Below are 57,671 nucleotides of genomic sequence, written 5' to 3'. Positions count from 1 at the left end.
ATCCCGTCTGAACCTATTCCATAATGGATATCGCAAATAGTCTTTATAGCCTGTGTAGATAAAGGAAAATCAATATTTTCCTCATCTAAACATATATAATCATTTCCAAGGCCATGGGATTTTACAAAGAAGTTTTTTTCCATTATTTTTCCCCTAAAATCATTTTTATTTTTTCTTTAAGAACAGGCTTCACCTGCTCAATATCAATCTCAGGTATAAAGTCTGCCATATTACAAACAGGAATATCAGTTATTCCACAGGGGATTATTTTATCAAAAAACGTTTTATCAACATTTACGTTTAATGAAAATCCATGATAGGAAATAAAACGGGATATTTTTACTCCTACAAAGCCTATTTTACCTTTTGGCGTGAATACTCCCCGCAGCTTTTCCAGTCTATAAGCCTCTATATCAAACTCTTTTAAGGTCTGTATCATTACTTCTTCAAGAGACCATACAAAATTTTTAACAGATAGCTTTTTCCCAGTAAGGCTTATTATTGGATAAACAACTATCTGGCCTCCCCCGTGGAATGTTACACTTCCGCCACGTTCTATTTCAACCACAGGAATTTCCGGAGGGATATTTATCAGATGCTCTTTTTTTGTGGTTTTCCCAAGGGTATATACCGGATAGTGTTCTGTGATAAGGACAATGTCTTCCTGCTGGGGATTTTTTAATTTTTTCTCAAAAAATTCCTTTTGCAGTTTTAAAGCCCGATTATACTCTGTTTTGCCTAAATCAATAATCTCCATGATAAAATTATACAAAAAGGGGTCTGATAATGCTTAAAATAAAAAAAGAAGTAATAGAGGAAATTAAAAAGCAGGGCGAAGGAGGATATCCTTATGAGATATGCGGATTTTTAATTGGTGAGATAGATTTTGAAAATAATATAAGAACGGCTGTTGAGGCTTTTCAGGTAGAAAATCAAAATAAGGAAAGAGCTAACGATAGATTTGAGATAGCACCTCAGGATTATTTAAAGGTTGAAAATTATGCAGACAAAAGGGGGTTAATGATTGTAGGAATTTACCACACCCACCCTGACCATCCTGATAGACCTTCAGAAACAGACCTTAGATTTGCCCAACCTGATATGTCTTATATAATTCTATCTGTGAAAAATGGTAAGGCTGAGAGTTGGAGAAGCTGGGAACTAATTAACGGCAAATTTCAGGAAGAGCAAGTGGAAATTATTTAATTCTTTCCAATGTTATATCTATTTTCCCTTCTATTTCTATTTTTTCAGGTAGTCTGCTGTTTTTTGATAATTTAAGGATTATTCTTTTTACTTTTTTGCTTTTCAGTGGGTATATTATCACCTCATCTTCTTTTTCAACTATTTTGTATGGAAAGTTTTTGTCTTTTTCAGGGTCAGGCTTTTGACCTTCAAGGATATACTTCACTATTAAAGGAAGCCATGGTTTTTTCTTCAGAATTTGCTCATTTTTGTATATTTTTTCTTTTTTGTTCTCTTTCTCATAAAGAAAATAGCCTTTTTCAGAGGCTTCAAATCTAAAGGTGTAATTATAAATCCATCTGAAGCTTGAGTATGTTTCACCTTTTACAAATGCTTTTTTATCCTGAATATCAAAAGTTATTTCACCGACAGGGAGAAAATATACATAAGCTTTATATACTCCCTTTTCTGCAAATGCATATACAAAAAATAACAATGAAACAAAAATAGTTAAGAAAAATTTTTTCATTTGATTTCCTGAGAATTTTTGATTTTAAGAATAATATAAAAAAGGGGTGGAATTCCACCCCTTTATGAGAAGAGATTGATTATTCGCTGACTACAACGTTTTGTGCTTTTTCGCCTTTTTCTTCTTGAACAATGTCAAACTCTACTTTCTGGCCTTCTTCCAGAGTTTTGAATCCTTCGCCTTGAATAGCTGAGAAGTGAACGAAAACATCGCCCTGGCCATCATCTCTTGTGATGAAGCCGTATCCTTTCTTTGAGTTGAACCATTTAACTGTGCCTGTGTGACGCATTACTAAAAATCCTCCAAAATAAATTTAACTTTTTTGAAGAGTTTAAAGACTCTGGGAGCGCGCTCTGATAGGGGAATTCCCCTGAGAGACTTTAAACATCTTCTGCAATAAGTATGTGCCTTTTTTGGTATATTGTCAATACTAATTTGCACAAACTTTGGTCAGATTTAAGTTGTTATATACTAAATTTCCTAAAAATATCAGGAAGGATTTATTATGGGGATAAGACTTAACAAATTTATTGCATCAACCGGATACTGCTCCAGAAGAAAGGCAGACCAGCTTATACAGGAAAGAAAGGTTAAAGTAAATGGCAAAGTAGTAACAGAACTGGGATTAAAAATTAATCCGGATAAGGATAAAGTTGAAGTTGAGGGTAAGGTATTAAAGCCTGTTCAGAAGAATGTTTATATAAAACTATACAAACCCCGTGGTTATTTGACCCAGCTTGGTAAGGACAAGTTTGGCAGAAAAACACTTTCAGATTTATTTGAGGAAATTGGGTTTAAGGAAAAGGTATTTCCGGCAGGCAGACTGGATTATGACAGTGAAGGTCTACTTATACTTACAAATGATGGAGAGTTTGCAAATAAACTTATGCACCCTAAAAATAAAGTTCCAAAGACCTATATAGTTGAGGTAAAAAGAAGGGTTAATCTGGATACTTTTAATAGTATGAGGAAAGGAAAACAGCTTGAAGATACATTCCTTAAACCTGATGATATAAAAATCATTAAGAAAAAAAGAAATTCTACAATTCTGGAAATTACAATTCATTCAGGGCAGAAAAGAATCGTAAGGAGATTTATGGCTGCCTTTGGTCATCCTGTTATAAGGCTGATAAGAATATCTGTTGGTAGAATAAAACTGAATAATTTGAAACCTAAAGAGTGGGAGTATATTCCTGAAAAAGAGCTCCAAAGAACTATAAAAATGACAGGTAGAAGTTAGAGATTTATATTTAAAGAAAAAGTCAGGAGAATTTGTTATGGAAATGAAAATTGAAGAGCCTCAGGATGTTCTTCCGCTTATGAAGGAGTTTGAACTTCCAGATGGAGAGCCGCTTTATAAAGCACTGAAAGGATATACAGTTTTATCTGCAGTTCAGCCAGGGAAAGTTGGAAATGTGGTTTTCTTCCTTGCAAGGAAAGAAGAAGATGGCAAAAAACACTACCGTATTATAAGGTATTTTAAGACTTTCGGTGATGTTGGAATTGAGGCAGATTTTACACTTGAACATCCTGACCAGGCTGTAGAAATAGTTTTTAACACAATGGCAAAACATATCCTTTAGTCTGATATAAGGTATTGATTTTTTTCATTTTTTGCATATAATACAAATCCCCCTCAGGTTAGTGGGACACGCAGCACCTGAAGCTGTGTTTCCTCTCATGGCCCTCCTAACCTCCTATTTCTGGCGGTATCAAAAGATACCGCCCTTTTTAATTTTTAAACTGTTTTATTTTTGTTTTTAGTTGATTTAGAAATACTATTGCATCTATCGGTGTCATCGTGGCTATATCTATGCTTCCAATCTCTTTTATTATTTGTTGAATATGTTCAGGAGTTTGTTCCTTTTCTTCTAATTCCCTGAATAACGGCAGATACTCTTCTTTTTTCTGGGATAAATTTATTATCGTGTCATCTATTTTTTTCTCCTGTTCTTCTTCAAGATGATATAAGATTTCATAAGCCCTTTTAATTATTTCTTCCTTTATACCTGCAAGTTTTGCCACATGAACGCCATAGCTTTTGTTTGTAAAACCTTCCTTGACCTTAAATAGAAATTTTATATCTCCTTTCTTTTCAAGTATTTCCATGTGGTAGTTTTTGACACCTTTTATCTCTTCTTCCAATTTAGTTAGTTCGTGGTAATGAGTGGCAAACAATGTTTTTGCTTTTACTTTCTGACTTATATATTCTGAGATAGCCCATGCAATTGAAAGACCATCATAAGTGCTGGTTCCCCTTCCAACTTCGTCAAGAACAACAAAGCTTTTTGAGGTTATATTATTAAGGATATTTGCCATCTCAAGCATCTCAACCATAAATGTTGAGAGTCCCTTTGATAAAACATCCCCAGAACCTATTCTGGTAAATATTCCATCAACAATGGAGATTTTCGCTTTTTTAGCCGGAACAAATGAGCCTGCCTGAGCCAGAATTAGTATGATTGCTGACTGTCTTATAAATGTGCTTTTACCTGCCATATTTGGACCTGTGATTATATGGAAAAAGGAGTTTCTGTCCATTTTTAAATCATTTGGAACGAAATCATTTACAAACTCTTTTATGACAGGGTGGTATCCTTCCTGAATAAATATATCGTAACCTTCGGTTATTTCCGGCTTTGTCCATCCTTTTTCCACAGATATTGTGGCGAGGGACTGTATAGCATCTATAAGTCCGACGTTTTGTGCTGTTTTTGCAATTTTTTCTGCATTTTCCGAAATTTCTTCTCTGATTTGCATAAATATTTCATACTCAAGGGCTTTTATTTTTTCATCTGCAGACAGAATTTTTTCCTCAAATCTCTGAAGCTTTTCCGTGGTAAACCTTTCTGCATTTGAAAGGGTCTGTCTTCTCCTGAAATATGAGGGGACAAATTTAAGATTTGGCTTGGTTACTTCTATATAATAGCCCATTACTTTGTTATAGCCTATTTTAAGACTCTGGATGCCTGTTTCTTCTCTGAGCTCTTCCTGATATTCTTTAATCCATTGATTTCCTTTTTCTTTTATTTCTTTGAGCTCGTCAAGGTCTGGATGGACTCCTTTCTTGATTAATCCCCCTTCTTTTAGATGTATTGGTGGATTATCCTCAAGATAATTTTCCAGTTTATCTATCAGATAAGAAAAATCCTCAATATTTTCAAATAATTCTTTTCCATACTGGGAGTTTATCTGGTCTTTCAGGGATTTAAGCTGTCTGATATATTCTAAAGATGTTCTGAGAGCAACCATATCCCGAGGGGTCATTGTGTTTGAGGATATTTTTGAGATAAGCCTTTCCACATCAAATACTTCGTTTAATATTTCTCTTATTTTTTCCCTGATGTTTGAATTCTCAAACAATTCAGAAACAAATTCCAGTCTTTGAAGTATAAGGTTTTTGTCCTTTAATGGATGAAGCAGGAAAAATTTTAATTTTCTTCTTCCCATTCCTGTGAGAGTTCTGTCTATGACCCGCAGTAATGGAATATTTCCTTCATTTGCCGTTGTTAGTTCAAGATGTTTCTGGGCTGAGTAATCAAGCCTTATATAAATATCCCCTTGATATTGCTTTAAGGGATTTATAAAAGGTAAAAATTGCTTCTGAGTTATCTTGACATACTCAAGAACTGCTGCAGCTGATAAAAGGGCAGTCATGTCTTTATCTGAAAATCCAAATGATGAATAATGGCTGGTTTTGAAAAAGTTTAACAGTTCTTTTAGTTTTTCCTGGGAATAAAATTCTTGGGGGACATGGGATATAAATATATTCCTGAAGTTTTCTTTTATTTCTGGTATTTCAGTATTTTCAGGAAGCAGTATCTCTTTTGGCTGAAATTTTCCAAGAAATGCTATTAAACCATTAAAGTCTGTAATAGTTGCAAAAAACTCACCTGTGGAGAGGTTTATATATGAAACTCCATATTTATTTCCTTCAGGTAGTATTGCAACAAGGGCAGATTTCAGTTTTTCATTCTCAAAATATGTTCCCGGGGTTATTACCCTGATAACATCCCTTTTGACTATTCCTTTGGCCTTTGAAGCATCCTCAAGCTGTTCACAGATTGCAACTTTATGTCCTTTTGCAACAAGCCTGCTTATATAACTGTCTGCAGCATGATAGGGAATTCCACACATTGGAATATCTGCAGATTTCCCAACCTTTTTTCTGGTAAGGGCTATATTCAGGTCTCTGGCTCCTATATATGCATCTTCATAAAACATCTCATAAAAATCGCCTAATCTATATAAAACAAGAGCATCCGGATATTCATTTTTAATTCTGTGATACTGGGCAAGCATAGGGGTAATGTTTTCTTTCTTTTCTGACATTCTTTTCCCCTGAAAAAAGTTTTTTTACAATATATTACAGTTTTAGTTTTAAGGCTAACATCGGGTCAACTTTTATGTCATTTATATAAACCCCAAAATGCAGATGAGGTCCTGTTGATCTTCCTGTTGAGCCTACTTTACCGATAATTTGGCCTCCTTTTACCATCTGGCCTTCTTTGACTGTTATTTTTGATAAATGGGCATACAGAGTATAAAGGCCAAGGCCGTGGTCAATAATTACCGTATTCCCTGTGTAATAAAGCTCCCTTGCCAATACTACTTTTCCTGTAAGAGATGCAAAAACCGGTTCTCCTTTTGGGGCTTTAAAGTCTGTGCCCCAGTGGATAGATTTTTTGGTGCCGTTTATAATTCTTCTTGCCCCAAACGGTGTTGATATTTTCAAGTATCTGAGGGGTTTTAGGAAGTGGTCTTCTGTAAATTTTTTGGAGGTATAGGTTTTAAATATTTTTCTTAGAAGCTTATGTTCTACATATATTCTTTTTAAAACTTTCTTGGTTAACCTTCTTTCTCTAACATGTATTCTGGAAACTCTGAAATACTTATCTTTTATAATCAAATATCGTCGATAAACCACCTGACCATCTTTTACAACATTTAAAATGGCCATTCCTTTAGTTCCATAGGGAATTGCGAAAAATGCATTCTTATCTTTTATGGGAAATCTAAATGTTCCATAGTTTGTTTTTAGTTCTATATATGAACCTGTTGTGTTTTTTAAGATATGAATACTTCCCGGATAAAATGTATTGGGATATATATCCTCTGCCTTTGGTTTTAAGAAAAAACCTAAACTTATAAAAATAACTAAAATAGTAACAAGCACACCCATACATTTAGTATAATCTTTTTTTATGGATAGCAAAACCTTTATAAAAGTGCTTGATATACTGGAAAAGGAATTTCCAAAATGGAATGCTCCTGTAGTGTCCCTTATGGCAAAAAGGGAGCATAGAACACCGTTTCAGATTTTGATATCAACAATAATCAGTTTAAGAACAAAAGATGAGGTAACTGCTGAAGCTTCAGAAAGATTATTCAAACTGGCAGACAACCCTTATGATATGCTTAAGCTTTCAGAAGAAGAAATTGCAAAAGCTATATATCCGGCGGGATTTTACAGAAATAAAGCAAAAACAATAAAGAAAATATCCCAAATTCTTGTTGAAAAATACAACAGTCAGGTTCCTGACATCCTTGAAGAACTTCTTAAACTTCCCGGAGTTGGTAGGAAAACAGCAAATCTTGTGCTTGCTTTATCATTTAATAAACCCGCAATATGTGTTGATGTCCACGTTCACCGGATTACAAACAGACTGGGATTTGTAAAAACAAAAACTCCGGAGGAAACAGAGCTGGAGTTAATGAAAAAAGTTCCTAAAAAATACTGGAACAAAATAAATGACCTGCTTGTCGCTTTTGGGCAGACTATATGCAAGCCGATATCCCCATTTTGTTCAAAATGCCCTGTTTCTCAATATTGCGAAAAAGTAGGTGTGGATAGACACAGATAAGTTAAATCTTTTGTTTCATCTCATTAAATCTTTTTAATACTTCTACCATTTTGCCTGATGGCGCAAATGGTTTTAGCTCTTCCGGTTGTTCAATTTCAATCTGTTTTATTTCTTGCTTTTTTTTACTGAAAAGTCTGTAAAAAAATGCAAATGATGCTGCTGCCGCTAAAATTAATGTTGTTAAATCCCTCATTTTACATCTCCCTGTATTTATTTGTTATTGGCATTCTTCTGTCTTTACCAAAACCTCTTTTTGTTATTCTTATTCCTATTGGTGCCTGTCTTCTTTTATACTCATTTCTGTCTATCATTTTTATGACTTTTTCCACACTTTCTTTATCAAATCCAAGTTTTACAATATCTTCGGCAGGTAAATCCTCTTCTACATAGTAATAGATTATTTGATCTAATATAACATAAGGTAGAAGTTCATCTTCATCCTTTTGATCTGGTCTGAGCTCTGCCGAAGGTGGTTTTTCCAGAACCCTCTCGGGAATAACCGGTGATATGGAGTTTCTATACTGGGCAAGTTCATAAACTTTTGTTTTGTAAACATCTTTTAAAACAGCAAAGCCACCGACCATATCTCCATAAAGAGTTGCATATCCTACACTCATCTCTGATTTATTTCCCGTTGCCAGAACAATCCAACCAAATTTGTTAGATAAGGCCATAAGTAAGTTTCCCCTAATTCTTGCCTGAAGGTTTTCTTCTGTTGCATCTGGTTTTCTTCCTTCAAAAACCGGTGCAAGTTCCTCCAAATATTTTTTAAATATATCAGTTATTGGTAATGTCAAAGTTTCTATTCCGAGATTTTTTGCAAGTTGTGTTGCATCTTCTATGCTTTCTTTTGATGTATATTGGGATGGCATTAATACTCCTTTTACATTTTCTTTTCCAAGGGCATCAACGGCAATAGTTGCAGTTAAAGAACTGTCTATCCCTCCGCTAAGACCTATAACCACTTTTTCAAAGTTATTTTTCCTTATATAATCCCTTAGTCCTGTTATTAAAGCAGAATATATTTCTTCTGCTTCTGTCTGGTCTATTTCTATTCTCTGAGGAATAACCTCAAATTTATCTTTAATTTTGTAATCTGTGAAAACTTCTGTTACTCTTTCCTCTCTTTTATAATTTGCCCTTAGGTTTCTTAACCTGTTATCTTTAAGCTGTTTTCTAAAAATAGAGTCAAGGTCTATATCACAGTAAATCATATCTTCTTTGAAAGGAAGACCTTTTGCCAGAATTTCTCCTCCAGCTCCGACTACAAAGCTATTACCATCAAAAACAAGCTCATCCTGACCACCCACCAGATTTACATAGGCAATTGATATCAGATTGTCCCTTGCCCTAACCTTGAGCATATCTTCTCTTTCTTTAACTTTACCTATATGATACGGAGAGGCATTTATATTAATAACAAGCTCCGCACCTTCTATAGCCTGAATGTTAATAGGATTTTCTGGATACCATATATCCTCGCATATTGAAAGGCCAATCTTATAACCTTCAATATTTAATAGGGTTATCTCATTACCTCTCTGGAAGTATCTAACCTCATCAAAAACTCCATAGTTTGGCAGGAAGTTTTTGTGATATTTCGTAAGAATTTGACCATTTAATAACACAGCAGCTGCATTAAAAATATCTTCTTGTTTATCAACAAAACCAACAATCGAGATTATATCTTTGCTTTCTTTGGCTATTTTTTCCAGTAACTCAAGATTTTTGTTTATAAAGCTTGGTTTTAATAAAAGGTCTTCAGGTGGATATCCTGTTATAGCCAGTTCCGGAAAGGCTATGATATCGACCTCATGTTTTTGTGCTTCATGGATTGCATCTATTATTTTTTGGGTGTTTCCTTCCAGATCTCCAACTGTAGAATTAATCTGGGCGAGGCATAATCTTAACTTCTTCATTGGAAAACCCCATCTTTTTTTTCAAATTATATACTATAATTGAATTAACGATAACTATTAAAATTTACGATAATTTAATATAAGTCTATGTAAGGGTTTTTGATGAAAGAGATATATCTTGGAAGGCAACCCATATTAGATAAGAATATAAATATTTTTGGCTACGAACTACTCTTTAGGGATAAAGAGGATAATTATGCTGTTATAAAAGATAGTATTGAAGCTACTGCTCGGGTAATTATGAACATAATGTCCTATATGGACTTTAAAGACATTATTAGTAATAAAAGGGGCTTTATAAATGTAACTCCTGAGTTTATAGAAGGAGAATTAATAGAACTACTTCCGGAAAACAAAATTGTTCTTGAAATAGGAAAAATAGATAAAGTAAATAAATTCATTATTGACAGTATTCAAACAGTAAAAGAAAAAGGCTATGAAGTAGCCCTTGATGATGTAAAAATGTCAGATTTCCTTACACCTCTTTTTGAAATAGTTGATTACGTTAAGCTTAATATAAAAGAATACTCTGATATAGAACTTAAAGAGGCTGTGGAGTTTTTGAAAAAATATCCTTTGAAACTAATAGCTGTAAAAGTTGAAACTGAAAAGGATTTTATACTTGCAAAAGAGCTTGGTTTTGATTACTTTCAGGGATTTTTCTTTGAAAAACCATCTGTGATAAAAAATAAACAGATATCCTCCTATAAAATGGCCTTAATGAAACTTCTTAAAATGTCTATCTTAGAACAGGATATATCTGAAATAGAAAAATTCATAAAAGGATATCCAGATCTTGCATATAAACTACTAAAGTTTATCAACTCGCCTTTCTTTTATTTAAGGCACAAGATACATTCTATAAGGCAAGCTTTATCTATTCTCGGATATTCCAATATTCAAAAATGGGTTATATTACAGCTTTTTGCTTCTGAAGGTGGAGATATAAAACTTAATCCTCTACTTGAAAGGGCTGTGATCCGTGGCAAAATGATGGAAATTCTTGTTTCAAAAATAAGCTCGGATATTACATTTATGGATAAGGCATATATAACAGGAATGTTATCTCTTATTGATGTAATTTTAAGTAAACCCATTGAAGAGATAGTAGAGGAACTTTATATAGAAGATGATATAAAGCTTGCTTTAACCAGGCATGAAGGAATTCTTGGACATTTACTTAAAGCAATCGAGAGTATCGAAAGGGATAACTTAAATGAAGCGGTAGAACACCTTAATAAAACAGGTCTTGCCATTGAAGACCTTCTTTCTGCAGAGCTTGAAGCTATCACCTATTACGAAAACTTTATGGAAAATCAATAATTTCTTATAATTTAAATATCAAAAATTTATCTTTCGGAGGATTCAATGGATCTTAAAATATATGCGGAAAATATTGCCCAGAAGGCAAAAAAGTCCCAGAAATTTTTAAGACAGATAAATACAGATATAAAAAATAAAGTTCTTCTCAGAGCAGCCGAATTACTTCTTGAGAAAAAGGATATACTGCAAAAAGAAAACCAGAAAGATCTGGAAAAAGCCGAAAAGAAAGGCTATTCAAAGGCACTCCTTGATAGACTTGCACTTAATGAAAAAAGGATTAATGGAATGGTAGATGTCCTAAAAGAAGTTGCTTCTCTACCTGACCCTGTAGGTCAGATAATATCCATGTGGACAAGGCCAAATGGTCTGAAAGTAGGCAGAATGAGAGTTCCTTTAGGAACAATAATGATAATATACGAAGCAAGGCCAAACGTTACCGTTGAAGCAGCAGCACTATGTATGAAGTCCTCAAACGCAGTTATCCTTAAAGGTGGTAGTGAAACAATAAACTCCAACAGGGTTCTGGTTGATATTCTGAAACAAGCAGCAAGAGAAACAGGCTTTCCAGAAGAAGCTATCCAGTTCGTTGATTCAACAGACAGAGAAGTAGTAAATCATCTTCTTGAGCTTGACCAGTATATAGATGTGGTTATTCCAAGAGGCGGGGAAGGGCTTATAAGAGCCGTTGCAGAAAAAGCCAAAATGCCTGTTATAAAGCATTATAAAGGTGTATGTAATCTGTATGTGGATGATGAAGCAGATATGGATAAAGCCCTTAATATAGCCTATAACGCAAAGGTTCAAAGACCCTCGGTATGTAATGCAATAGAAAATTTAATTGTCCACAAAGATATAGCAGAAAAATTCCTTCCAGAGATCGCTTACTACTACGGAAAAGCCGGCGTTGAAATGAGATGTGATGAGGTTTCACTTTCTATCTTAAAAGATCATCCCAAAGCAAAAGATACAGAAATAGTTCCAGCAACAGAAGAGGATTATTATGAAGAATTTTTAGACCTGATAATTGCTGTAAAAGTGGTTGATAGCCTTGACGAAGCCATTGATTTTATACATAAATATGGCTCAAATCATTCAGAATCTATAGTTACAGAAAATTACACAAAAGGTATGAGATTTATAAATGAAGTTGATAGTTCGGCAGTTTATATCAATGCTTCAACCAGATTTACAGATGGATATGAGTTTGGTCTGGGAGCAGAAATGGGAATTTCCACAGATAAAATTCATGCAAGGGGCCCAATGGGACTGGAAGAGCTTACAATTCCAAAGTTTGTAATATTTGGAAATGGACAGATAAGAGATAACTTTGGTATCCCCAAAGAAGAGGAGGAAATAGAAATAAACAGGGAAGCCTGTGATTTAAGGTGAAAAGATGAAAAACATAAATGAATTTATAGAAGCAAAAGAAAAAGGAAAAAAAATAACAATGATTTCTACTTATGAATACTGGTCTGCCAGGATATGCGAGGAGGCAGGTGTAGATTGTATTCTTGTTGGAGATTCTCTTGGTATGGTTATTCAGGGACTTGATACAACATTACCTGTAACCCTTGAAGATATGATATACCATGCAAAAGCAGTGAGAAGAGGAGCCCCTAGGACATTTATTGTAGTTGATATGCCATTTTTAACATATCAAGTCAGTCAAGAGGAAGCTATAAAAAATGCAGGTAGACTAATGAAAGAAACAGGGGCAAACGCTGTTAAGGTTGAAGGTGGAGAAGAGATAGCACCTCTGGTGGAAAAACTTGTTTCAATTGGAATTCCTGTTATGGGACATCTGGGACTTACTCCCCAATCTGTTCATGCCCTTGGGGGTTATAAGGTTCAGGGAAGAACAGAAGAACAGGCCAAAAAAATTGTTGCAGATGCAAAAATTTTAGAACAGGCTGGAGTTTTTGCTATAGTGCTTGAAGCAATTCCTGAAAAACTTGCGAAGGAAATCACAGAATTTGTAGAAGTTCCTACAATTGGAATTGGGGCAGGGAAATATACAGACGGTCAGGTTCTTGTCTTCCACGATATGATGGGATTTTTTGATAAAACACCAAAATTTGTGAAAAAATATGTAAATGGCAAGGAATTATTTTTAAGTGGTTTGAAACAGTTTATCTCCGAGGTAGAAAATCAGCAGTTTCCATCAGAAGAACATACCTATGAGTAAAGTATTAAAGGATTTCTCTGAAGCCATTAAAGCTATTAAATCCGGTAAGATTGTTATAGTCCCTACAGATACTTTATATGGTATTCTTGCAAATGCACTGGATAAAAATGCTGTTGAAAGGGTATATAAACTAAAAGGTAGGGATACAAGCAAGCCATTTATTATTTTGATACCATCAGTGGATTATCTAAGTTTATTTGGAATAAAACCAACATTTGAAGAAAAAAAATTACTGGATAGTAGAGGAATAACCGTTATTATAGACTTACCTGAAGAAGTTTTGGATAAATTTGAGTATTTACACAGGGGACAAAAAAGTCTGGCATTTAGAATTCCTGATAATGATGAATTTATTCAATTTCTCAAAACTTTAAAACTACCTGTTATAGCTCCAAGCGCAAATCCAGAAAGAAAAAAACCCGCTTCAGATATTCAGGAAGCTATAAGATATTTTGGAAATAAAGTTAATTTATATATAGACAAGGGAAAATTAGAAGGTAAACCCTCAACAATTGTAAAAGTAAAAGATGGGTTAAAGATATTAAGAGAAGGTTCAAAAGATATTGAAGAAATAAAAAAAAATTTAAAGGGGCATTAAAGCCCCTTTTTTATACTAATCTGCTTCTTTGTGCACCTGTGATAGAAGCTGCAATTCCAATATCCCTTGGGAACTCTGTTCCTCTATTGGTTGTTCTGATTTCCAGTTTATCTGTTCCAAAGTATTCTTTTATTATTTCAACAGCTTTATCCATATCAAACTCTTTACATGAGAAAATATCAATGGAGAAGTATTGCTTTTCAGGGAAAGTATGGATACTAATATGGCTTTCTGCAATAATTACGAATCCGGAAACTCCCCAATCTTCAGGTTTATCTCCTCCATCGTATTTAAATACGTAAGGTGGCATTATCTTCGTCATTCCTATTTCTTTAGGAAGATTGTCTAAAAATTCTGTAATTGCTTCAACACTTGCAAGTGTCTCATAATTGGCCTCATAGCCATCAACCATTAAATGAGGTCCGAATCCTATCAATCCATCAATCCTCCTTAAAATTATTTTCTGCTACCAAAGTATAAAAAATATATCAATTTACCCATTTTGTAAATAGATTTTTAACATCAGAAAAAGGTTCCTATTTATGACAAAAATCATCAACAAATTAGAATATCTGCATATTTTTTCTTGCCGGTTAATAAAAACTAACAAAAAGGAGGTGATGATTGATGGTAGTGGCGAAACAAGAAAAGGATATTGACATTAGATTTGTTGAAGTTCCTTTTAAATGTAAGTGTGGTCACGAAGGAAAAGAAACTATTTTGGTTGCTAACAATGTTGGTATTTTGGACACAAGATGTGAAAAATGCAACAGAAGAATTGTAGAAGCAAAAATCGTAGAATCTGAAGAAGCCCACGCTTAATCTCCTAAGAAGAGTTTCCCCTCTTCTTATCTCTCTTTAATTCTGTCCCTGTCTTAAGATACAATCTAATAAAAAAGATGGATAAACTATGAAGAAAAATAATCAGAAACTTGGTTTATGGGAAACTGTATCAATAGCCGTTGGAACTATGATAGGGGCAGGTATATTTTCTATCCTGGGTGTAGGTGCCCAGATATGCCATAATAACCTTTATATTGCCTTTGCAATAGCCGCACTGGTTTCATTATCTGTTGCATATTCTTATGCAAAGCTTGGCGCTGTTTATGTATCAAATGCAGGACCTATAGAGTTCATTCTCCGTGGAATTGGGGATAATGCTGTTACAGGAACTTTAAGTATTCTTATGTGGTTCAGTTATGTTATTTCTATATCCCTTTTTGCTAAAGCTTTTGCAGGATATTTTCTGGCTCTTTTTCATTTACCGTTAACTCCCTTGCTAATAGGAATTATTGAAGTTTTAGTTGTGGCATTTTTTACTGCTTTAAACTTTTTTGGTTCAAAAGCTGTAGGAAAAGCTGAATTCTGGATTGTTTTAATAAAACTTTCCATATTACTATCTTTTGTGGTTCTGGGAATATGGAGTATAAAGCCGGAATTTTTAAAACCTTTATTTAGCTCAAAGGATATAATAAATACCTTCTCAGCTGCTGCAGTTTTATTTTTAACCTATATGGGATTTGGGCTTATAACAAATGCCTCTGAGAATATAGAAAACCCAAAAGAAACTGTTCCAAAGGCTATATACCTTAGTATATTAATTGTTGCCTTTGTTTATATATCCGTTGCAGTTACTGCACTGGGTAATTTGGGAGTAGAAGGTTTAATAAAAGCTAAAGAGTATGCACTTGCCGAAGCCGCTAAGCCATTTTTAGGAGAGATAGGATTTACACTTGTTGCTATTGGTGCTTTGTTTTCCACTTCTTCTGCTATTAATGCCACTTTATATGGTGGTGCAAATGTTGCCTATGTTTTAGCTAAAAAGGGACATCTTCCTGAAATTTTTGAAAGAAAGGTCTGGTTTCAGGAACCAGAAGGGTTATATATAACTGCTATTTTAAGTGTTTTATTTGCGCTCTTTTTTGACCTTAATGGTATTTCCTCCCTGATTAGTTTTGTTTTTCTGGTTATTTATCTGTTTGTAATCTTTTCTCACTACAGACTCCTTGGTAAAGTAGAAGGGAAAAAAGTATGGGTTATTTTTAATTTTATTGTGATATTCTCTGTATTTTTAGTTCTTGTTATGTATCAATGGAAAACTCAGAAAGACAGTTTTTATACCAGCTTTGGAGTGGTGATAGTTTCATTTATTTTTGAAAATATTTACAGAAGCATAACCCATAGGCAGATTAAAGAGAGAAATATTAAAGAACCGTTTAGTTTAGGAAAAAGGATTTTTAAATTTTTAAAAATATAAAGGGGCAAAAAGCCCCTTTTAAACTAATCTTCTAATGTTGATATATCTCCAAGTGGTAATCCTAACTCTTTTGCTTTTAAAACCCTTCTCATTATTTTTCCAGACCTTGTTTTTGGTAGTTTATCAACGAATTCTATTTCGTCAGGAACAGCAAGGGCTCCAAGTTCATGTCGGACATGCATTTTAAGGTCTTTTACCAGATTGTCTGAAGGCTGTTCTCCTTGTTTGAGGATTACAAATGCTTTGATGCTTTCCCCTTTTACTTCGTGGGGTTTTCCAATTACTGCTGCTTCCGCCACTGCCGGATGGGAAACAAGGGCACTTTCAACTTCTGCTGTTCCTATTCTGTGTCCAGATACATTTATAACATCATCAGCCCTTCCTAAAATCATTATGTATCCATCTTCATCTTTTGTTGCAGTATCTCCTGAGAAGTAAACATTATCAATTTCTGTCCAGTATTTGTTAAATCTTTCAGGTTCTCCCCAGCATGTTCTTAATGCCGATGGCCATGGTTTTTTAATAACTAAAAATCCTACTGTGTTTGGTTCAACAGGATTTGCATTTTTATCAACTACATCTGCTTCAATTCCCCAGAATGGTTTTCCTGCTTTTCCAGGTTTTTGAGGATATGCAGGAACTGTTGTTATCATGTGACCTCCTGTTTCTGTTTGCCACCATGTATCAACAATTGAACATTGACCTCTTCCAATATTTTCGTAATACCATATCCATGCCTCAGGGTTTATAGGCTCTCCGACAGAACCAAGAATTCTGAGAGAAGATAAATCATATTTTGCAGGCCATTCTTCTCCGTATTTCATAAATAATCTTACTGCTGTTGGTGCAGTATAGAATATATTTACCCTGTATTTTTCAACTATAGACCACCATCTTCCCGGGTCTGGGTAATCAGGTGCTCCTTCTGCTACAACAGATGTTGCACCTACAGAAAGAGGTCCATAAACCATATAGCTATGCCCGGTGATCCATCCTGGGTCGGCTGTGCACCAGAAAATATCATCTTCATGGATATCAAATACATATTTTGTTGTTACATGGGTATAAAGGTTGTATCCACCTATTGTGTGTAAAACTCCTTTTGGTTTTCCTGTTGAGCCTGATGTGTATAGGATAAACAATGGGTCTTCTGCATCCATTATTTCTGGCTCACATTCAGCAGATTTATCTTTTATGAGTTCATAAAAGTCTATCTCTTTTTCTTCCAGCTCAAACTGGTCTCCTTCTCTTTGGAGCACAATTATGTTTTCAACAAATTCAAGTCCATCAACAGCTTCATCAACCACAGATTTAAGGTTTATTTTTTTGCCTCTTCTTTTTGTCCATGTTGAAGTAACTACGACCTTTGCCTGTGCATCTTCAATTCTCATTTTCAGGGCATTTGCACTAAAACCTGCATAAACAACAGAATGTATAGCCCCTATTCTTGCACAGGCCAGCATTGTTGCAAGCTGTTCAATTACAAGAGGCATATAGATAACAACCCTGTCACCTTTTTTAACTCCAAGGGATTTAAGACCATTTGCTATTTTGTTAACCAGTTCTAAAAGCTCACCATAGGTGACCTTTTTCTCATTTCCATCTTCATCAACCCAGATATAAGCAAGTTTATTTCTTCTACCGTCTATAACGTGTCTATCAAGACAGTTATAGGTGATATTAAGTTTGCCTCCAACAAACCATTTATACTCCGGAAAATTCCATTCAAAAACTTTGTCCCATTTTTTGAACCAGTGAAGCTCTTTCTCTGCCAGCTCAGCCCAGAAACTTTCAGGGTCTTCAATGGAACGCTTATACATCTCATCAAATTTTTCCCTGCTTATATAGGCCTTCTCAAGAACCCTTTGCGGTGGTTGATAAACTTTATTAATCTTTAAAAGAACTTCGTCCTTGTGTTCTGCCATCTTCCTGACCTCCTATTTTTAACAAAATATATTTTATTTGTTGCCAGCTAAAAAATAAGCTTTATCATAATTATAAATTCATACCAATTTGTCTTTAATTATAAAGATGGGTTAAGGTATTAAAGAAAGTCAATAATTTTGAGGGAAAAATTATGGAAAACAAGGCAATTAAAGGATGTCTTGAAGACCTTATTGTAAAAACGTTTTTATACTGCAAAGAAAGATGTATTAGAGAAAATGGAGATGCTATTATCATTTCTTTATCAGATGAAGATTTCATGAACAGTATGTTAAAAGTATTAAAAGAAAATATTACTTATGCCGTTGATGAAGGAAGTTTTGTTGATAAAATTGCAAATATACTGTCTACAGAAAAAAACAGAGAATTAAAAGGGAAAGTTATAAAGGATTTAGACGGAGTAGTTCTATATTTTGAATAAAAAAGGAGGGAGGGGGATACCCCCTTTCTAACTTTAATCTTTAACTTTTATTACTTTTGCAATGTAATTACTTCCATCAAATCCAATAAGTTTTATTTCTACATTTGCTCCTTCTAACAATTCTCCTTTAATTTTTGCATTTGAGTAGTCAACTGTTATTGTCTGGGAACCGTTTATAGATATCTGAAATGTTTTATTCGTTGTATCAAGATTGGATACTGTTACATTTTCTATCTCAAGGATTATTTTTTCTGCAAGACATATTTCTGGGTCTGAGCTACTACAAATTACTTTTAATTCATATTTAGAGTCCATATTATTTGCAAGAGTGAGTAAATCTTCTAATCCTGTTTGGGAATTTAAGGCGGCAGAGTAATCAACGGTAATATCTTGGTCTTGAGTATGAAGGATAAATCTTTTTGAAGAAGTGTCCAGATTAGTAATTTTTCCTTCAAACATTATATTTTTGCTTCCTGCCAGCTCTTTGAATTTATGGTCTTCCATAACCACTGGAGACATTTTAAAAGTTATTTCACAGTTTCCGGTCTGGGGGTCTATATTTACATCTGAGCTTGCAAGGTCAAAATCAACTACAACATCAGATTTTTTGGCAAGAAGATTAATTACTCCGTTTATCTCAACAAAACAGTTGCCGTTATTATCACAGTGGGGTTTATTGGGTTGTTTATTACTTCCTGAATTAAATTCTTTAACTTTGCAGTTATAACTTTGACTATTTGCATAAACTTCAATATTATCCTTAAATTCAATTCTCAGTCTATTGTAATTACCTTCGGGACAGTTTTTTGTATTTACGACATACAAAATATCTTTAAGCTCAAGTAGATTAACATTTCTTAGAGGGTTATTTTGAGGGTCAGCGGTAAATAAATTGCATTCTGTATTTCTACCTGTATGTTTTAAAGATACAGATGTGATGTCTACATAAATTGAATCCATAGTATCGGCAGGGCTGTCTGTTAATATCAATGACGCTTGAACCGATTGGGTTGAAGAGTCTGAGTTTCCTCCGCTTCCTCCGCAGGAAAATAAGATTATACTTCCTGATACTATAGCAGACAAAGCAGCTGTTTTTTTCATTTGGCCTGACCTCCTATTTTTTTAAGTATTATAGGTTCACAGAGTTACTTTAGAGTTACAGGAGGTCAGGTTTATTTTAAAAATTAAACAACTTCTATTTCTTTAGGGAAACTTAACCATAAACCGTGTATATTACAGTAAGAGAACGCTCTTAAAATAGATTTTCCTTTAGAATCAATCTTTACTTTAAAAGTAACATCAGGGTTTGAGATTGTTGCTTTGAATGTTGCTTGTCCGGCTTCAAAGGCATTAATATACAGTGAAGACCATTCTATATGGTGTTCTACTTTGTTAGGGTGAGGATGATAATAACCTGTAATTACCCTAACCTCAAAAAATTCTCCTGCTTTAACCTTTTTTGGTGCGTCAATAAACGGGGTATGTTTTTGTCCGTGAACAGTTTTAATCTCCGGTTTGAAGATAGGGGTTCCCTCGAAAAATGTTTCATTAGCTTCAGAATTTGAAATTAAACCATCAATTGCAAATAAAGCCCCTGAAGCAAAGGCTGTCTGTAAAAATTTCCTTCTGTCCATTGTTTCTTCTCCGGTTTTTATTTTCTCTAATTATAAAGATTAAATAAACTGTATTTACAGGGATTATGATTAATCACATAAACGGATAGTCATTGCTGGAGGTTATTGGAATAACAGAGGGTTTCACAAGAAACCCTCCTAAAAATTTTACCAGTTATACTCACTGCCGTATTTTTCTCTAAGGATTTTTGCCACCCGAACCATATTTTTTAATGCAGGGATAACTTCTTCCCATTGTCTTGTTTTAAGACCACAGTCAGGATTAATCCAGATTAGGTTTTTATCTATCACCTGAACAGTTCTTTCTGCTATTTCAAGCATTTCTTCTACTGGTGGAATTCTTGGTGAGTGTATGTCATAAACACCAACTCCAATTCCATGGTCGTAGTTAAATCTTTCAAAAGCTTCTATGATTTCTCCTTTAGACCTTGATGCTTCAATTGAAATAACGTCTGCATCCATTGTATAAATCCACTCAATAATTTCGTTAAACTCTGAATAACACATATGTGTGTGTATCTGAGTTGTTTCCTGAACTGTGTTGTTTGTTAATCTAAATGCCTTAACTGCCCATTTTAGGTATTCTTCCTGTTTTCTTTTCTTAAGAGGAAGTCCTTCTCTAAATGCAGGCTCATCTATCTGGATTACTTTTATTCCTTCTTTTTCAAGGTCTAAAACTTCATCTCTTAATGCAAGTGCAATCTGATAAGCAATTTCTTTTTTAGGTATATCTTTTCTGTAGAAAGACCAGTTTAAAATTGTTACAGGTCCAGTTAGCATTCCTTTCATTGGTTTATCTGTTAAGCTTTGTGCATAAACTATTTCTTTAACAGTCATAGGTTCAGATCTTGAGACATCTCCATAGATAATTGGAGGTCTAACGCATCTTGTTCCGTAAGACTGAACCCAGCCATTTTTAGTAAATGCAAAACCATCCATTTTTTCACCGAAGAACTCAACCATATCTGTTCTTTCAAACTCTCCATGGACAAAAACGTCAAGTCCCAGTTCCTCTTGTATTTCTACTGCCTTTTTAATTTGCTCTTTTATAAAGTTTTCATATTCTTCCGCTGAAATTTCTCCTCTTCTAAATTTAGCTCTCATCTGACGAACTTCTTTTGTTTGGGGGAAACTTCCTATTGTTGTAGTTGGAAATCTTGGAAGACCTAGTAATTCAATTTGTTTTTTGTATCTTTCTTTAAAGTTATGAGGTCTTTTTATTTCTTGCTGGTCTATTCCTTCTACCTTCTTTCTTACTTCTTCATTTTTGAATTCATCTCTTAAAGCTTGTAATGTTTGAGTTGGAACTTCTTTTCCTTCATTTATTATTTCTTTTAATGTTTTGATTTCTTCTAATCTTTCATCTGCAAATGATAAAAGGCCAATTAATCTATCATCTAAATGTCCTTTTTCTGGTTTTAATGATACTGGTAAGTGGAAAAGTGGTGCTGCATTTGATAAAACAATTCTATCTTCATCTACATAATTTTTAATTTCATTAATTAAAGCTAACACTTCTTTATAATCAGTTTTCCAGGGGTCTCTACCTGAAATTACTCCAGCCTGTAGTTTTTTATCTTTTGGAAATCCATATTTTTTGAGATTTTCAAGGTTTTCATTATTTACAACAAAATCAAGACCAATACCTGCAACTGGAAGTTCATTTGTAATTCTTTCAAAGTGGTCAAGGCTTTCATAATATGTATGGACAAAAATTTCAATATTATCTATTCCATCAGTTATTACCTTATAAGCCTCAATTAATGCATCTATTTTTTCATCATCTAAATCCAAAACAAGTGCAGGTTCATCAAACTGAACTGTTTTTACCCCTTCTTCCTGTAGTTCTTTAAGGATTTGGTTATAAACAGAAGCTAATTCAAGTAGTAATGGTTTAAATTTTTTACTTTCATCTGCTTTTATCATTTTCATTAAAAAGGAACCTTCCTGTTTTTCGTAAACTTTAGAAAGCATTAAGTATGTAAATGCTCCAACTAAAACAGGTTTTGTTTCAATTCCAAATTTTTCTTTCGCCCACTTATAAGAAGTTAAAGGTCTATTTTTAATAAGTTTAAATCCACCTGTAAGCTCTGGGACAATATAGTGGTAGTTTGTATCAAACCATTTTGTCATTTCACAGGCAATAGCATCTTTTGTTCCCCTTGCCATTGCAAAGTATCTATCAAGGCTGTCTTCTATATTTTGAAATCTTTGTGGAATTGCATTAATCATTGTTGAAATATCTAAAACAAAATCATAAAGTGAAAAATCGTTAGATGGAATATAGTCTAAATTTGCATCTATTACTTTTTTCATTCTTTCAATATCAACTTCTTCTGCTTTTTTAAGCATTTCTTCTTTCGTGATTTCTCCTTTCCAGTAACTTTCAATTGCTTTTTTAAGTTCTCTATTAGCTCCAATTTTTGGATAGCCAAATACAGTAGTTTGAACAGCCATTGTTTACCTCCTTATGCAAATGCGAATGATTTGCATTTATTAAAACATAACAAAAATTCAAATGCAAATTATTTGCAAAAATAGAAGGCTGATTATATTTTTATAAGGGAATGGTAAAATATTTAAATTAAATTTTGAGGTTGTATATGGCTAAATTAAATATTCCCAAAGGCTATAGGAAAACAAGGCAAAGGGAAGCAATACTTAATGTTCTGGAAAAGGCTGAGTACCCTATAACAGCAGAACATATTTTTATGGGGCTGAAAAATCAAGGTATAGATGTAAGCCTTTCCACTGTATACAGAAATCTGGAAATGCTGACTAAAGAAGGCCTTGTTGTTAAATCCTATATGATGAATGAGGATAAAGCCCGTTTTGCACTGCCAGATAAAAAGAATTATCTTGTTTGCGAAAAATGCGGCAAGATTGTAATAATTGATAACTGCCCATTCGACAAATTCAAAGAGGAACTTATTGAAGTTCATGGTTTTGATATAACGGGTCATTCCATAGAAGTCTATGGAATCTGTCCAGAATGTCAGAAAAAGAAATAAAAAAATTTATTGATGAAGCTTACAAAGAAGCCCTCAAAGCATACTCTAAAGACGAAGTCCCTGTTGGTGCAGTAATTGTTAAAGATGGAAAAATCATAGGTAGAGGACATAACCTCAGAGTATCAGAAAATAATGCATTATTACATGCAGAAATTGTAGCCATTCAGGATGCCTGTAAAAATATCAATAACTGGCGTTTAGATGGGGCAACTTTAATTGTAACAAATGAACCCTGTGTTATGTGCACAGGGGCTATAATGCAATCACGTATCAGTAAGGTTATTTTTTGTTCACTTAATCAAAAGATGGGTGCAATCTTGAGTAACTTTAATATCTTAGATTATAATAATATAACATTTAAGGTCGAATATAAACATATGTATGATGAAAGATGTTCCCGAATACTAAAAGATTATTTCCAACATAAACGGGGGAGAAACAGTGAAAAAGATATTGTTGATTCTATTTATAATAACGATGGGTCTGATTGATGCTTATCTTGCGAAACAGTTACTCTTAGATCCAATTGGAAGACAGTTTGCTCATTACAAAAATCAGATATCTACATTAAAAAACTCTAAGCCCGAAGAAAAATCTCCACAGGATTTTATAAAAGAAATTATAAAAAAAGCAGATAAAAAGAACCCAAATCTTGCTAAGAGTCAACAAAGTGTAGAAAAGAAAATTCAGGGAAAAAATGTATCAGATAATTTACGTGCTTCTCAAAATATGCTTATGGCAATGGAATTTACCAAAATGAGAGAAAAACCAGATATCAAATCAAAAGTTGTGGCAATTGTAAGAAAAGGGGCAATAGTTAGAGTAATTGACCAAAAAGGGAGGCACTGGAAAAAAATTATTTATAAATCCGGTGGGGATGTTTATGAAGGATGGGTAGATGATAGATTTTTTAAACCGAAAGAGTTTCAATAATATTTTTTAATGCCTGTTTTAGTTTTTTATCTTTGATGGGGATTGTAATTGTTATCCCGTTTTTGTCCATTACAATGCCTATTTTGAAATATTGCTCTCCTTTTATTACTTCCATAGTCAAAACTTTTGGAAAACTACCTTTTTTCTCCATCATATCTATAATTTGCTGAACATTAAAGCCATTATCCTCAAGGGATTTTTTTAATTTCTGTAAAAATTCCTCAAGATTATAAGTTCTGAAATTTTTTGTTATCATGCCGGCACCTGCATTGTTAAACAATGAAATGCACCAAGACCAACTACTATATCATAAGCATAAAGCCCAACAACTTTTCTGTCTGGGAAAACCTTTTGAATAATATCAAGGGCAACTTCATCCTGCGGACAGTTATAAACAGGCACAATCACATATCTATTTGCTATGTAAAAATTAGCATAAGAAGCTGGTAACCTCTCTTCTTCTTCCTTATCCGGATATTTGTAATAAACAGGCTCAGGCATAGGAAGGGTAATTATCTTAAATGGTTTTCCATCTGTATCTGTAAAACTTTTTAAACGGTTAAAGTTTTCCATCAAAGGTTCATAATTTGGGTCTGTTTTATCTTTTTCTATCACAGTTAAAATTGTATCTTCCTTTACAAATCTGGTTATATCATCCACATGACCATCTGTATCATCTCCAACTATCCCTTCACCGAGCCAGAGGATTTTTTTTACTCCCAGATATTTCTTTAAAGCCTTTTCTATGTCCTCTTTACTCATATCTGGATTTCTATTTGGATTTAACAGACAACTTTCTGTAGTTATTAGGCAGCCTTTGCCGTTTATATCTATGGAACCCCCTTCTAAAACCATATCAATATCTGTCCTATCTATTCCCAAGAACTCTGTTATTTTTCTGCCAGCCTCATCATCAAGCTGGTATGGATATTTATTACCCCATGCATTGAATCTGAATTTTAGAGCCTTTATCTGACTATTTTTCACAAAAATAGGACAGTAATCCCTGCACCATGCATCATTAGTAGGATTTATAAATATTTGGATATTTTTCTGGTTGGCATCCATTTTCTTTAATTTATTTTCAAGTTCTTCTTTAGTGTTTTCGTCATTAACATTTATAAAAACTTTTTCTCCTTCTGAGATTAACTTAACCATCTGGACAAAAGTATTTTTGGCATTCTCCAGTCTATCAAAAAATGTTTCATAAGCCTGTGGGTATGTGGTTATTGTTCCGTAATGCTTTTCCCATTCGGCAGGGACTCTGTATTTTTCCATAAAACCCCCTTTGAAATTGTTAGAAGATATATTTTACAATAACCTGATGAAAAGGATTTCCTTTACGGTTTTTGCAATATGGATTGCTGGCTATCTAATAGGATTTTATGTTTTTAAGTATCTACCAATTAAAAATCCTGTATTTTTTTCTACAGGTGGAATAGTAATTGACCTGAAGATATTATTTTCTTTCATTTTACAACTCATAGCATTGGGAACTTATTTTACTTATTTTCAAAAAGAACAGATAAAAGATGCATTTTTAAGGGCTTTTGTGTTTAATGCTTTGATATACTTTGTTTATTTTCTTATGGTTTATAGGGTGCAGGGAGTATGAAAATCTTAATCACAGGAAAACCGGGGATAGGAAAAACAACAATAATAAAAAAATTGGCAAGTTATTTAAAGGACAGGGCTATAGGGTTTTATACAGAGGAAATAAGAGACAAAACAGGCCATAGAAAAGGTTTTGTTATTAAAACTCTGGATGGAAAAGAAGGTATTCTTGCACTAAAAGGTTTAGCCTCCAGATACAAAGTTAGCAAATACGGAGTAAATATAGAAGAGTTTGAAAGTATAGCTATACCGGTTTTAGAAAAAGCCCTTAAAGAGAATAAAATTATACTTATTGATGAGATTGGAAAGATGGAGCTATTTTCTGAAAAATTTACCCAGCTAATAAAACAACTTTTTGAAGATAAGAATAAAACCATAATAGCCACAATTCCCATAAAAAATGTTCATCCTGTTATTAAATGGATTAAATCCCTGCCGGATGCCCAGATAATAGAAATTGATTACACAAACAGGGATTACATACCTGAAAAAATTCTGGAGAGTATAAATGAAAGGTAAGATAGTCTTACTTGGAACTTCCTCTGCAATGCCGACAGTGGATAGAAATAACAGCGGTATTTATATGAAATATAAAGGGGAAGGTTTTCTGTTTGATTGTGGAGAGGGAACCCAGCGTCAGATAATGAAAGCCGGCCTGAGTATATATCGGATAGATAAAATCTTTATATCACATCTGCACACTGACCATACCCTCGGTCTTCCCGGCTTATTAGAAACACTGGATATGCATGATAAACCAAGAGTAGATATCTATTCTATCCACGGACTTCAGAAAGTTCTCGGCTGTGTGTTAAATGGTGTTATATATGCACCTGATATAGATATTAATATCCATGAATTTAAGCCTCAGGATGAAATTTTTACAATATTTGAAAATAAAGAATACACAGTCCAATCAATAGGGCTTAATCATGTTGTTGATTGTATAGGCTTTTCCTTTGAAGAAAAGCCAAAAAGGAAGTTTATAAAGGAAAAGATAAAAGAACTTGAACTGACAGACAAGGATTTTATCCAGCTAAAAAATGAAGGGAGAATAATCAAAAATGGTCAGGTAATCACAAAAGAAGAAATAACCTATGAAGAAAAAGGCTTTAAGTTCACATATATCCCTGATACCTATAAAACAGACAACATTATAAAACTGGCAAAAGGCAGCGATATTTTAGTTATTGAGGCGACTTATATTGATGAGGAAGACAAAGCAAAAGAATACGGACATTTAACCCTTGAATATATTCTGGAAATATACCCACAGCTTGAATGTAAACAGATTATCCTTACACACTTCAGTAGAAGATACAAAGATACGAAACCATATATCCAAAAAATAAAGGAAAAAGGCTATCAAAATATCTTGATAGGTAAAGACTTTATGGAAGTTAAATTTTAGTCTCTAAGCCATCTTTTTGTAATATCCTGATAGCTGTCTATTCTCCTATCCCTGAAAAATGGCCATACAGTTCTATGTTCATCAAGGATGTCTGTATCAATTTCACAGATTAAAATTTCTTCCTTGTCAGTTGAAGCCTTTTTGATTATCTGACCGTAAGGGTCAGCGATGAAACTTTGTCCCCAAAATTCTATTCCACTATTTCCATCTGGAGATTGTTCAAACCCAACCCTGTTTACAGCTGCTACATAACAACCATTTGCAACGGCATGTCCCTTCTGAACAGTCTCCCATGCGTTATACTGGCTTTCTCCGTATTCTTCTTTTTCCTCAGGAAGCCAGCCTATAGCTGTCGGATATACAATAATATCTGCCCCCTGCATTGCTGTCAGCCTTGCAGCTTCAGGAAACCATTGATCCCAGCAAATAAGGGTTCCTACATTACAGTATTTTGTCTGGAAAACTTTGTATCCTAAATCCCCGGGAGTGAAATAAAATTTTTCATAAAAATGGGGGTCATCTGGAATATGCATTTTTCTGTATTTTCCAAGGAAACTTCCATCTGCATCTATAACAACAGCTGTATTGTGATAAAGTCCTTTATCTCTTTTTTCAAAAAGGCTTGCAACTACAACAATATCATTATCTTTAGCCACCTGAGAAAGCCTTTTTATAGTATCTGATTCAGGGGTTATCTCCTCAGCAAATTTAAAATAATCCCAATCCTCTACCTGACAGAAATATTTTGATTTAAACAATTCTTGAGTAACCACCAGATTTGCACCTTTTTTTGCAGCTTCTTTGATGTAATCAATTGCTTTTTCAAAATTTTCATTAATATCATCTGTGCAACTCATCTGGATAAGACCAATATTTACCTTCAGCTTAACTAACCTCCGAAATTTTCCCTTAAAAATAATTCTACTTGTTTTTAAGAATAATTGGTATATACTAATAGGCACAAATAAAAACAAAAGAAAGGGAGATTTCAGAAAAATCTCTTAAAATCAAAGGGTCAAAAAGGTAAATCTTTCTTTCTTTTCAGATTTCAGGAGGAAACATGTCAGACAAAACTTTTAGGGAATTACCAATTTCCCAGACAACACTCAAATCAATTGAGAAAATGGGCTACAAAAAGCCTACAGAAATTCAGGAAAAAGCTATTCCGGTTGTAATGGAAGGTAAAGACCTTATTGCACAGGCACAAACAGGAACAGGAAAGACAGCAGCTTTTGGTATTCCAATTGTTGAAAAGGTAAATCCAAAAGCAAGGAAAATTCAAGCACTTGTTCTGGTTCCAACCAGAGAACTGGCAATTCAGGTTGTAAAAGAGATTAAAGATATTGGAAGGAACAAAAAACTGTTTGCACTTGCCGTTTACGGTGGAAAATCGATAAAACATCAGATAGATTTCCTCAAAAAAGGAAAAGATGTTGTTATTGTAGGAACACCCGGAAGAATAAGAGACCTGATTGAAAGGGGAGTTTTAGACCTTTCTAATGTCGAGATATTTGTTTTAGATGAAGCAGACAGAATGCTTGATATGGGATTTATTGAAGATATTGAGTTTATCTTTGAACAAACACCAAAAAATAAGCAAACCCTTATGTTTTCTGCAACAATGCCACCTTCAATAAAAAGACTTGCAGAAAAATTCCTCAGACCTGATTATGAAATGGTTAGGGTTAAACCTGAAGAAGTTACAGTAGACAGAATTAAACAGATTGTTTACAGGGTTGATGAAAACAAACAGTTTGAGAAATTAACAGAAAGCCTTAAAGAACATCCGGAAACAAAAACAATAATCTTCACAGAAACCAAAAAAGAGGCTGACCAGATAGCACATAAACTCAGGAAAGAAGGCTTTAACGCCAGTGCTATTCACGGAGATTATTCACAGGCAAAAAGGGAAAAAGTCCTCAGGGATTTTAGAAGAAATCAACTTCAAATACTTGTTGCAACAGATGTTGCTGCAAGGGGACTTGATATAAAAGGTGTTGACCTTGTGATGAATTACTCCCTTCCGAGAAATGTTGAAAGCTACGTCCACAGAATTGGAAGAACTGGAAGAGCAGGAAAAGAAGGAACAGCAATATCAATAATGAACACCTCTGAAGATAATACTTTAAGAGCTATTCAAAGGATAACCAAAGCAGATATCCAGTTTGAAAATCTTTCAGATAAAGAATTTTCAAAACCACAATCAAAAAATAGAAGATTTACCGGCAGAAGAAGATATACCCGCAGGTAACTATAAGGGGACTTTGTTCCCCTTTTTCTATTATAATTTTGTTCAAAAACAGGAAAATATAAAGAATGGACGGAATATTTCTTATTGATAAGCCTGCAGGTATTACATCAAACAACCTTGTTCAAAAAATCAAAAAACATCTAAAAAATATTTACAACACAGATATAAAAATTGGCCATACAGGGACTTTAGATTTTTTTGCCACCGGATTGATGATAATAACAGTAGGAAAAGCCACCCGTCTAACTGAATATTATCAAGGTTTAGACAAAGAATACATTGCCACAGGTGAACTGGGTAAAATCACAGACACTTACGATATAAACGGAAAAGTTATTAAGGAAAGAGAATGCAATATTTCAGAAGAAAAGCTTAGAGAGATTATACTTTCATTTCAAAAAGAATATCTTCAATATCCACCACCATATTCTGCTAAAAGAATAAAAGGAAAAAGAGCCTATCAGCTTGCCAAAAAAGGTATTCAACCTGAGCTTAAACCCAAAAAAGTAAAAATCTACTCAATAGAAATCTTAGATATATCCTTACCTTTTTTTACAGTAAAAATTTATTGTTCATCTGGAACCTATATCAGAAGCATAATAAAAGAAATCGGCGATTTGGCAGGTTGCGGAGCATATACAAAAGAACTAAGAAGAACAAAGATAGATAGTTTTTCTGTGGAAGATGCACTGCCTCTAAATGAATTTTTACAAAAAACAGACCTTCAAAATGCCCTCATTCCCATTGAAAATGCTTTACCTTTTATGGAAAAAATCCAGCTTGATGAAGGATTTGATAAAAGGTTTTTACATGGTCAAAGATTTAGGGTGCCTGCACAGAAGGGAATTTACAGGATTTATGACCATACAGGTAAATTTATAGGCATCGGAAAAGTTGATGAAAATCGTATCTTACATCCACAAAAGGTTTTTCCACCTGAATAAAAACTATATAATAAAAATTGGAATAACATAACAAGGGGTGCTGTTTTGAAAGATTTAATTTCTGTAAACCAGATTGATGAGCAGAAATTTTATCAGATATATGAGCTTTATAAAGACTACAGAGACAGATATAAAAATGGAGAAACAAAATTCACAGATTTAAGAGGGTATTCAATTCTCCTTCCATTTTTTGAAAACTCAACAAGAACAAGGACATCCTTTGAACTTGCAGGAAAAATTTTAGGGGCAGACACCATTAACATTTCCGGTTCTTCCAGCTCGGTGAAAAAAGGAGAAACTCTTTACGATACCATTAAAACCCTTGAGGCTATGCAAGCAGATTTTATTGTAATTAGACATTATATGTCCGGTGCAGCCCATATAGTAGCCAATAAAGTAAAATCAAGGGTTATAAATGCAGGGGACGGAACCCATGAACATCCTTCTCAAGCACTTTTAGATGCAATCACAATTTTAGAACATAAAGGCAAAATAGAAGGCCTAAAAATAGCTATCATCGGAGATATTCTCCACAGTAGAGTCGCCCGTTCAGATATTAAACTGCTTCATATGCTTGGGGCTGAAATTACCCTCTGTGGACCTCAGACAATGCTGCCAAGACATCTTGAACAGTTTGAAGTTGATTATATAACAACAGATGTTGAAGATGCTCTAAAGGATAAAGATGTTGCTATTTTCCTACGAATTCAGCTTGAAAGACAGAAAAAAGTATTTTTCTCTACACTTAACGAGTATTCCATAAAGTATGGGCTTAATCAGGTAAGGGTAAATCTCCTTAAAGAAGATGCTTTAATAATGCACCCGGGACCTGTTAACCGTGGAGTTGAAATTCAAAGTGAACTTGTTTACGGAGATAGAAGTGTAATTCTTGATCAGGTGGAGAACGGGCTTTTCACCCGTATGGCTATATATAAATTCCTGTTAAATCAATAAGGTTAATCAGGTTTTATTCAATTGAATACTGCCAAATAATTTATCAAAGTAACTGATTAATATAAAAATCTCTTGCTTGAAGATAAAATCAAACAGTGTTATATTTTTACTTTCAAATAAGGAGGGAAACTAAATTGAAAAGGGATTTTTTGAATGTTTCAGACCTTACAAAAGACGAAGTTTTAGAAATTATTGAGTATGCAATAAAGCTAAAAAAGGAACCTTTTTCTGACCAGACTTTGAAAAATAAATCTTTAGGTCTGATTTTTATGAAACCTTCCACAAGGACAAGACTGTCCTTTGAAGTGGGCGTTTACCAGATGGGAGGTCAGCCTATCTACATAACAGGTTCATCTACACAGATGAGCAGAGGAGAAGATATAAAAGACACAGGCAGGGTTATGGCCAGATACTTAGATGGGATAATAATCAGAACCTATTCACATAAAGAAGTTGAAGAGCTTGCACAGTATTTTGATAAACCTGTTATAAATGCGCTCACAGATTATCTGCATCCATGTCAGATACTGGCTGACCTTCAAACTATTTATGAAAGATTTGGAAAAGTTGAAGATATAAAAGTGGCATTTGTCGGAGACGGTAATAACCTCGCAAATACATGGCTTATTGCAGGTGGACTGGTTGGATTTAATGTATCTGTCGCTACTCCTGAAGGATATGAACCATCAGGAAAAGCAGTTTATGAGGCTTTAAATCTTGCAAAAGAAACAGGAGCAGAAATACATCTAACCAATGACCCTGTAGAAGCAGTTAAAGATGCAGATGTTATATATACAGATGTTTGGGTAAGCATGGGTCAGGAAGGGGAAAAGGAGAAAAAAGAAGCCTTTAAAGGATTTACTATTGATAAACAACTTTTAAAACATGCATCCAAAAATGCAATCGTGATGCATTGTCTCCCTGCCCACAAAGGAGAGGAAATTTCAGAAGATGTTTTTGAGCAGTTTGCAGATGTTATATTTGATGAAGCAGAAAACAGACTCCACGCACAAAAGGCATTAATGAGTCTATTATTCAAATAAACAGGAGGTAATGATGGAAAAGAAAAAAAGAGAAAGACCGGTTTACCGCAGACACGATAGAAATCCTATTCCTCTTCTTGAACCTGAAAGGAGAAAACACACATTTAAAGAATTTATTTTAGGATTTGGTCATACTGCAGCTAAAGATGAGGCTTTCAGATGTATTTTGTGTAGAAAACCTCCTTGCACACCTTCTTGCCCTGTTGAGAGTGAGATGGAAAAATGGATTGAAAGAATTCAGCATGATGATGTTTTTGGTGCTTACAAAATCTTAAGACAGAAAAATCCATTCTCTTCTGTATGTGGAAGGGTTTGTCCGCAGGATAGACTCTGTGAAAGCACCTGTGTTCTAACATTTAAAGATAACGGTCAGGCGGTAAGTATCGGAGGACTTGAAAGATTTGTCGGTGATTCTGTAAGAATGTCCGGTTTAGAGTGGGTTGATGAAAAAGAACCTCCTACAGGTAAAAAAGTTGCAGTAGTAGGAGCAGGTCCTGCAGGATTATCAGCTGCATATTTCCTTGCCAGAAAAGGTCATTCTGTTACAGTATTTGAGGCCCTGCCATTTACCGGTGGAGTTATGAGATATGGAATACCTATGGCAAGGCTTGATAGACATGCCCTTGATTTTGAGATAGACCTGATTAAAAAACTTGGTGTGGAAATTATCACAGGAGTAACAATAGGAAAAGATATTCCAATAGAAACCCTTATGGAACAGTTTGATGCTATCTTCCTCGCTGTCGGTTCAGGTAGAGGAAAGAAAATGGGTATCCCAGGAGAAGATTTAAAAGGTGTTTATACAGCCATTGGTTTCCTTATGAAGCTCAATGTTGGTCATACACATCCTTTACTTACCCCTGAAGAAGATGTAGAACTACCTAAAAATAAAAGAGTTGCTGTTATAGGTGGTGGATTTACTGCAGTTGATTGTATGATTACTTCTATCAGGCTTGGAAATGAAACACACCTTGTTTATAGAAGAACAAGGGATACATCCTCAGCTAAAGATGAAGAATGGGATCATCTGGCAGAAGAAGGAGCAATTTTTCACTGGCTTACACAACCAATAGAGGTTATTGGAAATGATAAAGGTGAAGTTGTAGGTCTCAAATGTATAAAAATGGAACTTGTTCCAGATGAAAAAGGTGGAAGACCAAGACCTAAACCAATAGAAGGTTCTGAGCATATTATAGAATGTGATGCCGTTATCATGGCAGTTGGACAAGGGTATAATGATGTTGCATATAAAAATATTCCAGGATTAAAAATAGATAAATGGAACAACCTCTCAACAGTTGATAGCAAATACAGAACTAACGTAGAAGGTATTTTCGCTGGTGGTGATGTTGTAAATGGTGGAGATACTGTTGTAACAGCGATTAGACACGGAAGAGATGCAGCAGAATCTATTCATGAGTATCTTATGACTGGAAAATGGGAGTATGAAGGAGAAGAATAAAATTTTTAAAGGGGGCTTTAAAGCCCCCTTTTTTATTTTTAAGGAATTATTCTCATCAGACATTCATCAGGATTAACTTGGTCACCTTCTCTCACATAAACCTCTTCAACAGTTCCATCTATCGGAGAATGTATTTCATTTTCCATTTTCATAGCTTCCACAATCAGAAGGACATCACCTTTTTTGACTTTATCACCTGGGGAAACTTTTACAGAAACTACTTTTCCAGGCATTGGGGAGCTTATATCTCCGACATCAACAGCCTTTGGTCTCTTCGCCGGAACACCTTCAGGAAGAGTTTCCATCCTTTCACCAACTTCAATTTCTCTGATAGGCTGGACTATCGTTTCCTCAAGTCTTCCATCAACACGGACAAAATAAGGTGTTCCACCTTCAACTGGACTTCCTACACCAGCAATCTGGATATGGTATGTTTCACCGTGAAGAGTTATATTAAACTCAATTGGAGCTTTGGTTGTGCAGGCCTCCTCTTCTGTGATTTCTTCAATTTCAGGAGGTAGAGCCTCTCCTTTTTCAAATTTTTCTCTCCATTCAAAGAATTCTTTAGCAACCTGTGGGAACAGACAGTAAGAAAGTATATCTTCCTCACTTCTTGCACCGACTTTTTGAGCTTCTTCTGTGCATTTATCAAGTTCCGGTTCAAGAAGGTCTGCAGGTCTTACTTCGATTGGTTTTTCATCTCCTATGATTTTCTCAATGATTTCTGGTTTAATTGGTGCAGGTGGTCGTCCATAGAGACCTTTTACGTAATCTTTTGTTTCTTTTGTAACTACTTTGTATCTTTCACCTTGTAGAACATTTAGTAAAGCCTGTGTTCCAACAATCTGTGATGTTGGCGTAACAAGAGGAGGATATCCAAGGTCTTCTCTAACCCTTGCAACTTCTTTCTTAACTTCATCAAGTTTATCAAGGGCATCATTTTCTTTAAGCTGTGCAACAAAGTTTGACATCATACCACCTGGTATTTGGTGAATGAGAACCTGAGAATCAGGCCATTTTTCAGCTGTATCATATTTTTTGTATTTTTTCCTCACTTCTTTCAGATATTCAGCAACTTCCTCAATAATATCAAGATTTATCTTGGTTTCATATCCAAATTCCCTGAGAACATAAACCATTGTTTCATTTGGAGGGTGAGCTGTCAGCCATGACCATGTTGATACATCTGTATCTATAATATCTGCCCCTGCTTCAACAGATTTCAGCAGTGTCATTTCTGCCATTGCAGCTGTTGATTGGGCATGAACATGGACTGGAAGTTTTACTTCTTCTTTTAGTCTTCCTACCAGTTCATAGGCGACTTTAGGAGAAAGAATTCCGGCCTGGTCTTTTATTGAGATAATATCAACCCCAAGGTCTCTAAGTTGTCTTGCAACTCCAACGTAATAATCAACAGTATGAACAGGGCTTATTGTATAAGAAAGAACTCCTTTTACAATTTTTCCTTCTTCTTTTGCCACTGAAATGGCAACTTCCATATTTCTGACATCATTAAGGGCGTCAAATATCCTGAAAACATCTATTCCATTTTCGGCAGCTTTTCTAACAAATGCTTCAACAACATCATCCGGATAATGTCTGTATCCAACAATATTTTGACCCCTTAAAAGCATCTCAAGTTTTGTATTTGGGGCTACTTCTTTAAACTTTCTTAATCTTTCCCAAGGGTCTTCTTTCAGGTATCTAAGGCAGACATCAAATGTTGCACCACCCCATACCTCAAGAGACCAGAAACCTGCCTTGTCTAATTTTTCAGCTGCAGGGAGTAAATCTTCTGTTCTTACTCTTGTTGCAAGTAAGCTTTGCTGACCATCCCTCAGTGTTACATCTGTAAATTCAATGGTTCTTCCCATCTTTAACTCCCGTATTAATTAGTATCCTGAATAAAGTCTCCTATATTATACAATAATTTGTATTAATCATATTCAGGGGTATCAGGTGGTATTAGTTTACGGAAAAGGTAAGACAGGACAGGCTGTTTTTGATTTTTTACAAAAAAGGGGAGAAAAAGTATTAATAAGAGATGATTCTGATTTTTCAATGGAAGATTTAAAAAAAATAAATCAGATAATTGTTTCTCCGGGAGTTCCCTTTTTTCATCGGATATACAAACTTGCCAGAAAAAATAATATAGAAATAATTGGAGATATAGAATTTGCATACAGATATTTTGACGGTTTTATTACAGCAATAACAGGAACAGATGGTAAATCAACAACAACTTATATTCTGGGACAACTTCTTGAAGAAAAAAGTCCATTTATAGGCGGAAATTATGGAGAACCGTTTATCAACGTGATAAAGGAAAACAAAAAGAATGCTGTTTTAGAACTTTCATCTTTCCAGATATACTCCACAAAAAGTTTCAAGCCTGATATAGCTATCTTTTTAAATTTTTCCACAGACCATCTAAACTGGCACAAAAAAGAAAAACATTATCTACTTTCAAAATACAGACTATTTAAAAATCAGACTGAAAAGGATATGGCTATCCTAAATTTTGATGACGAAAATGTAAAAAATAGCCCAACAAAAGCCAAAATATATTACTTTTCTCTGAAAAAACTGCCGGAAAATATAGAAGGTATTTATCCTGATGGAAAATATCTGTATTTAAAAATAAACGGTAAACAAGAAAAAATAGATGTTTCAGGCTTTAAACTAATAGGAAAACATAATCTCCAAAATCTAATGGCAGCTATCCTTGCAGCATATATACAGGGAGTTTCAGTTGAAAAAATAAACCAGAAAATCCCTGAGCTAAAATCCCTTCCATACAGAATAGAATTTAAAAAAGAAATAAACGGCATTAAGTTTTATAATGATGCAAAATCAACCACCGTTCAATCTGTAATAAAGGCAGTTGAAAGTTTTGATGAACCTGTAGTTCTTATTTTAGGTGGATTATATAAAGGCGGAGACTTTTCAGTTTTAAGGAATATTCCAAATATATCAAAGTTTGTAATCATCGGTCAGGATAAAGAACTTCTCCAAAAGATGATAAATCAACCTGAGAAAATATATTTGGCAGATACACTAAAAGAAGCTGTAAAGACAGCTTATTCTCTGGTCGAAAAAGGGAATATAATTTTATTTTCCCCTGGATGTGCCAGCTTTGATATGTTCAAAAATTATATAGACAGAGGGGAACAATTCAATAAAATAGTAGAAGAAATGGAATAGATGATAAGAAATTTTTATTTTGATAGGGTTTTATTTATAGCTTTTTTTGTTTTGATGATTTTAGGGCTTGTTTTTGTTTATAGTGCCACATCAATACCTTCACTTATAAACCATAAAGACCCGTTTTTATATCTTAAACGGGAAATTGTATGGTTGCTTATTGGTTTCATAGCAATGATAGGAGCCTATCTGACACCCATAGAAACTCTAAAAAAGATTGCTTATCCCCTTGCTTTACTTACAATAGTATTACTTGTAATAGTTCTTATAATGCCGGCCAGTATTAGCGGTTTATCGGTTAAAAGATGGATAGACCTTGGTTTTGCCAGATTTCAGCCTTCTGAACTGGCAAAGCTATCTGTTATTTTATTTCTTGCATATTTTATATCACGGAAAGAAAATGATGAAAAATTCCTAAGAAGCTGGACGGCTATTTTTGTTGCATTATCTTTTCCTGTGGTTGTGATTGCCTTAGTCTTGATAGAACCCCATAAGGGGGCGGCAATTTTTATTGCATTGCTTACATTTTTAATTATGTTCAGTTCAAGATTATCTACCCTGAAAGTTATGGTTTTTCCTATTTTGGCCACCCCTGTTTTTATTTATGTAATAATGTTCTCCCATTATGCCCACAAAAGAATTGAGGCAATGCTTGATCCTATAGCAAATCGTTCAGGTGTTAGTTATCAGGTATTTCAAGCAATCCTCGCCTTTGTAAAAGGTGGACTTACAGGTGAAGGAATAGGCGGCGGGACTCAGAAGCTTAAATATCTACCTGAGATACATACAGACTATATATTCGCCCTTATAGGAGAAGAAGCAGGCTTTATAGGGGCTGTTTTGATAATTGGAATATTCCTTGTTATTTTATACAGGGGAATAAAGATTAGCCTTGACCTTGATGATACTTTTTCACAGATTTTAGGAATCGGAGTAACATACTTGATAGTTTTACAGGCACTTATGCATATGGCAGTGAATTCCAGCATATTCCCACCTACAGGGTTTACACTTCCGTTTATCAGCTATGGAGGTTCATCTCTACTTATAATGGCAATATCTGCTGGAATACTCCTTAGACTTTCAAAAGAGCCTAAAAAAAGCATATATAAGAGGTCAGTAATCAGTTGAAAAAGGTTTTTATTGCAGGTGGCGGAACAGGTGGACATTTTTATCCTGCTGTTTCAGTGGCTAACGAGCTTATCAATTATGGATATCAGATTGTTTATTTCGGAACAAAGAAAGGAATAGAAAGCAAAAAAGATTTTCCGGCATCAGAAAAATATTTATTTGATATAGAAGGGGTAAGAGGAAGAAGCCCCAAAAATGCAGTTAAATCAGCACTAAAACTGCTAAAAACAGCCCTTTTCATCAGATCATTAATAAAAAAAGAAAAACCTGAATTTGTTTTATGCTTTGGTGGATACTCATCTCTACCCCTTGGACTTGCTGCAGCATTAAGCAATGTTCCCTTGTTTCTGCATGAGCAAAACTCGATACCATCTTATACAAACAAACTACTATCCTTATTTGCAAAAAAAATATTTATAACTTTTGAAGTATCAAAAAATTATTTTCCAAAGAACAAAACAGTTTTAACCGGTTTACCGCTGAGACAGGAACTTTTAAAAGATCTAAAAATTTCCCAAGAAAAAGCCCGAGAAATTATCGGTATCCCCGATAAAAAAACGGTCCTTGTTTTCGGAGGAAGTCAGGGTTCAAAAGTGCTTTCTGAAAATGCCATAAAACTGGCACAAAAAAGGAAAGATCTGCAGTTTATTCTAATAGGTGGTAAAAATTTCAAAAAACCTGATAATCTACCTGAAAATATAAAATATTTTGATTTTTATGACAGAATGGGAATTTTATATTCTGCATCAGATATTGTTATTTCCCGTTCAGGTGCCGCCTCAACCTATGAAATACTTGCAGCTGGTAAACCTGCAGTTTTTATACCTTATCCTTATGCAGCCTCAGACCATCAGTATCACAATGTTAAATGGCTTGAAGAAAAAGGACTGTGCCATATAATAAGGGAAAACCAGTTAACACTGGAAACCTTGCAGGAAAAGATAGATGATTTACTATCAAAAAACATACAAAAAGAGATAAAATCTTTATACATACCTGATTCAGCAGAAAAAATAATTAAAGAGATATTTGATGAACTGGATAGAGTTTGAAGAAAATGTTGATTTATCTAAGTTTTGCACAATAAAAATAGGTGGCACAGCAAAAAAGGTTTATTTTCCAAAAAATCAACAAGAAATCATTGACCTTATTAAACTTTCTTTAGATATAGATAAACGATTTTTTCCAATAGGCATAGGCAGTAATACTGTTTTTTCTGATGGGATTTTAGAACATATATTTGTTTCAACAAAAAATCTAAAAAAGTATGAAATCACAGAAAAAGAAGGTTTTTTTTATATTAAAGCACAGGCAGGGGTAAGTTTTAGAATAATAAACTCAATAGTAAAAAAATATAATCTGGAAGGCTTTGAAAATCTTTCAGGTATTCCTGCAACAATCGGTGGTGCAGTTGTTATGAATGCAGGGGCTTTTGGCAGTGAGATTGCAGATATAATCCATGAGGTTGTATGGATAGATAAAAAGGGAAATATTCATAAACTAAAAAGAAAGGAAATAGATTTTAGATACAGATATTCACCATTCCAGAAAAATGGTTTTATTTTTGAAGCTACAATAAAGCTAAAACCTTCTGACAAGAATATAGCCCAGATAATTAAAAAACATCTTGAAGAGAGAAATAAAAAACAGCCACTTAATCTGCCAACATCAGGTTCAACATTCAAAAACCCTCCAAATTATGCAGCGGGATATTTGCTTGAAAAAGCTGGTCTAAAAGGATACAGAATAGGAAATGTCGCCTTCTCAGACAAGCATGCCAACTTTCTGATCAATTTTGGTGGAGGAAGGTTCAAAGAATTAAAGGAATTAATACAGACTGCCGAAAGAAGAATTGGGGAATTATACAAAATTAAACTTGAAAGGGAAATAGAAATTGTTGAATAAGCTAAAAATAGCACTATTATACGGAGGATCTTCATCAGAAAGAGAAATATCAATAAAAAGTGGTCAGGCAGTTGAAGGAGCACTGAAAAGATTATCCCTAAACTACAAAGTTTTTGACCCTATAAATCCTCCAGAATTCACAAAATCCCTGCTTGAATATAATCCAGACCTTGTTTTTAATATGCTTCACGGTAAAGGTGGTGAAGATGGAGCAATACAAGGATTTCTTGAAATCCTGGGCTTTAAATACACAGGTTCTCCTATAAAAGCCAGTGCTATAGCCATTGATAAAAACCTAACTAAAGAGATTGCCCGTGCTAATGGTATAAATACACCAGACTGGGTTTTAATAGAAGATATTTCCCAATTAGAAAATATTAATCTTCCATTTCCTCTTGTTGTAAAACCAGACACAGAAGGTTCATCAATAGGGGTTTTCATAGTTAATAACAACCAAGAACTAACAGAGGCAGTTAAGAAGGCATTGGAACTTGATTCTAAAGTCCTGATTGAACAATACATAAAAGGAAGAGAGATTACCATTGGAATTCTTAACGGGCAGGTTTTAGAACCAATTGAAATAAAAGTAGAAGAAGGATTTTATGATTTTGAAAACAAATACATATCAGAAAAAACACAGTATATAATCTCGCCATATATGAAAGAGGAAACACGAAAAAAACTGGAAGAAGATTCTCTAAAACTCTACAGATTGCTTGAATGCAGAGGTGTTGTAAGGATAGATTATATGCTTGATGAAAAAGAAACTCCTTATTTACTGGAAATAAACACAATTCCCGGTATGACAGACCATAGCCTTGTTCCGAAAGCAGCAGCTGCAAAAGGAATAGATTTTGATAATCTTGTTCTGGAAATAATAAAAGGAGCTTTAAATGAGTAAAAAAACAAAAATAGCCATTGCATCTTTCTGGATAATTTTGTGTGCAGCGTTTGGAATATTTTCTCCAACACTTCCTTATGTAAAGGAATTTTTTGAGATAAAACAGGTAAACGTAAAAGGAACAGACAAATTTACAAAAGAAGATATCAAAAAAATATTTGAAAAGGAAAACTGGTTTTTCATAGATAAGGACAAAATAAAAAAAGAACTAAAAAAATATAACTTTGTAAAGGAAGTGGCTATTAATAGATTATTTGTCGGTAATGTAGACCTTATAGTCCTTGAGAGAAAACCTTTTGCAATTATCTCTTATAAGAAAAAGCAGTATCTAATTGATGAGGATGGTGTCAGATTAGACCCAAAATATTATGGTAAAAAATATACAAAAAATCTTCCTGTCATAGTATATAATGATAAAACTATAAAAAAAGAAAAATTACAGAAGGTAGATTTGATTAAGGAAGAATTCCAAAACCTGCTTAATATAAAAAGATTCTACGTTTATAAAAGCCAGATAGCCTGTAAAACCTCAGATAACAAAATTGTGGTTTTCAGCACAAAAGACCTTGAAAAAAGTATAGAAAGAGCAAAAACATTTATTAAAAAGGTAGGAATTTCTGATTTTTCTTACCTGAATTTTAGTTTTGAATCAATGGTAGTAGTGAGGAGATAAGATGGGGAAACAAAACATTGTAGTAGCCCTTGATATAGGAACATCAAAGATAACAGCCCTTGTGGGAGATATAGATGAAACAGAGGATTTACACATTGTAGGTCATGGGGAGGTTCCATCAAAAGGGATTGAAAAAGGAGTTATTACAAAACCAAATGATGTTATTAATTCAATAAGAAAAGCCATAGATATGGCAGAAAGTATATCAGGAATTAAAATCAGCGGTGTAGTTGCCAATGTAAGTGGATATCATCTTGAATGTAGAAATGACAGTGAAAGAGTTGAATTTAATACTCCCCAAAAGATGATAACCCAGATGGATATTAGCCAGTTAATAGAAAAGGTATCCTCAAAACTTCAGCCCCAGAAGGAAAATTTAGAGGTAATCCATATAATTCCACAAAAGTATATACTTGATGACGAAGATGAGGTTATAGACCCTGTTGGGCTTGTAGCATCAAGAATAGAAGCAAAATTCCATATAGTTTTAGACAAGATAAATGCATTTACCAATCTGAAAAAAGTTATTGAAGCTGCAGGTTTAAGGGTTATTGATTTTGTTGCAAATCCTATAGCATCTTCAACGGCAGTTCTATATCCTGAAGAAAAAGAAATGGGAATTGTTGTTCTGGATATAGGGGCAGGAACTACAGATATGGCTGTTTACAAAGAGGGAAGCATTGAATATATAAAATCTCTTCCTGTAGGCGGAAATCAAATAACAATGGATATAGCCCATAGATTTAAAGTTTCAAAAGAAGAAGCAGAATCTCTCAAAATAGAATATGGCGCAGCAATAACAGATGTTGCACAGGAAGAAATGATAGAAGTTTATCCAAGGGGTAGTGAAGAGCCTGTTCATGTTGACCATTATGAGCTTATTGATACTATAGAAGCCAGACTTTCTGAGATATTCGACCTTGTGAAAAGTCATCTTGAAGAACAGGGATTTGAAAATAGACTTAACGGTGGTATTGTTTTAACCGGTGGAGTAGCAAATACACTTTATATAAAAGAACTGGCCGAAAGTATCTTTAATACAGATGTTAGAATTGGTAAACCAAAAGATTACACGGGCTTTAGTGATAAAATTGCCTATCCTGAGTATTCAACATCAGTTGGTATGCTCCAGTTTGTTAAAAACAGGGCATTATCCTCAATGCAAGCTCCGGTGGTTTCTAACAACTCAGGATTTGATATTTTTGCCCTTGGAAAATCATTTATAGAAAAAATAAAAAGCATTTTTTAGCCACAGGAGGTTTTAGTTATGGAGAACTTTAATTACGATTCAAAAAACCCATCAAAAATTAAGGTGTTCGGTGTAGGTGGTGGCGGTAGTAATGCTGTTGCCAGAATGTATCAGGAAGGCTTACAGGATGTTGAGTTATATATTGTGAATACAGATAAACAGCATCTTGATTCCTTGGATGTTCCAAACAAAATTCATATTGGAGAGAACATAACAAAAGGGCTTGGTGCAGGTTCAAAACCTGAAAGAGGTGAAGAGGCAGCAAAAGAAAATCTTGATAGGATAAAGGAAGCCATAGATGGCGCTGATATGATTTTTATTGCAGCTGGGCTTGGTGGTGGAACAGGAACAGGTGCATCTCCTGTTATTGCTCAGGCTGCAAAGGAAATGGGTATTTTAACAGTCGCTGTTGTAACAAAACCATTTGATTTTGAAGGCCCCAGAAGAGCACAGATTGCAGAGGAAGGCCTCCAAAAACTGAGAGATGTTGTTGATACATATATTGTTATTCATAACCAGAAACTCACAACAATAGCAGGAAAAAGATTTACCTTTCAAGAAGCTTTTAAACTGGTTGATAGTATTCTATACAAAGCAGTTAGAGGTATCACAGACCTTATTCTTGTTCCTGGTCTGATTAACGTTGACTTTGCCGATGTCCAAACAATCATGGAAAACGGTGGAAAAGCACTGATTGGTGTAGGTTCTGGAAGAGGAGAAAATAAAATAGAAGAAGCAGTCATGTCCGCAACAACATCACCGCTTCTTGAGGGAGTTTCTATTGATGGTGCAAGAAGACTTCTTGTTAATGTTGAAGTGAGCATGGATATCTCTTATGCAGATGTTGAGGATGCAATTGCACAGATTAAAGAGCAGGCACACGAAAGTGCACATATTATATTCGGAGCATCTTTGAACCAAAATCTTGAAGATGAGATGAGAATAACTGTTGTTGCAACAGATTTTGAAAGTGAAAAACCCTCTGAAGTTTCAAAGCCAAAAACAAAAAGAATAATAGAAAGAAAACTGAGAAAACCACAACCACCTCAAGTTGAAAGGGAAGAAATCATAGAAGAACCTCTTCCAGGAAACATAATAAATGAGGTAGAATATGAAGACTTAGATATTCCTGCTTATATCAGGAAAAGGAAAGGTGGTGGTATTAATTGAGTGTTGACGCCCATAGAGGTAAGTCATCAAGCATTATAAAAAATATAAGGCCAATAAGTATTGCCAATCTTTTAACAATCTCAAGACTGGCTATTACGCCGGTCTTGATTTATACAATTCTCAAAGATATGTATCTCTTTTCGGGAATTCTTGTTATTGCTGCAGTTTTATCAGACTGGCTTGATGGAATTATTGCAAGAAAAACTCAGGACGTAACAAAGCACGGAGAACTTCTTGACCCTGCAGTTGACAAGATATTTACACTGTCTGTCCTTGTAGCCTTTGTAGAGAAGCAAATAATCTCAACTTACATCGTTTTTCTAATTATCCTTAGGGAGATGATGGTCACTTGGTTTAGGAGCGTTATGGTTAATAAAGGAATTGTAGTTCCTGCATCTTATTACGGAAAAATAAAAACAACATTTCAGCTTGTAGCAATATTTTTCCTCAGTATAAATCTTCAACAACCTGGAATAATAATTCTCTGGATATCTATAATTCTTGCTTACTATTCAGGATTTGATTATCTAAAAATGTTTATCAAAGAAAAAGCATGGCAGTAAGTATGAAAATAGCGTATCTAATCATCACATATTTAATCGGTTCAATACCTTTTGGCTATGTTATAGGGAAACTTTTCGGTAAAGATGTAACAAAAGAAGGTAGCGGTAATATCGGTGCTACAAATGTTACCAGAACTATAGGTAAAAAAGCAGGTGCCCTTGTCTTAGTCCTTGACCTATTGAAAGGATTTCTTCCTGTATTTTTTGCAAAAAACTATTTTCATTTTGAGCCTAAATTTATTGGTCTTGTAGCTGTTATGGCAGTTATCGGGCATTGTTTTTCTATTTTTATGAAATTCAAAGGTGGTAAAGGTGTTGCAACCGGATTTGGAGTTTTGATTGCCCTATCTGCCAAAGTTGCTTTAATAACTTTTATTTTATGGCTAGGTGTTTTCCTTGCTACCGGTTATGTATCGCTGGCATCTATTATAGCAACCTCTTTTTCTTGGGTAATGCTGGGAATTATTGAACAAAACCTCTACTATACATGGGCAGCTCTTATAATATCTTTGATTATTGTAATGAAACACTCATCAAATATAGAAAGATTAATGAAAGGAACAGAAAGCAGATTTATTTACAAATAGTTATCTCTTTTTACATATTCTTGATACTGTATTTACTCCTTTCACTGAAGAAACAGATTTTAGGACTTTGTCCAGATGGTCTAAATTTCGGACGGAAATTTTCATATCGATAATAGCTTTGCCATCTCTACGAGTTCTAATGTTTGCACCTGATATATTTGTTTTCGTTGATGCTATTGCACTGGAAACATCAGCAAGTATTCCAGGTTTGTCTTCTGTGATTATCCTTAAATATGCAGGGAATAGATGATTATTTTTCTCCACATCCCATATGGCGTTTATAGTTCTTTCAGGTTCTTCTTTCAGAATATTTTGAACATTAGGACAGTCTTTTTGATGTATAGATATACCTTTACCTTTAACTATTACTCCGATAATGTCGTCTCCAGGTATTGGACAGCAGCATTTTGCTATAGAAGAAAGGATATTTGATATTCCATCAACCTCAATGGTTATATCTTTGTCTGTTTTAGCTTTCTGTTGTTGCTCTGTTTTTGTTTTTTCTTTATCTCCTCTGAGAATTCTAACAATTTTGTTAGGGGAGATTTTTCCTTCACCGACAGCAATTATAAAATCATCAAAAGATTTAAAGTTAAATCTTTTAAGAAGTTTTTTCTTTTCTTCTTCAGTAAGTTCAGAGGTTTTCTTACTTATTTTTTTCAGAAATTTATCTAAAAGTTTTTCTCCAAACTTTCTTAATCTATTTCTTTCAAGCTTGGAAAGATACTGTTTTATATTTGTTTTAGCTTTTGATGTAACAACAAAATCCAGCCAGTCTCTACTTGGTTTATGATATTTGGCTGTTATGATTTCAACGACGTCTCCATTTTTTAGTTTTGTGTCCAGCGGAACCATTCGGCCGTTTACCTTGGCACCTGCAGTTTTATGTCCAACCTGTGTATGAATAGCGTAAGCAAAATCAACAGGAGTTGCACCTACAGGTAACTTAATCAGGTCTCCTTTGGGAGTAAACACAAAGATTTCCTCGTTAGAAAGGTCTCCTTTTACAGAGGATATAATCTCTGTTGAGTCTCTGTTTTCTTTTATTGATTCAAGTATATTTCTAAGCCATGTAAATGACTGGAGGTCTTTTTCTGATATATGTTTTCCACCTTTGTATCTCCAGTGGGCTGCGATACCTTCTTCTGCTATTTTGTGCATCTGTTTTGTTTTTATTTGAATTTCAACAAATTTACCATTTGGTCCCACAATAGTTGTATGTAATGCCTGATACATATTTGATTTGGGAAGAGATATATAATCTTTAAATCTTCCGGGAACAGGTGACCAGATAGAATGTATCAGTCCTAATGTAAGATAACAATCCTTAACAGAATCTACAATAATTCTTATCCCGTATATATCATATATATCGCTAAGGCTAATTCCTTTTCTTATGGTTTTTTCGTAAATACTATATATATGCTTTGTTCTATACTGGATTTTTGCTTTTATTCCATGTTTTTCAAGTTCTTCCTTGATTCTTGGAACTATTTCTTCCTTTAGGTATTTTTCTTGTTTGTCTTTGGATTCTGCTATGTATGTTGTAATTTTTTTGTATTCTTCTGGATTTATATACATAAATGATCTATCTTCAAGCTCGCTTTTTATCTTCCATAATCCAAGTCTTGCTGCAAGAGGTGCATATATGTCAAGAGTTTCTTTGGCTATCCTTACCCTTTTGTGTTCAGGAAGAGCATCCAGTGTTCTAATATTATGTAGTCTATCAGCCAATTTTACTAAAATTACTCTAATATCTTTGGCCATAGAAACAATCATTTTCCTGAAATTCTCTGCCTCTGCTTCCTCTTTGCTCTGGAATTTGTATTTTCCGATTTTTGTTACTCCGTCAACTATCAGGGCAACATCTTTACCGAATTTTTCTTCAATTTCTTCAAGTGTCGTATCTGTATCTTCCACAACATCATGTAGAAGGGCAGCTATTATGGAAGTTTTGTCAAGTTTTAGCTCTGCGAGGGTTTTTGCTGCTTCTATCGGATGAATATAATAAGGTTCTCCTGATTTCCTGAACTGACCTTTATGTTTTTCAACGATAAAATCAACGGTATCCTTTATCTGCTGAATATCTTCTTCTTTGAGATAATCTAACTTATCTATAAGCTCATCTGCAGGATGTTTCTCAACTGTTTTTGCCATTTTAAAACTCTAAATATTTAAATCTCAAACTCTAAAAATAAACGACCTTAGCTTTTTTGCAAGTTAAATAACCGCTTCCAGCCAATTATCCCCAAGGTCTCCTATAATCTCAAGAGAAGGGTCATAATTTTTCTTAATGTCATCAAGTATTTGATAAAGCTCTTCTATATAATCTGGAGAGGTTAAAAAATCAAGGATACCCTTTTTGCCACTTCTTGTTCTGGGAAGGGCAATTCTTCCATGCCCATCAACAACCATGGATATAAAGTTGAGTTTTTCAGGGTTTACTTTGACAACCAGATTTATGCTTTTGCGTGGAGGATTCTCAAGCTTTTTAACAATATCTTCCGGTAACATTTTTAACCCTTAAAGAGATTTTATAAGATTAATAATATCCTCAAAATCTTTTTCTGTTACAGAATAATTATCATATTTTTTGTATAACTCATTAATTTTTTTTCTTATTTGGTTTATCTGCTCTCTACTTTCTTCGGAAGAAACCCAGTAAGCTTTATTTATTGAGTAAACAGCTGATTGTATATAGCTTTTTGACAATGAATAGTCCACTTCGTATGAATACTTTGCTTTTACGAGATATTCCCTTGTGAGCGCTATATATAAATTTTCTCTTGTTGAAATTGCTATAAGTGGAGTTAAAGCAAGTTCTATAGCCTGCTTTGACTTATGATATTTTCCTGCTCTAAGATGCTCCTCTGCAGTAACTATTAGATTTTTAGCTTCATCTAAAGGCTCATCAATATTGGCAACAGATATCATATTTTGAACTTCTTGAAGTAAATCCTTTGCATCTTTATTTTTGCCTTTTTTGACATTTTCGTAAATTTCCTGTAATTTTTCATTTATTAGCTGATAATTATCAAGGTCTCCGCTTATTTCTTCAATATTAACCATAAGAACCCTGATATCTGTTGTGTAATTTTCATTTGGATAAAGTTTTATTCTTTTTATAAGACTTTCTATCTGCCTTCTAATGAAATAACCCGGTGAGTATTGGGAGGCTTCATTAAGGAAAAATAAAGCACCATTAAGATAATCTTTGACTTTAGAATGATTTACAACTCGCTGACTAAGTGCAGTATATGCATCAAGGGAAAGATTTAAAGCCCTTATCGTATAAAGTTTTATGTTATAAACCTGACTTTCTGTTAATCCCTCATTAATTATAGTTTTATCCGGTCTGGCAAAGACAATATTAACAAAAATTAGGAAAACTAATAAGAATTTCTTCATTTTTTCTCCTGATAAATTGCTTTTAAATCATTATATCATCTACTTCGCGAATAAAATTTATCCAAAAAATAAAACAGTGTTTGATTTTTAATTTTCCTTTGTTTATAATTTTTTAGCCTTTATATAAATCCCAAAAAACTAAGGTTAAGGAGGAAGCCTATGGCTAAATTTAACATTGTGTGGACAAAAGTTGACGAAGCACCGCAACTTGCAAGCTATTCACTTTTACCTATCATGAGAGCTTTCACAAAAGACGCAAATATTGGTATTGAAGTAAGAGATATTTCCCTTGCAGGAAGAATCCTTGCACAATTTTCTGACATTCTTCCTGAAGATAAAAGAGTTCCGGATGACCTTGCTTATTTAAAAGAGCTTGTTTGGAAACCAGAAGCAAACATAATGAAACTTCCTAACATCTCTGCATCTGTTCCACAGCTTAAAGAAGCTATAGCAGAGCTCCAAAAACAAGGATATCCATTACCAGATTACCCAGAAAATCCTCAAACTGAGGAAGAAAAACAAATAAAAGAAAGATACGATAGATGCGTTGGTTCTGTAGTTAACCCAATCCTCAGACAGGGTAACTCAGATAGAAGACTTGCAAAATCTGTTAAAGAGTATGCAAGAAAGCACCCACACAAACTTAGAGACGTTTCTCCTCACTCAAAATCTCATGTTGCACACATGAAAACAGGTGATTTCTATGAGCATGAAAAATCTGTAATTATAGAAAAAGACACAAAAATCAAATATATCTTTGAAGATGAAAATGGAAATCAAACAGTTTTAAAAGAAGTAGAAGTTGGAAAAGGCGATGTTGTTGATGGAACATACATGGACAGAAGCAAGCTTAGAAAATACTTTGAAGAAGTAATAAACACAGCTAAAGAAGAAGATATTCTTTTCTCTCTCCACGTAAAAGCCACAATGATGAGGGTTTCTGACCCTGTTATCTTTGGGGATGCTATCAGAGTTTATTATGCAAAACTGTTTGAAAGACACGCTGATACATTAGAAAAACTTGGCTGGAAACCAGAGTTTGGAATGCAGGAACTTGAAAACAGACTTGAGCAACTTCCAGAGGAAGAAAGAGAAGCTATTAAGAAAACAATAGAAGAAATCTACCAAGAAAGACCAAGAATGTATATGGTTGACTCTGATAAAGGAATAACAAACCTCCACATGCCAAACGACGTTATCATTGATGCATCAGTTCCAGCTGTAATTAAAAACGGTCTTAAAGGATGGGGACCATCTGGCGAAGTTGATGACGTAGTTTTATCTATTCCAGATAGGTCTTACGCAACAATGTATAAAGAAATCGTTGAGGACATAAAAGCAAGAGGACAGTTTGACCCAACAAAAATAGGAACTGTCCAAAACGTTGGTCTTATGGCTATGGGAGCAGAGGAATACGGTTCACACGATAAAACATTCTTCCCACCTGCAGATGGAAAAATGAAGGTTGTTGATGAGGAAGGAAATGTTTTAATAGAGCACTGTGTAAATGAAGGTGATATCTGGAGAAGCTGTATCACTAAAGACCTTGCTATAAGAGACTGGGTTAAACTTGCTGTAAACAGAGCTAAAGAATCAGGTCTTCCAATTGTATTCTGGCTTGATGAATATAGAGCCCATGATAGAAACCTCATTGAGATTGTTAAAGAAGAACTGCCAAAATATGACCTTGAAGGTGTTGATTATTATATAAAAGCACCTCAAGATGCTATGAAATTTACCCTTGCAAGATTTAGAAACGGCGAAGATACAATATCTGTAACAGGAAATATTTTAAGGGACTATCTTACAGACCTGTTCCCAATTATTGAGGTTGGAACATCTGCAAGGTCTCTTTCTATTGTTCCACTTATTGCAGGTGGTGGATTGTTTGAAACAGGTGCAGGTGGTTCTGCTCCAAGACACGTAGAGCAGTTCAAAAAAGAAGGACACTTAAGATGGGATTCCCTTGGAGAATTCCTCGCTTTTGTTGAGGCATTAAGACACGCATACAAACAGATAAAAGCTATTTATCAAGAAGAAAATCCAAGACTCCTTATCCTTGCTGAAACACTTGACCAGGCTGTTGGAAAATACCTTGAAAATGACAAAACACCTAAGAGAAAAGTTGGTGAGTTAGACACAAGAGGTTCTCACTTCTACCTTGCACTCTACTGGGCAGAAGCTCTCGCATCTCAAGACAAAGACAAAGAGCTTGCTGAGAAGTTTGCAAAAGTATATGCAGACCTTAAAGAGAATGAAGAGAAAATCCTTGAAGAGATTAAAGCTGCAGAAGGTAAGCCTGTAGATATAGACTGGTATCATCCGGATGATGAGCAAGCCACAAAAGCAATGAGACCTTCTGAAACATTCAATAGAATAATTGATACACTTTTAGAAGGCTAATTGAAAAATATTGATTTCTCTAAAAAGCTTTTTGATAGGGGCGTTTCTCAAAAATGGGAAGCGTCCCTTATTTTTTGTTTATGCAAATTTACTGATATAATTTTCTTTTGAAATTCAAATATTTAAGGAGGACATAAATGGCTCAACGAGGTATTAGAGAGTATGATGGGAAGAGAATTTTAGCTCAAAACTGGGAAGAGTATTTTGACGGTGCCTTTGAGTATGATTTCAAATCAATCTTAATCACTCCTGAAACTGATCTTGACAAAGTTCCTGAGCAGTATCCATGGGTAAAAGAAACTCCACTTGTTGCAAAACCGGATATGCTTTTTGGTAAAAGAGGAAAGCTTGGACTTATTTTCTTCAAAAAGGAAAAACCTGGTGACGTAACATGGGAAGATGCTAAAGAATGGATAAAACAAAAAATGTCTGAAGAAGTTGAGATTAATGGAGTAAAAGGACATTTAACACACTTTTTAGTAGAACCTTTTGTTCCACACAAACCAGAAGAAGAATACTACGTAGCAATCACAACAGGTGAAGACGAAGATATTATTTATATGTCTGCTTTCGGCGGAATAGAAGTAGAGGAAAATTGGGATAAAGTTGTTGAGGTAAGAATACCTATAACAGCTTCAGATGAAGAAATTAAAAAACTTATAGAAGAAAATGTTCCAGCAGATATTAAAGATAAAGAAAAATTTGCTGACTTTGTATATAGACTTTACAAACTCTTTAGAGACCTTCACTTTACATATCTTGAAATTAACCCACTTGTAATGGTCGGAAACAAAGTTTATCCCCTTGATTTTGTTGGAAGGGTTGATGATACTGCACAATTTGTTGCAGGAAGAAAATGGGGTGAGCTTGAATTCCCAGCCGGATTTGGAAGAGACCTTTCTCCAGAGGAAAAATACATCAAAGAAATGGACGAAAAATCTGGTGCTTCATTAAAACTTACGATCCTCAACCCTGAAGGAAGAATATGGACACTTGTTGCTGGTGGTGGTGCCTCAGTTGTTTATGCTGATACTGTTGCAGACCTTGGATATGTTAAAGAGCTTGCAAACTACGGAGAATACTCAGGTAACCCTTCAAGAGCAGAAACAAGAGAGTATGTAAAAACTGTTTTTGACCTTATGACAAGAAGCAAACATCCAAAAGGACCAAAAATCTTAATCATTGGTGGTGCTATTGCTAACTTCACAGATGTTGCTAAAACATTTGAAGGTATCATTGATGCGATGAAAGAATATGCTGACAAACTCAGAGAAGTTGGCGTTAAGATATATGTAAGAAGAGGTGGTCCAAACTATGAAATTGGTCTGAAGAAGATAAAAGAAGCAGCAGAACAACTTGGTCTTCCAATAGAAGTTTACGGACCAGAAACCCACATGACAGAAATAGTTAAAAAAGCTATTCAAGAAGCTGAAAAAGAAGCAGCTTAAACAGGAGGGCTTTTAGCCCTTTTTAAAACTTAAAACAAGCAAAGGAGGTTTTTAAATGAGCAAACCTGACTACTTACTTTTTGATAGGAACACAAAAGCTATCTTCTGGAACTTAAACAGAAATGCTATCCAGAGAATGCTTGACTATGACTATGTGGTTGGAAGAGAACCATCTATTGCTGCGATTGTTGCTCCAACACAATCAAGAAAGTTTGATAAGTTTTTCTACGGAACACAAGAAATAATGATTCCTATCTATAAATCAACAACGGAAGCAGCTAAAGACTTTCCTGAAGCAGATGTTCTACTGAACTTTGCTTCCTTTAGAACAGCTTATGACGTTACAATGGAAGCCCTTGATATTCCAACAATCAGAACAATTGCTATTACAGCTGAGGGTATTCCAGAAAGATTTGCAAGAATAATGAGAATAAAAGCAAAAGAACTTGGAAAATGGATTATCGGTCCTGCTACTGTTGGTGGTATTGCACCGGGAGCTTTCAGAATAGCAAACACAGGTGGAACAATTGAAAATATTGTTAACTCAAAACTCCACAGACCCGGCTCTGTAGGACTTGTTACAAGGTCTGGTGGTCTTTTCAACGAGCTTTCAAACGTTATAGCAAGAAATGCAAATGGTCTTGCTGAGGGTATAGCTATCGGTGGTGATAGATACCCAGGAACAGACTTCCTCGACCACATGCTCAGATATGAGAAAAATCCACAAGTTAAGATGATGGTTCTACTTGGTGAAGTAGGTGGAACCCTTGAATATAAAGTAGCAGAGGCTATAAAAGACGGAAGAATTACAAAACCTGTTATAGCATGGTGTATCGGAACTATTTCTAAACATTTTGGTGGAGAAGTTCAGTTTGGACACGCTGGAGCTAAAGCTGGAGCAGAAGCAGAAACAGCTGATGCTAAAAATGCAGCTTTAAAAGAAGCTGGAGCACACGTTCCACAATCATTCAACGACCTTCCAGAGCTTATAAATGGTGTTTATGAAGAACTAAAAGCAAAAGGTGAAATCCCAGAAATCCAAGAACCAGAAGTTCCACCAATCCCTGAGGACTATGCAAAAGCAGTAAAAGCTGGAAAAGTAAGAAGACCTACAAACTTCATCTGCACAATTTCTGATGACAGAGGAGAAGAAGCTACATACTGTGGAGTTCCAATATCAGAAGTTGTTGAAAAAGGATACTCTATTGCTGATGTTATAGGACTCCTCTGGTTCAAGAAAAAATTCCCAGAATGGGCATCTAATTTCATTGATATGGTTATTAAAGTAGTTGCAGACCACGGTCCAGCTGTTTCAGGTGCACACAACACTAAAGTAACTGCAAGAGCAGGAAAAGACCTTATGTCTTCTATCGTTACTGGTATTCTCACAATAGGACCAAGATTTGGCGGTGCTATTGACGGTGCTGCTAAATACTTCAAGATGGCAAAAGAAAAGGGAATGGATCCTGTTGAATTTGTTGATTACATGAAAAAAGTTGAAAAAATACCTATCCCAGGAATTGGACACAGAATTAAATCTACTAAAAACCCAGATAAAAGGGTTGAGCTTCTCAAAAACTATGCAAAAGAAAACTTCCCAAGCACAGAGCTCTTAGACTATGCCCTCGAGGTAGAAAAAGTAACAACCTCTAAAAAAGAAAACCTTATTCTCAACGTTGATGGAACAATCGGTGTTCTCCTTGTGGATATGTTCAGAGCTCTCGGATACTCTGACGCAGAAATAGATGAGCTGATTAGTGCAGGGGCATTTAACGCATTCTTCGTTCTTGGTAGAACAATCGGATTTATTGGACACTACCTTGATGAGAAAAGACTTGATATGCCATTATACAGACATCCAACAGATGACATTCTCTACAACGTCAAATGCGACGTTGAATAAATCTCTTTCAGGGGCTTCTTTAGCCCCTTTTTTTAAAAAAATAAATCTTCATGGGAAGGTTTTAATACTCCTATGCTTTCCCTATCATAATACTTTTTAGTTCTGAACTTGTAAATCAAAATACTATCTTCATTTTCATCCATTATCTCTTTTAGCTCATCTTTTAGAATTCTCAAGGTAGCTTCACTGATTTCCCCTTCAAATACACTATTTTGAACCCATGTTAAATATTTTTTGCATGTTTTGTGGAATTTTTGAACTCTTTTTTCATTGGCATCATACACAAGAATAATAAACATATCTCACCAGCTCGCTACAAATGGTTTGTAAATCTCTTCACCAAAGAAATGTTTATAAAGTTTATAGCACTCAAGTCTTACTAGTCTTCTGTAAGAGACTTTTCCAAGATTCTTATACTTAATGGTGGTATTAAGTTTTTCTTCATAGACCTGTATAAATATCTTTTTTCTCTTTTCATTCAAGTATGTATAATCAATATCTTCTTCAAAATGTTTAAGTTGAATCTGGTTTTTATTTATCAGGCTAAAAATAGCTCTATCCACAATAATTGGTTTAAAAATTTCTGCTAAATCTAAATTCAAGCTAAAACTTCTCTGATTTGTTTCGTGAAGATAGCCAATTCTTGCATCAAGGTGTGTCCTGTAAATCTGGGATAAAATGGTAGTATATATTAATGAGTTTCCAAAACTGATTAGGGTATTTAAGGGATTTTCTGGGGGTCTTTTTGTTCTTTTGTCAAAATAAAAATCTCCAATGTTTAAAACCACATTAAATGCTTCGTAATATTTCTTTCTTATTTCTCCTTCTAATGCCATTAGAGACGGAATATCTTCTTTTGAATCAATTTCTTTTGATTTTTCTAAAATTTCTTCAATATAAGGTTTTATATACTCCTCTTTTGATTTTTTATAATAAATGAGATTTTTTAGTATGTTTGAAACGGCACCTGGAACAAAACTTTTTGCTAAAAACATTCTTTCTTCATGTTTTAGATAAAATTCAGCCTGTTTTAAGATAATTAAACCTGAATTTAGATATTCTCTTGGATAAAAACTTCCGATGTAATAACCGTAACGGTTATAGAAATAAATAGGAATTTTATTTTGGGTTAGAAATTCTAAAACTCTTTTGTTTAAATCTATTTCTCCAAATACGTGAATTTCTGATATTGCATTTATAGGAAGTATTTTCTTTTCATTTTCTTTGATGAATAGAAGTGTGTTATCTTTTCTTTTAAGCTGTCCGTCATTGAAAATATATATGGGTTTTTTCAATTTTCAACTCCAGCACATCTCTTTATAAGCACAATTTTTGCAGTAAGGTATTTTTTTTGGCTGTGGCGGTTTGTCCATTTTTAAAATCTTTTTAATTTCTGTAATAGATTTTTTAAGTTCTTTTTCTAAATCTGTGGTTAGTTTTATTTTTTCTCTTTTTCTTTCTTCCGGTATAAGAAGTTCGCCTTCTATATTTATTCCTTTTTGCTTCAAGTAATAAAGATAAAATGCGACTTGCATTTTAGCACTTTTTAGGTATTTTGAGGATTTTTTGATTTCTCCAATGACTTTTTTAGAAGAGATGATGTCTATTTTGATGGTATTGTCTATCATAAATTCTTTTTTCTGTCTTTTGTAAAAAATCTCATGGATATGTCTTCCGAGTAAAAGAAAATCGCTTTCCTGATCAGCTTCTATACTGTGCCCAATTAGCCAAACTTCCCTTGAGCAAATATAGTAATACCATATTAATGTCCCATTAATATTCTGCAACTCCCCCATAACTTTAAAATTAAATTATACTTTCTTAAACGTCAATAATTCCTCATAGGCAATCTAAAATTAAGAAAAGCACTTGCAAAAATACACATGGCCAAAAAAGAGCGTTTCAATTCCTTATAGGCACACTAAAAACGATTAGATTTGGCAATGAATATTGACATTTCTTGCTCGTTTCAATTCCTTATAGGCACACTAAAAACATATATTTACAGGTTTCTTTGTATTATTTATCTTCCTTGGTTTCAATTCCTCATAGGCACGCTAAAAACCCTGAAATTGATTTCATATTCTGTTGTCAAATAGCCGTTGATATATCTTATTGAGATTAAATATACGAAAAATTATAGTCCTTGTCAAATTGATTTAATTTTCAGTCGACCTCCAATCCTGCAAAAATCCCTGGAGATCGACAAACCTTTGGTATACAAAGCCGAGATTTAAATTTTAGCTAAATTTCCTGTGAGATTTTGTCTCAATTAAGGTTCAAAAATCTGCGATTGACAGACTCAGATTTTTGGTCGCCAAAATTTTTCAATTCCTTATAGGTACGCTTTACAGAAACAAATAATATAAAGAGGTGAGAAAATTGGATCACGAAACTTATACCTTAATACTTATTATCCTCTTACTAAAACTCGTGAGGGAGTAAAAGCACCCTCTTAGATTTCAAAATACAAATTTCCTTTAGTCTTAAAACCTGTTTCAAGGTCGTAATATTCATCAAGAAACGAGTGTGGAACATAATAAAAATTATGTTCTATTTTGGGAGTGTCTTCTTTTACAGGAACAGAGACTACGTACTGATAAAAATCTGCTTTAATACTGTCAAATGCTTTCTTTCTTTCTAATAAGTCGGGCATCTGCCATATTTTTGAATATTCCTGCCATATCTCTTTTGCCTCATCATCAAGTTCTATAAAAACATCTTCTTTATAAAAATCTTCATCAATCAGCACAAAATCATTAATAGAGTTAATTTTTCCTTTTTCCCATTCGCCATCAAATTTCAGATTGTAAAGCATTTCAAGTAAATCTCGGGAAACCTTATCTGATTTTACCTGCTGGAGTTTTTTATAATAGGAGTTAACCAAATCATACATATCTTTTTCTTCATACTTTTCTTTTTCTAAAATTTCATTTGTCAGATGGGTCAAAACAGTATCATAGATATATGAATGGTAGAATCTACCATTTTCATCTTTTAGATTTAAAACAACAAACTGCCCCTTTTCTTTTTTCCCTTCCCGATTACATCTACCAGCTGATTGGTTTAAGCTGTCGAAAGGTGCAAAATCTCTGTAGACCACATCAAAATCAATATCAACGCCAGCCTCAACAAGCTGTGTAGAAACAGCTATCTTTTTCTGCTGACTTTTCAAAAGTTTTATCCTGTTTAGTCTTTCTTTTGGAACAAGATAAGTTGAGAGGAATACAATATCTTCTGGAAAATCATTTTTCAAAAAGTTGTAAAGTTGTTTTGCTGCATTTACCGTATTTAAGATAAAAAGATATCTTTTATCCTCTGAAATGTTCAAACTGTTATAAAACTCTTCAATGGTCTTTGGGCTTTTATCAACATTTATTTCATATCTGTTTAGTTTTTCAAAATAGAGTTTGAAATTGATTATTTCTTCTGCTTTTTCTTTTTCAAATATCAAAGGCTGGGTTGCTGTAGAAAAAATCACATAAAAGTTAAATCTTTCTGCCATTCTGGTTAAAACTTCTCTAATAACTAGCCAATATTTGTGAGGAATTGACTGAATTTCATCTAAAATCGCAATAGAGTTCGTAAACTTATGAAATTTTCTAAGCATTTTGTTTCTGTTACTGATTAGAGAATAGAAAAAC

General features: G+C 34.2%; 59 protein-coding genes (1 of these 59 running past the window's edge). 35 read left to right on the top strand and 24 right to left on the bottom strand.

The genetic code is table 11. The annotated features are described in order from the left end of the window. Together dapF and lipB are read right to left on the bottom strand one after the other, a co-directional pair. Nucleotides 1-143 carry the start of a diaminopimelate epimerase gene (gene dapF, locus MVE07_RS07450; protein ID WP_297455901.1) on the bottom strand. The gene continues 721 nt to the left of window position 1, outside the view, so only the first 143 of its 864 coding nucleotides appear in the window; it begins with the start codon at nt 141-143; its stop codon lies beyond the left edge, outside the window. After that, complete coding sequence (gene lipB / locus MVE07_RS07445; RefSeq protein ID WP_297455899.1) at nt 143-757, bottom strand: lipoyl(octanoyl) transferase LipB; 615 nt, start codon at nt 755-757, stop codon at nt 143-145. Before lipB ends, dapF begins: the two co-directional genes overlap by 1 nt. A gap of 29 nt (nt 758-786) precedes the next feature. Here lipB and MVE07_RS07440 point away from each other — a divergent pair, with 29 nt between their 5' ends. Next, nucleotides 787-1,206: a M67 family metallopeptidase gene (locus MVE07_RS07440; protein WP_297455897.1), complete on the top strand. Its 420-nt coding sequence runs from the start codon at nt 787-789 to the stop codon at nt 1,204-1,206. On the opposite strand, the gene MVE07_RS07435 is transcribed toward MVE07_RS07440, so the two are convergent. Then, nucleotides 1,199-1,714 (bottom strand): hypothetical protein, encoded by a 516-nt coding sequence (locus MVE07_RS07435; RefSeq protein WP_297455895.1) that lies wholly within the window; start codon nt 1,712-1,714, stop codon nt 1,199-1,201. The genes MVE07_RS07440 and MVE07_RS07435 overlap by 8 nt on opposite strands. A 79-nt stretch (nt 1,715-1,793) precedes the next feature. Continuing rightward, nucleotides 1,794-2,003: a cold-shock protein gene (locus MVE07_RS07430; RefSeq protein WP_029522443.1), complete on the bottom strand. Its 210-nt coding sequence runs from the start codon at nt 2,001-2,003 to the stop codon at nt 1,794-1,796. Between the two features lie 216 nt (nt 2,004-2,219). On the opposite strand from MVE07_RS07430, the gene MVE07_RS07425 reads away from it, so the two are divergent. Together MVE07_RS07425 and MVE07_RS07420 are read left to right on the top strand one after the other, a co-directional pair. After that, complete coding sequence (locus tag MVE07_RS07425) at nt 2,220-2,954, top strand: pseudouridine synthase (RefSeq protein ID WP_297455893.1); 735 nt, start codon at nt 2,220-2,222, stop codon at nt 2,952-2,954. Nucleotides 2,955-2,991: 37 nt separating this feature from the next. Next, complete coding sequence (locus MVE07_RS07420; RefSeq protein ID WP_029522441.1) at nt 2,992-3,297, top strand: hypothetical protein; 306 nt, start codon at nt 2,992-2,994, stop codon at nt 3,295-3,297. Nucleotides 3,298-3,445: 148 nt separating this feature from the next. Here MVE07_RS07420 and mutS read toward each other — a convergent pair whose 3' ends face one another. Both mutS and MVE07_RS07410 read right to left on the bottom strand, forming a co-directional pair. Then, nucleotides 3,446-6,046, bottom strand: a complete 2,601-nt coding sequence (mutS, locus tag MVE07_RS07415) for a DNA mismatch repair protein MutS (protein WP_297455890.1) — start codon at nt 6,044-6,046, stop codon at nt 3,446-3,448. Between the two features lie 34 nt (nt 6,047-6,080). Continuing rightward, a complete protein-coding gene (locus MVE07_RS07410; RefSeq protein WP_297455888.1) occupies nt 6,081-6,896 on the bottom strand; it encodes a M23 family metallopeptidase in 816 nt (271 codons plus the stop codon). Nucleotides 6,897-6,918: 22 nt separating this feature from the next. On the opposite strand from MVE07_RS07410, the gene nth reads away from it, so the two are divergent. Continuing rightward, the gene (gene nth, locus MVE07_RS07405) at nt 6,919-7,578 is read left to right on the top strand and encodes an endonuclease III (protein ID WP_297455887.1); all 660 of its coding nucleotides are present in this window, start codon (nt 6,919-6,921) and stop codon (nt 7,576-7,578) included. Between the two features lies 1 nt (nt 7,579). Here nth and MVE07_RS07400 read toward each other — a convergent pair whose 3' ends face one another. Together MVE07_RS07400 and MVE07_RS07395 are read right to left on the bottom strand one after the other, a co-directional pair. Further along, complete coding sequence (locus MVE07_RS07400; protein WP_297455885.1) at nt 7,580-7,771, bottom strand: hypothetical protein; 192 nt, start codon at nt 7,769-7,771, stop codon at nt 7,580-7,582. Nucleotide 7,772: 1 nt separating this feature from the next. Further along, entirely contained in the window at nt 7,773-9,497 is a 1,725-nt protein-coding gene (locus tag MVE07_RS07395) for an NAD+ synthase (RefSeq protein ID WP_297455883.1), read from the bottom strand. A 102-nt stretch (nt 9,498-9,599) separates the two neighbouring features. Between MVE07_RS07395 and MVE07_RS07390 the strand changes: the two genes are divergently transcribed. Genes MVE07_RS07390 through MVE07_RS07375 form a run of 4 tightly spaced genes read left to right on the top strand, consistent with a single transcriptional unit; the run spans nt 9,600 to nt 13,603 of the window. After that, nucleotides 9,600-10,820, top strand: coding sequence for an HDOD domain-containing protein (locus tag MVE07_RS07390; protein ID WP_297455881.1), 1,221 nt, complete (start codon nt 9,600-9,602; stop codon nt 10,818-10,820). Nucleotides 10,821-10,865: 45 nt separating this feature from the next. Beyond that, nucleotides 10,866-12,209, top strand: a complete 1,344-nt coding sequence (locus tag MVE07_RS07385) for a glutamate-5-semialdehyde dehydrogenase (RefSeq protein ID WP_297455879.1) — start codon at nt 10,866-10,868, stop codon at nt 12,207-12,209. Nucleotides 12,210-12,213: 4 nt separating this feature from the next. Continuing rightward, complete coding sequence (panB, locus tag MVE07_RS07380) at nt 12,214-13,005, top strand: 3-methyl-2-oxobutanoate hydroxymethyltransferase (RefSeq protein WP_297455877.1); 792 nt, start codon at nt 12,214-12,216, stop codon at nt 13,003-13,005. Continuing rightward, nucleotides 12,998-13,603, top strand: a complete 606-nt coding sequence (locus tag MVE07_RS07375) for an L-threonylcarbamoyladenylate synthase (protein WP_297455875.1) — start codon at nt 12,998-13,000, stop codon at nt 13,601-13,603. The genes panB and MVE07_RS07375 overlap by 8 nt, the downstream gene beginning before the upstream one ends. A gap of 10 nt (nt 13,604-13,613) precedes the next feature. Here the strand turns inward: MVE07_RS07375 and speD are convergent, their stop codons facing one another. Next, a complete protein-coding gene (speD, locus tag MVE07_RS07370) occupies nt 13,614-14,039 on the bottom strand; it encodes an adenosylmethionine decarboxylase (protein ID WP_297455873.1) in 426 nt (141 codons plus the stop codon). 191 nt (nt 14,040-14,230) lie between these two features. Here speD and MVE07_RS07365 point away from each other — a divergent pair, with 191 nt between their 5' ends. Next, nucleotides 14,231-14,425, top strand: a complete 195-nt coding sequence (locus MVE07_RS07365; protein ID WP_297455928.1) for a hypothetical protein — start codon at nt 14,231-14,233, stop codon at nt 14,423-14,425. Between the two features lie 88 nt (nt 14,426-14,513). Next, complete coding sequence (locus MVE07_RS07360) at nt 14,514-15,860, top strand: APC family permease (RefSeq protein ID WP_297455871.1); 1,347 nt, start codon at nt 14,514-14,516, stop codon at nt 15,858-15,860. A 23-nt stretch (nt 15,861-15,883) separates the two neighbouring features. On the opposite strand, the gene acs is transcribed toward MVE07_RS07360, so the two are convergent. Further along, a complete protein-coding gene (gene acs / locus MVE07_RS07355; protein WP_297455869.1) occupies nt 15,884-17,785 on the bottom strand; it encodes an acetate--CoA ligase in 1,902 nt (633 codons plus the stop codon). Between the two features lie 152 nt (nt 17,786-17,937). Between acs and MVE07_RS07350 the strand changes: the two genes are divergently transcribed. After that, entirely contained in the window at nt 17,938-18,225 is a 288-nt protein-coding gene (locus tag MVE07_RS07350) for a hypothetical protein (RefSeq protein ID WP_297455867.1), read from the top strand. A gap of 33 nt (nt 18,226-18,258) precedes the next feature. Here the strand turns inward: MVE07_RS07350 and MVE07_RS07345 are convergent, their stop codons facing one another. The 3 genes from MVE07_RS07345 to metE form a co-directional block, all read right to left on the bottom strand. After that, nucleotides 18,259-19,326 carry a DUF4382 domain-containing protein gene (locus MVE07_RS07345; RefSeq protein ID WP_297455865.1) on the bottom strand — a complete coding sequence of 356 codons (1,068 nt, stop codon included), beginning with the start codon at nt 19,324-19,326 and terminating at the stop codon, nt 18,259-18,261. 83 nt (nt 19,327-19,409) lie between these two features. Then, a complete protein-coding gene (locus MVE07_RS07340; RefSeq protein WP_297455863.1) occupies nt 19,410-19,859 on the bottom strand; it encodes a class II SORL domain-containing protein in 450 nt (149 codons plus the stop codon). Between the two features lie 147 nt (nt 19,860-20,006). Continuing rightward, nucleotides 20,007-22,316 carry a 5-methyltetrahydropteroyltriglutamate--homocysteine S-methyltransferase gene (metE, locus tag MVE07_RS07335; protein ID WP_297455861.1) on the bottom strand — a complete coding sequence of 770 codons (2,310 nt, stop codon included), beginning with the start codon at nt 22,314-22,316 and terminating at the stop codon, nt 20,007-20,009. 146 nt (nt 22,317-22,462) lie between these two features. Here metE and MVE07_RS07330 point away from each other — a divergent pair, with 146 nt between their 5' ends. The 3 genes from MVE07_RS07330 to MVE07_RS07320 are packed head-to-tail and all read left to right on the top strand — an operon-like array spanning nt 22,463 to nt 23,803. Beyond that, nucleotides 22,463-22,870: a transcriptional repressor gene (locus MVE07_RS07330; RefSeq protein WP_297455859.1), complete on the top strand. Its 408-nt coding sequence runs from the start codon at nt 22,463-22,465 to the stop codon at nt 22,868-22,870. Beyond that, nucleotides 22,852-23,361, top strand: a complete 510-nt coding sequence (locus MVE07_RS07325; protein WP_297455858.1) for a nucleoside deaminase — start codon at nt 22,852-22,854, stop codon at nt 23,359-23,361. The genes MVE07_RS07330 and MVE07_RS07325 overlap by 19 nt, the downstream gene beginning before the upstream one ends. Next, complete coding sequence (locus tag MVE07_RS07320; RefSeq protein ID WP_297455856.1) at nt 23,312-23,803, top strand: SH3 domain-containing protein; 492 nt, start codon at nt 23,312-23,314, stop codon at nt 23,801-23,803. Before MVE07_RS07325 ends, MVE07_RS07320 begins: the two co-directional genes overlap by 50 nt. Here the strand turns inward: MVE07_RS07320 and MVE07_RS07315 are convergent. After that, nucleotides 23,781-24,059, bottom strand: a complete 279-nt coding sequence (locus MVE07_RS07315) for a hypothetical protein (protein ID WP_297455854.1) — start codon at nt 24,057-24,059, stop codon at nt 23,781-23,783. The genes MVE07_RS07320 and MVE07_RS07315 overlap by 23 nt on opposite strands. Then, on the bottom strand, nt 24,056-25,081 hold the full coding sequence (locus tag MVE07_RS07310; RefSeq protein ID WP_297455852.1) for an agmatine deiminase family protein: 1,026 nt from the start codon (nt 25,079-25,081) through the stop codon (nt 24,056-24,058). The genes MVE07_RS07315 and MVE07_RS07310 overlap by 4 nt, the downstream gene beginning before the upstream one ends. A 46-nt stretch (nt 25,082-25,127) precedes the next feature. Here MVE07_RS07310 and MVE07_RS07305 point away from each other — a divergent pair, with 46 nt between their 5' ends. Genes MVE07_RS07305 through MVE07_RS07295 form a run of 3 tightly spaced genes read left to right on the top strand, consistent with a single transcriptional unit; the run spans nt 25,128 to nt 26,828 of the window. Next, the gene (locus MVE07_RS07305; RefSeq protein ID WP_297455850.1) at nt 25,128-25,418 is read left to right on the top strand and encodes a hypothetical protein; all 291 of its coding nucleotides are present in this window, start codon (nt 25,128-25,130) and stop codon (nt 25,416-25,418) included. Beyond that, nucleotides 25,415-25,936: an NTPase gene (locus MVE07_RS07300; RefSeq protein WP_297455848.1), complete on the top strand. Its 522-nt coding sequence runs from the start codon at nt 25,415-25,417 to the stop codon at nt 25,934-25,936. Before MVE07_RS07305 ends, MVE07_RS07300 begins: the two co-directional genes overlap by 4 nt. Further along, on the top strand, nt 25,926-26,828 hold the full coding sequence (locus tag MVE07_RS07295; RefSeq protein WP_297455846.1) for a ribonuclease Z: 903 nt from the start codon (nt 25,926-25,928) through the stop codon (nt 26,826-26,828). Before MVE07_RS07300 ends, MVE07_RS07295 begins: the two co-directional genes overlap by 11 nt. Here the strand turns inward: MVE07_RS07295 and MVE07_RS07290 are convergent. Next, nucleotides 26,825-27,712: a carbon-nitrogen hydrolase gene (locus MVE07_RS07290; RefSeq protein WP_345781548.1), complete on the bottom strand. Its 888-nt coding sequence runs from the start codon at nt 27,710-27,712 to the stop codon at nt 26,825-26,827. The genes MVE07_RS07295 and MVE07_RS07290 overlap by 4 nt on opposite strands. A 176-nt stretch (nt 27,713-27,888) precedes the next feature. On the opposite strand from MVE07_RS07290, the gene MVE07_RS07285 reads away from it, so the two are divergent. The 5 genes from MVE07_RS07285 to gltA all read left to right on the top strand — a co-directional run bounded on the left by MVE07_RS07285 (nt 27,889) and on the right by gltA (nt 33,482). Continuing rightward, nucleotides 27,889-29,079, top strand: coding sequence for a DEAD/DEAH box helicase (locus MVE07_RS07285; protein ID WP_297455844.1), 1,191 nt, complete (start codon nt 27,889-27,891; stop codon nt 29,077-29,079). 65 nt (nt 29,080-29,144) lie between these two features. Further along, complete coding sequence (gene truB / locus MVE07_RS07280; protein WP_297455842.1) at nt 29,145-30,023, top strand: tRNA pseudouridine(55) synthase TruB; 879 nt, start codon at nt 29,145-29,147, stop codon at nt 30,021-30,023. A 45-nt stretch (nt 30,024-30,068) separates the two neighbouring features. Next, nucleotides 30,069-30,977, top strand: coding sequence for an aspartate carbamoyltransferase catalytic subunit (locus MVE07_RS07275; protein ID WP_297455840.1), 909 nt, complete (start codon nt 30,069-30,071; stop codon nt 30,975-30,977). A 134-nt stretch (nt 30,978-31,111) separates the two neighbouring features. Further along, nucleotides 31,112-32,020 carry an ornithine carbamoyltransferase gene (gene argF / locus MVE07_RS07270; RefSeq protein WP_297455838.1) on the top strand — a complete coding sequence of 303 codons (909 nt, stop codon included), beginning with the start codon at nt 31,112-31,114 and terminating at the stop codon, nt 32,018-32,020. A gap of 13 nt (nt 32,021-32,033) precedes the next feature. Continuing rightward, nucleotides 32,034-33,482 (top strand): NADPH-dependent glutamate synthase, encoded by a 1,449-nt coding sequence (gene gltA, locus MVE07_RS07265; RefSeq protein WP_297455836.1) that lies wholly within the window; start codon nt 32,034-32,036, stop codon nt 33,480-33,482. A 38-nt stretch (nt 33,483-33,520) separates the two neighbouring features. Here the strand turns inward: gltA and oadA are convergent, their stop codons facing one another. Then, on the bottom strand, nt 33,521-35,356 hold the full coding sequence (gene oadA / locus MVE07_RS07260; RefSeq protein WP_297455834.1) for a sodium-extruding oxaloacetate decarboxylase subunit alpha: 1,836 nt from the start codon (nt 35,354-35,356) through the stop codon (nt 33,521-33,523). An 85-nt stretch (nt 35,357-35,441) separates the two neighbouring features. On the opposite strand from oadA, the gene murD reads away from it, so the two are divergent. The 10 genes from murD to plsY are packed head-to-tail and all read left to right on the top strand — an operon-like array spanning nt 35,442 to nt 44,865. Then, nucleotides 35,442-36,686, top strand: coding sequence for a UDP-N-acetylmuramoyl-L-alanine--D-glutamate ligase (gene murD, locus MVE07_RS07255; RefSeq protein ID WP_297455833.1), 1,245 nt, complete (start codon nt 35,442-35,444; stop codon nt 36,684-36,686). Continuing rightward, nucleotides 36,687-37,817, top strand: a complete 1,131-nt coding sequence (ftsW, locus tag MVE07_RS07250) for a putative lipid II flippase FtsW (RefSeq protein ID WP_297455831.1) — start codon at nt 36,687-36,689, stop codon at nt 37,815-37,817. Next, complete coding sequence (murG, locus tag MVE07_RS07245) at nt 37,814-38,869, top strand: undecaprenyldiphospho-muramoylpentapeptide beta-N-acetylglucosaminyltransferase (RefSeq protein WP_297455828.1); 1,056 nt, start codon at nt 37,814-37,816, stop codon at nt 38,867-38,869. Before ftsW ends, murG begins: the two co-directional genes overlap by 4 nt. Continuing rightward, nucleotides 38,850-39,722, top strand: coding sequence for a UDP-N-acetylmuramate dehydrogenase (gene murB, locus MVE07_RS07240; protein WP_297455826.1), 873 nt, complete (start codon nt 38,850-38,852; stop codon nt 39,720-39,722). The genes murG and murB overlap by 20 nt, the downstream gene beginning before the upstream one ends. Continuing rightward, a complete protein-coding gene (locus MVE07_RS07235; protein ID WP_297455825.1) occupies nt 39,715-40,623 on the top strand; it encodes a D-alanine--D-alanine ligase in 909 nt (302 codons plus the stop codon). The genes murB and MVE07_RS07235 overlap by 8 nt, the downstream gene beginning before the upstream one ends. After that, entirely contained in the window at nt 40,616-41,296 is a 681-nt protein-coding gene (locus MVE07_RS07230) for an FtsQ-type POTRA domain-containing protein (protein WP_297455823.1), read from the top strand. The genes MVE07_RS07235 and MVE07_RS07230 overlap by 8 nt, the downstream gene beginning before the upstream one ends. A gap of 1 nt (nt 41,297) precedes the next feature. Continuing rightward, a complete protein-coding gene (ftsA, locus tag MVE07_RS07225; protein ID WP_297455821.1) occupies nt 41,298-42,545 on the top strand; it encodes a cell division protein FtsA in 1,248 nt (415 codons plus the stop codon). Between the two features lie 18 nt (nt 42,546-42,563). Further along, the gene (gene ftsZ / locus MVE07_RS07220) at nt 42,564-43,715 is read left to right on the top strand and encodes a cell division protein FtsZ (protein ID WP_297455819.1); all 1,152 of its coding nucleotides are present in this window, start codon (nt 42,564-42,566) and stop codon (nt 43,713-43,715) included. After that, nucleotides 43,712-44,278: a CDP-diacylglycerol--glycerol-3-phosphate 3-phosphatidyltransferase gene (gene pgsA, locus MVE07_RS07215; protein ID WP_297455818.1), complete on the top strand. Its 567-nt coding sequence runs from the start codon at nt 43,712-43,714 to the stop codon at nt 44,276-44,278. The genes ftsZ and pgsA overlap by 4 nt, the downstream gene beginning before the upstream one ends. Then, nucleotides 44,269-44,865, top strand: a complete 597-nt coding sequence (gene plsY, locus MVE07_RS07210) for a glycerol-3-phosphate 1-O-acyltransferase PlsY (protein ID WP_297455815.1) — start codon at nt 44,269-44,271, stop codon at nt 44,863-44,865. The genes pgsA and plsY overlap by 10 nt, the downstream gene beginning before the upstream one ends. On the opposite strand, the gene MVE07_RS07205 is transcribed toward plsY, so the two are convergent. From MVE07_RS07205 to MVE07_RS07195, 3 genes are all read right to left on the bottom strand, one after another. Continuing rightward, nucleotides 44,866-47,022 (bottom strand): bifunctional (p)ppGpp synthetase/guanosine-3',5'-bis(diphosphate) 3'-pyrophosphohydrolase, encoded by a 2,157-nt coding sequence (locus MVE07_RS07205; RefSeq protein WP_297455813.1) that lies wholly within the window; start codon nt 47,020-47,022, stop codon nt 44,866-44,868. Between the two features lie 63 nt (nt 47,023-47,085). Further along, nucleotides 47,086-47,379, bottom strand: coding sequence for a DUF4911 domain-containing protein (locus MVE07_RS07200; RefSeq protein ID WP_297455811.1), 294 nt, complete (start codon nt 47,377-47,379; stop codon nt 47,086-47,088). Nucleotides 47,380-47,388: 9 nt separating this feature from the next. Beyond that, nucleotides 47,389-48,273 (bottom strand): YfdX family protein, encoded by an 885-nt coding sequence (locus MVE07_RS07195; RefSeq protein WP_297455809.1) that lies wholly within the window; start codon nt 48,271-48,273, stop codon nt 47,389-47,391. Nucleotides 48,274-48,432: 159 nt separating this feature from the next. Between MVE07_RS07195 and MVE07_RS07190 the strand changes: the two genes are divergently transcribed. The 3 genes from MVE07_RS07190 to MVE07_RS07180 all read left to right on the top strand — a co-directional run bounded on the left by MVE07_RS07190 (nt 48,433) and on the right by MVE07_RS07180 (nt 54,027). Continuing rightward, nucleotides 48,433-50,676 (top strand): NADP-dependent isocitrate dehydrogenase, encoded by a 2,244-nt coding sequence (locus MVE07_RS07190; protein ID WP_297455807.1) that lies wholly within the window; start codon nt 48,433-48,435, stop codon nt 50,674-50,676. A gap of 137 nt (nt 50,677-50,813) precedes the next feature. Beyond that, complete coding sequence (locus MVE07_RS07185; RefSeq protein ID WP_297455805.1) at nt 50,814-52,124, top strand: ATP citrate lyase citrate-binding domain-containing protein; 1,311 nt, start codon at nt 50,814-50,816, stop codon at nt 52,122-52,124. Between the two features lie 55 nt (nt 52,125-52,179). Beyond that, nucleotides 52,180-54,027, top strand: coding sequence for a citrate/2-methylcitrate synthase (locus tag MVE07_RS07180; RefSeq protein ID WP_297455803.1), 1,848 nt, complete (start codon nt 52,180-52,182; stop codon nt 54,025-54,027). Nucleotides 54,028-54,059: 32 nt separating this feature from the next. Here MVE07_RS07180 and cas2 read toward each other — a convergent pair whose 3' ends face one another. The 4 genes from cas2 to MVE07_RS07160 form a co-directional block, all read right to left on the bottom strand. Next, nucleotides 54,060-54,326 carry a CRISPR-associated endonuclease Cas2 gene (gene cas2, locus MVE07_RS07175; RefSeq protein ID WP_297455801.1) on the bottom strand — a complete coding sequence of 89 codons (267 nt, stop codon included), beginning with the start codon at nt 54,324-54,326 and terminating at the stop codon, nt 54,060-54,062. A 3-nt stretch (nt 54,327-54,329) separates the two neighbouring features. Next, the gene (gene cas1b, locus MVE07_RS07170; protein WP_297455798.1) at nt 54,330-55,322 is read right to left on the bottom strand and encodes a type I-B CRISPR-associated endonuclease Cas1b; all 993 of its coding nucleotides are present in this window, start codon (nt 55,320-55,322) and stop codon (nt 54,330-54,332) included. A gap of 3 nt (nt 55,323-55,325) precedes the next feature. After that, nucleotides 55,326-55,823 carry a CRISPR-associated protein Cas4 gene (cas4, locus tag MVE07_RS07165; protein ID WP_345781546.1) on the bottom strand — a complete coding sequence of 166 codons (498 nt, stop codon included), beginning with the start codon at nt 55,821-55,823 and terminating at the stop codon, nt 55,326-55,328. 659 nt (nt 55,824-56,482) lie between these two features. Beyond that, the coding region (locus tag MVE07_RS07160; protein WP_297455794.1) for a helicase-related protein at nt 56,483-57,671 on the bottom strand (1,189 nt) is incomplete at its 5' end.

This window comes from Persephonella sp. (genome assembly GCF_027023985.1).
Lineage (GTDB): Bacteria > Aquificota > Aquificia > Aquificales > Hydrogenothermaceae > Persephonella_A.
Note: the sequence above shows the minus strand (reverse complement) of the source record. Positions and strands in the feature narration are given on the sequence as shown.

What these genes read in the sequence shown, in the direction of transcription:
- lipB (WP_297455899.1), bottom strand. Translation starts at nt 757, where the DNA reads ATGGAGATTATTGATTTAGGCAAAACAGAGTATAATCGGGCTTTAAAA.
- MVE07_RS07440 (WP_297455897.1), top strand. Translation starts at nt 787, where the DNA reads ATGCTTAAAATAAAAAAAGAAGTAATAGAGGAAATTAAAAAGCAGGGC.
- MVE07_RS07435 (WP_297455895.1), bottom strand. Translation starts at nt 1,714, where the DNA reads ATGAAAAAATTTTTCTTAACTATTTTTGTTTCATTGTTATTTTTTGTA.
- MVE07_RS07430 (WP_029522443.1), bottom strand. Translation starts at nt 2,003, where the DNA reads ATGCGTCACACAGGCACAGTTAAATGGTTCAACTCAAAGAAAGGATAC.
- MVE07_RS07425 (WP_297455893.1), top strand. Translation starts at nt 2,220, where the DNA reads ATGGGGATAAGACTTAACAAATTTATTGCATCAACCGGATACTGCTCC.
- MVE07_RS07420 (WP_029522441.1), top strand. Translation starts at nt 2,992, where the DNA reads ATGGAAATGAAAATTGAAGAGCCTCAGGATGTTCTTCCGCTTATGAAG.
- mutS (WP_297455890.1), bottom strand. Translation starts at nt 6,046, where the DNA reads ATGTCAGAAAAGAAAGAAAACATTACCCCTATGCTTGCCCAGTATCAC.
- MVE07_RS07410 (WP_297455888.1), bottom strand. Translation starts at nt 6,896, where the DNA reads ATGGGTGTGCTTGTTACTATTTTAGTTATTTTTATAAGTTTAGGTTTT.
- nth (WP_297455887.1), top strand. Translation starts at nt 6,919, where the DNA reads ATGGATAGCAAAACCTTTATAAAAGTGCTTGATATACTGGAAAAGGAA.
- MVE07_RS07400 (WP_297455885.1), bottom strand. Translation starts at nt 7,771, where the DNA reads ATGAGGGATTTAACAACATTAATTTTAGCGGCAGCAGCATCATTTGCA.
- MVE07_RS07395 (WP_297455883.1), bottom strand. Translation starts at nt 9,497, where the DNA reads ATGAAGAAGTTAAGATTATGCCTCGCCCAGATTAATTCTACAGTTGGA.
- MVE07_RS07390 (WP_297455881.1), top strand. Translation starts at nt 9,600, where the DNA reads ATGAAAGAGATATATCTTGGAAGGCAACCCATATTAGATAAGAATATA.
- MVE07_RS07385 (WP_297455879.1), top strand. Translation starts at nt 10,866, where the DNA reads ATGGATCTTAAAATATATGCGGAAAATATTGCCCAGAAGGCAAAAAAG.
- panB (WP_297455877.1), top strand. Translation starts at nt 12,214, where the DNA reads ATGAAAAACATAAATGAATTTATAGAAGCAAAAGAAAAAGGAAAAAAA.
- MVE07_RS07375 (WP_297455875.1), top strand. Translation starts at nt 12,998, where the DNA reads ATGAGTAAAGTATTAAAGGATTTCTCTGAAGCCATTAAAGCTATTAAA.
- MVE07_RS07365 (WP_297455928.1), top strand. Translation starts at nt 14,231, where the DNA reads ATGGTAGTGGCGAAACAAGAAAAGGATATTGACATTAGATTTGTTGAA.
- MVE07_RS07360 (WP_297455871.1), top strand. Translation starts at nt 14,514, where the DNA reads ATGAAGAAAAATAATCAGAAACTTGGTTTATGGGAAACTGTATCAATA.
- acs (WP_297455869.1), bottom strand. Translation starts at nt 17,785, where the DNA reads ATGGCAGAACACAAGGACGAAGTTCTTTTAAAGATTAATAAAGTTTAT.
- MVE07_RS07350 (WP_297455867.1), top strand. Translation starts at nt 17,938, where the DNA reads ATGGAAAACAAGGCAATTAAAGGATGTCTTGAAGACCTTATTGTAAAA.
- MVE07_RS07345 (WP_297455865.1), bottom strand. Translation starts at nt 19,326, where the DNA reads ATGAAAAAAACAGCTGCTTTGTCTGCTATAGTATCAGGAAGTATAATC.
- MVE07_RS07340 (WP_297455863.1), bottom strand. Translation starts at nt 19,859, where the DNA reads ATGGACAGAAGGAAATTTTTACAGACAGCCTTTGCTTCAGGGGCTTTA.
- metE (WP_297455861.1), bottom strand. Translation starts at nt 22,316, where the DNA reads ATGGCTGTTCAAACTACTGTATTTGGCTATCCAAAAATTGGAGCTAAT.
- MVE07_RS07330 (WP_297455859.1), top strand. Translation starts at nt 22,463, where the DNA reads ATGGCTAAATTAAATATTCCCAAAGGCTATAGGAAAACAAGGCAAAGG.
- MVE07_RS07325 (WP_297455858.1), top strand. Translation starts at nt 22,852, where the DNA reads ATGTCAGAAAAAGAAATAAAAAAATTTATTGATGAAGCTTACAAAGAA.
- MVE07_RS07315 (WP_297455854.1), bottom strand. Translation starts at nt 24,059, where the DNA reads ATGATAACAAAAAATTTCAGAACTTATAATCTTGAGGAATTTTTACAG.
- MVE07_RS07310 (WP_297455852.1), bottom strand. Translation starts at nt 25,081, where the DNA reads ATGGAAAAATACAGAGTCCCTGCCGAATGGGAAAAGCATTACGGAACA.
- MVE07_RS07305 (WP_297455850.1), top strand. Translation starts at nt 25,128, where the DNA reads ATGAAAAGGATTTCCTTTACGGTTTTTGCAATATGGATTGCTGGCTAT.
- MVE07_RS07300 (WP_297455848.1), top strand. Translation starts at nt 25,415, where the DNA reads ATGAAAATCTTAATCACAGGAAAACCGGGGATAGGAAAAACAACAATA.
- MVE07_RS07295 (WP_297455846.1), top strand. Translation starts at nt 25,926, where the DNA reads ATGAAAGGTAAGATAGTCTTACTTGGAACTTCCTCTGCAATGCCGACA.
- MVE07_RS07285 (WP_297455844.1), top strand. Translation starts at nt 27,889, where the DNA reads ATGTCAGACAAAACTTTTAGGGAATTACCAATTTCCCAGACAACACTC.
- truB (WP_297455842.1), top strand. Translation starts at nt 29,145, where the DNA reads ATGGACGGAATATTTCTTATTGATAAGCCTGCAGGTATTACATCAAAC.
- gltA (WP_297455836.1), top strand. Translation starts at nt 32,034, where the DNA reads ATGGAAAAGAAAAAAAGAGAAAGACCGGTTTACCGCAGACACGATAGA.
- oadA (WP_297455834.1), bottom strand. Translation starts at nt 35,356, where the DNA reads ATGGGAAGAACCATTGAATTTACAGATGTAACACTGAGGGATGGTCAG.
- ftsW (WP_297455831.1), top strand. Translation starts at nt 36,687, where the DNA reads ATGATAAGAAATTTTTATTTTGATAGGGTTTTATTTATAGCTTTTTTT.
- murB (WP_297455826.1), top strand. Translation starts at nt 38,850, where the DNA reads ATGAACTGGATAGAGTTTGAAGAAAATGTTGATTTATCTAAGTTTTGC.
- MVE07_RS07230 (WP_297455823.1), top strand. Translation starts at nt 40,616, where the DNA reads ATGAGTAAAAAAACAAAAATAGCCATTGCATCTTTCTGGATAATTTTG.
- ftsA (WP_297455821.1), top strand. Translation starts at nt 41,298, where the DNA reads ATGGGGAAACAAAACATTGTAGTAGCCCTTGATATAGGAACATCAAAG.
- ftsZ (WP_297455819.1), top strand. Translation starts at nt 42,564, where the DNA reads ATGGAGAACTTTAATTACGATTCAAAAAACCCATCAAAAATTAAGGTG.
- plsY (WP_297455815.1), top strand. Translation starts at nt 44,269, where the DNA reads ATGGCAGTAAGTATGAAAATAGCGTATCTAATCATCACATATTTAATC.
- MVE07_RS07205 (WP_297455813.1), bottom strand. Translation starts at nt 47,022, where the DNA reads ATGGCAAAAACAGTTGAGAAACATCCTGCAGATGAGCTTATAGATAAG.
- MVE07_RS07200 (WP_297455811.1), bottom strand. Translation starts at nt 47,379, where the DNA reads ATGTTACCGGAAGATATTGTTAAAAAGCTTGAGAATCCTCCACGCAAA.
- MVE07_RS07195 (WP_297455809.1), bottom strand. Translation starts at nt 48,273, where the DNA reads ATGAAGAAATTCTTATTAGTTTTCCTAATTTTTGTTAATATTGTCTTT.
- MVE07_RS07190 (WP_297455807.1), top strand. Translation starts at nt 48,433, where the DNA reads ATGGCTAAATTTAACATTGTGTGGACAAAAGTTGACGAAGCACCGCAA.
- MVE07_RS07185 (WP_297455805.1), top strand. Translation starts at nt 50,814, where the DNA reads ATGGCTCAACGAGGTATTAGAGAGTATGATGGGAAGAGAATTTTAGCT.
- MVE07_RS07180 (WP_297455803.1), top strand. Translation starts at nt 52,180, where the DNA reads ATGAGCAAACCTGACTACTTACTTTTTGATAGGAACACAAAAGCTATC.
- cas2 (WP_297455801.1), bottom strand. Translation starts at nt 54,326, where the DNA reads ATGTTTATTATTCTTGTGTATGATGCCAATGAAAAAAGAGTTCAAAAA.
- cas4 (WP_345781546.1), bottom strand. Translation starts at nt 55,823, where the DNA reads ATGGGGGAGTTGCAGAATATTAATGGGACATTAATATGGTATTACTAT.